Below are 56,789 nucleotides of genomic sequence, written 5' to 3'. Positions count from 1 at the left end.
CTGGCTGGCAACGTCGCCGCCCTGATGACCGCCCATGCCGTCCGCGACCACCCACAGCCCCTGCTGCGGACAGTCGAGGAAAGCATCTTCGTTGCGCGCCCGAACCTTGCCGGCATCGGTGCGCGCAGCGCTGCGCCAGGAACTGGCAACCAGCATCAGAGCTGCACCGGCATACGGAAGGTGCGCAGCACGCCCATGTCGAACGGGTTCGGCGTGCGCTGGCTGGTCAGCAAGTAGTTGGCGCGCAGGCCACCGACGTCCGCCTTCAGCACCAGCACGTCACGACCGCTGAGGTACTCGGTCTGCATCAGGTCGAACAGACGGAACAGCGACCACGGGCCGGAGTTCTTCTCGATGCCGATCGGGCGGCCCGCCATCTTGTCCATCACCAGGCTGGTGCGCCCGTCTTCAGCGTCGGTCGGCCATTTGAACGACACCGGCACAATCGGGCCGTGACGGTATTCGATGGTCTTGTCGCCGAACTTGAACTCGGAACGGCTGACGGCCGGGTCGAGGGTGTACGGCTCCAGTTTGAACTGCACTTGCGGTTCCGCCGGGTTGATCGAGAAGAAGCTCTGGCGGATCACTTGTGCGGCGGCCATCTGGTCGAGGTAGACCTTGGAGATCGGCATGCTGTGACCGTCAATGCTGCGCAGACGGTAGTTGCCCGGATCGCCACTCACGAACGGACGCATGTAGGTATCAAAGAAGCGATCGGCAATGCCCTGCGCCTTGAAGAACTCGCGGAAGTCGCTGATCGCCACGTCGCTGGTGCTGTGGGCGCTGAACGGGTAGCGCTTGTTGATCGCCTTGCCGTAGAAGCTGTACAGCTCGCTTTGATAACGCTGGTTCAGGTACTGGTATGAATCGTTGAGCACCAGACGCCAGGTGTCTTCGGCCAGCACGTTGAACCACACGCTGACCGGGCGCGGTAGACGGTTCGAGGCATTGCGCAGGTTGCTCAGCGCATCACGCTGGCCGCTCATGCGGGTCTTGGCCATTTCGAACGCGGCCTGCTCCGGCGCACTGGCGCGCGCAAGGCTCGACAGTTGCATTTGCAGGTCGTTGAGCGCCGTCAGCGCCGGGGTCAAATCAGCGGCCGGGCCGTTGTTGTCATCCAGCAAACGGTGCAGCGGTTCGAAGCGGCGTTGCAGGGATTTCTTCGCGGTGTCCGGCAGGTTTTTGATCGCGGCCATGTCCGAGGCCTTGTCCGCGGCGGCAGACGCCAGTTTGCCCAGCTTGCCCAACTTGCCTTTCTGCTCGCCCAGTGCTGCAGCGGCATCAGCCGCTTGATCGACCGCCTCGGCTTCTGCCGGGAACCGGGTGTTCTCGCGCACTTCTACCAGCAGTTGCAGCACCGGCGAGTTGGCCGAGGTCAGGCCCGCCAGTTGCTCGGCGCCCTCACTGAAATCGCTGATCGGAGGCAGTGCAACCTGGCCCACGGCTTCGCTCCAGAAGTTGGCGTAGTCGCGGAAATACAGCTGCTCCAGTTCGACCATCAGGCGACGCAAGTCCATGCCGCTGATGCCTGAACCTTCGCCCAGCACCCAGTTGTCACGCAGGATATCGGTGACCAGCGCACTGCCCTGCACCGAGAAATACTGCTGATAACCCTGCTGGGTGTAGAAGCCCGGGATCACGTAATCGGTGCCGACAAACAGCGCACCTTGCGGGCCCAGGTGTTGGCTCAAACGGTATTCCGGCAGGTCTCGGGCCTGCTCGCGCAGCATCCGGTAAACCACGTTGGCCAGCGACTCGCTGCGCAATACCTGACGCGCCTGAGCCACCAGTTGATCGTTCAGCGGGTAGATAAACGGAAGCTTGAGCAAACGCTCGAAGTGCGTGTTCAGGCCGTTCTGCACCGCCGTGTTGCCGGCGTAACGCAGGGACCAGTCAGTCGCGACCCAGTCCTTGAGCCACACAGCGTCGCGGCGATCTTTCATGTTCAGCATCAGGTACGCGCGCAGGCTGTTGAGCAGGCGTTCGCGGTCCTTCATGTTGGCGCGGATCTGCCCTTCCAGCAGGGTCGCAACCTTCGGCAGCAATTGCTTTTCGAGCTCGCGCTCGTAAGCCGCCTTGACCACCGGATTGACATCTTCGCCCTGATACAGGCCGCCACGCTCGTGGTAACCCACATCGCCCTTTTTCGGGAACACCTGTGTCGCTGCGTAGCTGGTGTCGAGGGTCTTCAGTACCGCCATCGAATCATCACGGGCAGTCAGGGCCGAGCGCTGTTGCGTCCAGGTTTGCGCCAGGTTGCGCAGGTTTTCCAGGCGCTCATAGTTGGCCGAGAAACCGCTCGCCCACAGCAGGCCGAACAGGCCCAACGCCGCCAACGCACCGACGTACAACGCACGCTGGCCCCAATGGATGCGGCTGCGTTCACGTTTGTCCAGACCGGCCAGATCGGCCTCAGGGAAAATCACCCGGCTGAGCAAATGGTGAATGAACCGCGAACGGCCGCTGCGCAGGGTCGGCAATACGCCGGAATTGATCCCCAGATTGGCGCCGATGCCGGCGGTGGTCTGGTCCATTTCCTGGGTCAGGTGCGGTGCGCTGGTCAGGTAGAAGCCGCGCAACTGGCTGACACGCTGATAACGGTTGCCAGTGAACGCCATGTCGACGAACAGGCACAGGCGCTCGCCGATCTGCCCCAGTTGATGCGGGAAGTCGAGGATGCGGCCACGGCGCTGGGTGTCGCGCTCCTGGTGCATGCGCATGATCACTTGGCTGTTCAGGCGACGCAGCAGCTCTTCGAACTCGGCGCGCAGCACGGTGACGTCGGTGCCGCTCTGCTCTTTGCGGAAGCTGGTGCCGAGCACCTGATCGCTTTCTTCGCGGGTCAGCTGGTCGAAGAACTCGTCGAAACCGAGCAACTGGTCAGCCTTGCTGAGGACCAGATAGATCGGCACATCGACGTGCAGTTTCTGATGCACGTCTTGCAGGCGCGCACGCACCTGACGCGCCAGCGTCTCCAGATCCTGCTCGTTAGCGCCCAGCAGCAATTCCACGGGAATAGTCACCAGCACGCCGTTCAACGGACGGTTGCGACGACGCTTGCGCAGCAGGTCGAGCAAAGTGCTCCAGGCGCTGCCATCGACTTCGGCATCCGCCTGGGTCAGGTAACGTCCGGCGGTGTCGATCAGCACACCGTGGTCGGCGAAATACCAGTCGCAATGCCGGGTGCCAAGGGTGTCGCGGGTCAGTTTGCGGTCGATCTTGTTGATCGGAAACTCAAGGCCCGAGAAGTCCAGCAGACTGGTCTTGCCGCTGCCCTGCGGGCCGATCAGCAAGTACCACGGCAAATCGCTGCGCCAGCGCTCGCTGCGGCCGCGATAGAGGCTCGAGGTCTTCAGGGTTTTCAGGGCGTCCTTGAAACGCTCCTTCAACTCCTTCTGCTCTTCGTCGATCAACTCTTCACGGCGGATACGATCCTGACCATCCTCAGTCTCTTCGACCGCTTTCTTGCGCACACCCGCACGCCAGCTGACGAAGACCATGGTCAGGCCCCAGATCAGGAACAGCACACTGATGGTCAGCAGGCGGGAGGTCGAACCTTCCCAGAACTTGTAGTCATCGACGGCCAGCAGCGGCCCGACAAACCAGACCAGCAGTGCGACGAACAGCACCAGCAGCAAGGTCCAGACCCAGGTCTGGCGCACGAACGCGCCGACTTTCTTGAAAAACTTTTTCATCACACGTCCCTGTTTACGGCTGCGACAGCGGCTGGGCCGCGGCGGAATCCAGCGGCTGATAAGGTTGCAGAACGGTGTCGCGCTGCTCGCCCAAGACCCAGGCGAACCCCGAATACATCACCACCAGGCAGACCACGGTGAACAGCACCACCATCCACGCCGGCACGATGCGCACCAGGCTGCGACGCTGGTCGTTCAAGCCTTCCCAATGCGGCGACAGTTCACGCGGCACGTCGCCGCGCAGCTGACGAATCTGCCGATACAAGGCGTCGCGGATGCCTTCGAGTTCGAGCATGCCGCGCGCTTGCACGCGGTACTTGCCTTCGAAACCGAGGGACAGGCACAGGTACATCAGCTCCAGCATCGGCAGGTGCTTGACCGGGTTTTTCGACAGGCGATCCAGCAGCTGGAAGAACTTCTCGCCACCGAAGGTTTCGTTGTGGAAGCTGCTGAGCAGGCTCATCTGCGACCACTCGCTTTCGTTGCCCCACGGCGTGGTCACGACGGCTTCGTCGACCACGGTGCAGAGCACGTAACGCGCAGCCATCACCTGGCTGCTTTCGGCGCCGTTGTGCAGCGCACGCACTTCAAACAGTTTCAGCCCGGCGGTCAGGCGCTCGTTGAGCGCGTACATGTCTTCGCGGCTGTCGCTGTGCTTGAGGCGAACCACTTCCGACAACAGGTCGGAACCGGCGGCCACCAGCGAATTGAGGCTGATGTTGAAGGCCTCTGCCGGGCGCAGCCGGGCGGCGTAGATCATCCGCTCTTCGAGTTGTTCGAAACGCGGCGGTGCGGCGAAGTCGGTCAGCGGACTTTGCGCCGGGCCGTGGCCCTGGCGGTCGAGCAAGACGGTTTTATCGTCCTGATGGTGTTCCATGTCCTTGATCATGTCGGTCAGTTCCTGATGGCCCAGAATTTCAATTCAAGCTCGGCGAATTCGCCGGACACGTGGAACGCGAAGCCGCCGGAGCGCTCCAGTTGTGCCAGGTCTTCGGAACTGAGTTCGAGGATGAAATAGGTTTTGTTGGAGTGGAACGCGATCTGCCGTGGGGCCACCGGCAACGGTTTGACCTTGATGCCCGGCAGGTGCAGGTTGACCAGTTGGCGGATGCGTTCCACCGGGCCGACCTTGAGGTGCGCCGGCAAGCGGTGGCGCAGTTCTTCGGAATCGCAGTTGGCACTGGCCGCGAGCACGAACGACGCCGAGCCCAGCAGTTTGTGGTCGTGCAACGGCGAGACGATGATCCCGTACTGACGCGCTTGCAGGACCAGTTCGATGGCGTGCTGTTCGAGCACCATCGACAGCACCTGACGGATCGCTTCCATCAGTTTGCGGAAGCTCGCGCCCTGATCGCTGTGCTGGTAACGGCTGTCCAGACGCGGGCGTTTGCTGTCGCTGGAGAAGGTCGCCAGGTCACCGAGCATGGTCAGCAGCGTGCGGTACAACTCTTCCGGGTGAACCTGTTCCAGACCGAGGTAGTGACGCAGCAGCAGCTCGGTGCGGTTGATCAGTTGCAGCATCATGAAGTCACCGACTTCCGCGCCACCGACCTTGCCGTTGGAGCGGATGCGCTCGGCGATGGTGTCGCCCCGGTGACCGAGCATGCTGATCACTTCTTTCAGGCACGACAGCAAATAGCTGGAGGAATGCGCCTGAATGTAGGTCGGCACGAAATCCGGATCGAGGCTGATCACGCCGTCGGGCGTGGTGTCGAGCACGTCGCAGATCTTCAGCTTCACGTAGGCCTGATCGCTCTGCTGCTCGCCGAGCAACAGTTTGAAGTCCGGGCGACCGCAGCTGACCTGGCTGGCGGAATCGTCGCCGGCGTTGGAGTCGGCCACTTCCGCTTCGTACGCGGTGTAGCGCGCCAGCACGTCGGATTGCTCCGGGCGGCGCGACTCGATGTGGTTACCGGTGACCAGCGGCAGCGCCAGGTAAATCGGCGTGTTGCCGGTGTTCGGCGGCACGTCCAGCGCCAGTGGCTCGGTGTTGCCGCCGAGTTCGAACAGGCTGCCGTCCGGCAGAATCCCCGAGGCCTGGCTGATCACCAGTTTACCCATGTTGAGGAACTGCAAATCGATGTCGAGATTGAGGAAACCCCAGGTGTAACTGCCCAACAACTGGGTGCGGGTTTTCATCTGGTGGTCGTAGTAGCGATCGTTGTGCTGGAAGTGCTGCGGACGCAGCAGCATGCCTTCCTGCCAAATGACTTTATGGGAATTCATGATCAGTCATCCGCCTTGGCGAGCTTTTCGTTGCTGTTGCGAATACCGGCCTGGTCGAGGGTCAGGTCAGCCTCGGTGACTTCCAGCGGGGTGACTTGCACCGTGTAGCGCCATTTGGTTTCCGGCAGGTCACGGTAGGCGGCGAGGATGCCGACGTAGCGGCTGCCCTCCTCCACGCTGAGTTTCAGCTCGATGGTTTCGCCCGGGCGCAGTTCGAGTTCTTCGCTGGCCACCAGGTCTGGGGCCAGGGATTCCTTGGCGCGCTCGTACAGGCTGAAGAAGTCGGCGTTCTCGAATGTCACCGGGTGCTTGAGCTCGAACAGACGCACGACAACCGGCGACGGGCGCCCGTTGAGGTCCGGGTTCAGCTGATCGCTGCCGGTGAGCTTCAGGTTGACCTTGGTCACTTTGGAATACGGCGACAGCGACGAACAACCGGCCAGCAGCACCAGCACCGCGAACGCAGTCAGCATCTTGAAAAAAGCGGTCGAGCAGCGAGACATGCGCATCATCCTTGGTGGTCGGTGTGAAGGGTGGAAATCAGGCGGATCTGTTCTTCGTAGGCTTGAGCGAAGTCGCGGGCCAGCAGGCGCTCGCTCCAGTCATCGTCCTGACGCAGGGCCTGGTGATAACGACCGTACGCTCTCCAGCGGCTGCCGGAGGTGGCCAGCAACGGCTTGTTGTCGCGCTCGAAACGCAGGGTCAGTTGCTGCGGCGAGAAGTGTTCCAGGGTGCCGCGAACGGCGGCGCGGCTGGCGGTCAGCAAAGCCACCTGATGCGCCTGCAAATCGCGGAACGCACGGGAGATCGACTGCTCGGCCGGCAATTGGCCCGGCTTGTTCGGCTGCAACAGAATGCCAAGCGCTTCACCGGCATCGACGGCGAATTTCAGCGGGTTCTTGTTCGTGCCTTGCACGGTGGTCTGGGCCAGACGCAGTTCGTTTTTCAGTTCGCTGCGGGTGCGCAGGCTCTGCTGCAAACCGCCGACGCTTTGCTTGAGCAAGCGTGCCGCGTTCAGCGCCAGGGCTTCGCGGGCGTCGTGGTCGAGGCCTTTGAGGTCCACGCCCAGCGCTGCACCGAAGTGCTCCCAGAAACCTTCGCTCTGGCGCTCAGGCGTTTTTGCGACAGGGCTTGGTGCGGGTTCGGCGGGGGCGTTGATCAACTCCGGCACCATCAGGCTTTCCATGTCGATACGCGCATAGTCGGCGCGCTGACGGGTGTCCTCGATCGTGGTGCTCGGGGTGATCAACTCTTCGATTTCCGAGTACACGCGCTCTTGCTGATCAAGGGCGTTCAGCGGATCGAGATCAAGGAACGCGTCATCCGGGATGATGCTGCCCGCCGCTTGTGGGCGACCGACTTCAACGTCGAAGGTCGCCGGGTCGCGCACCAGCCGCGCACGGATCTCGAAATCACCCAGCACGTAGGTGCTGCCATGTTCGATGCGCATCGGTTCGCCCTTGCGCAGGCGTGCGCCGCTGCCGCCATCCTGGACACCGTTGCTGCTGGTGTCGGTCAGGAAGAACGTCCCTTCGCGAAAGCTGATGTCCACATGGTGATTGGACAGATGACGCTTGCGGTCCGGGATGATCCAGTCGCAATCCTCGCCCCGGCCAATCACGCCGCCGGCCTGCTTGAAGGTCTTCTGGCACAGCTCCGTGGGCACGAACTGCTTGGTGTTCAGCATTTCGAAAACCAATTCCATGGTGATACTCCTTGCGGTCACTTGCCGCGATTGACCGCCTGCGGATCACCCAATGGGCGATAGGTGTTGTCGTTGAATTTGTAATTGCCGCTGCAGCCGCCAAGGCCGCATAGAACGACGAGGGTCAGCAGGACGGCTTGCCAGTGACGAACAGACATCAGAGGGTCTCCAGGGGTAGACAAAGCACAAAGCGCCGGCCCTTTCGGGCGGCGCTATCAGAAGCGAATGAGGTGAAATCGACGGTCATTTGCCTAGCCATCGAAGTCACCGAGATTGATGTTCAGGCGCCCGAGGCGGTACAGCAGCGTGCGACGCGGCAGCCCGAGTTCACGGGCGGCGAGGGTCTGGTTGCCGTCGTTTTTGCGCAGGCAATCGAGCAGCAGGCTGCGTTCGACCTGCTCCAGGCGTTCACGCAGGTTCAGGCTGTTGTCTTCCGGCACCGCTTCCATGCGCAGGGAGAAATGCTCGGCCAGCAACTCGCCGCCCTCGCACAGCAACACCGCGCGCTCGACCAGGCCTTTGAGTTCGCGCACGTTGCCGGGGAACGCATAACCGGACAGGTGATCCAGCGCCGCATCGGACCAACGCACCGCATCGCGCTGCAAGAACGAGCAGGCCTTGTCGGCGAAGTGCCGGGCCAGGTCGAGGATGTCGCCTTCGCGCTGACGCAGGGCCGGCAACTCAATCGGGAATTGCGCGAGGCGGTAATACAAGTCCTCGCGGAATTTGCCTTCACTCACCAGCACCGACAAATCCCGGTGCGTCGCGGCGATGATGCGTACGTCGATCTTGTGGGTGTCGTTGGAACCCAGCGGGCGGATCTCGCCCTCCTGCAACACGCGCAGCAACTTGGCTTGCAGCGACAACGGCATGTCGCCGATTTCATCGAGTAACAAGGTGCCGCCATTGGCCGCGTCGAACAGCCCGGCACGGTCGCGATCCGCGCCGGTGAAGGCGCCTTTGCGGTAGCCGAACAGTTCGCTTTCCAGCAGGTTCTCGGGGAACGCCGCGCAGTTCTGCACGATGAACGCCTGGGAACGGCGCGGGCCGCAGTCGTGAATGGCGCGTGCGACCACTTCCTTGCCGGTGCCGGTCTCGCCTCGCAGCAGCACGGTGTACGGGCTGTGCAGGACTTTGCTGATCAGCGAATAGGTTTCGCGCATGGCCTTGCTCTTGCCGATCAAGCCGTAACCACTGGCACTCGGGACGCTGGCCTTCAATGGCCGTGCATCACCGACCGGCTGACGCAGACGTTGCAGCAGATGCAGTTGGCCGAGCACAAACGAACCCAGTTGCCCGAGGGAATCGGCAAAGCCTTGCAGGTCCATGTGTCGGCGGCTGGCGCACAGCAGCAAACCTTCGACCGCCTTCTGCTGATTGACCAGCGGCACGCACAGCAGCGACTGCCACGGCGTGGCTTGCGGCGGCAGGAAGCTGGTTTCGTGCAGGCTGCCGCTCAGTTCGCCGAGGCTCACCACGCGGTTCTGGCACAGGGCAAATTGCAGCAGTTGTTCACCGTTGTAATCCGCCGGCAGGCTCGCCGATTCGCGCGGCTGCAGAATGCCGTTCAGGCACTCGGCGTTCATCCCCAGGCACGTGTGGGTCGCGTCCAGCAGGTACAGCTGCGTCAACTCGCAACCGCTGAGTTCCGCCAGCCCGCGCACGAAGTCACCCAGCAGCGCAGCGCCGTCCGCCGCGCGCGACAGGCTGGCGAACTGCGCCAGCAACGCTTCGGCATACACCAGCGGTTGCGGCACTTGAGTGAACATCACACCCACCTCAGGCGAACTCGCAGGTCACGCTGGCGCCGCCGTCGAGCGTCGCGTGGACGCGCTTGAGGCTTTCACCGGTTGCCATCGCGTCGAGCAAGCGGTCAGCCACCAGCGGCAGTACGTGCAGGTCCAGCAAGTGGTCGATCAGACGCGCGCCACTGTCGCTTTGGGTGCAGCGTTCGGCCAGGTGATCGACGAGGTCTTGCGAGTAGGTGAAATCCAGCTGACGACGGTTCAGGCGCTCGCCCAGACGACCGAGTTTGATTTCGATCAGCTCACGCAGCACCGGGCCGCCGACCGGGTAGTAAGGCACCACACGCATCCGCGCCAGCAGCGCCGGTTTGAAGTGCTTGCTGAGCACCGGCCGGATGGTTTCTTCGAGCACTTCGGCGGTCGGACGTGCGCCGTTTTCGCAGAGATCGCTGATGCGGTCGCTGCCCAGGTTCGAGGTCATGAGGATCAGCGTGTTGCGGAAATCGATCTCGCGCCCTTCGCCGTCGTTGGCCACGCCTTTGTCGAAGATTTGGTAGAACAGGTTGAGCACGTCCGGGTCGGCCTTCTCAACTTCATCGAGCAACACAACGGAGTACGGCTTCTGCCGCACGGCTTCGGTGAGCATGCCGCCCTCGCCGTAACCGACGTAGCCCGGCGGCGCACCGATCAGGCGCGAGACCGTGTGCTTCTCCTGGAACTCGGACATGTTGATGGTGGTGATGAAACGATCACCGCCGTACAGCAAGTCGGCGAGGGCCAGCGCGGTTTCGGTCTTGCCGACACCGCTCGGGCCCACCAGCAGGAACACGCCCACCGGTGCGTCCGGTTTGTTCAGGCCGGCAGCGGTAGCGCGCATCGAGCGGTCCAGTGCGTGAACGGCTTGTTCCTGGCCACGGATGCGGGTGCGCAGGTCGGTGGCGAAACTGGCGACCTTGGCGTTGTGTTCGCGGGCCAGTTGCGCCAGCGGCACGCCGGTCCAGGCGCTGATGACTTCGGCGACCAGACGCGGGCAGACTTCGAAGCTCACCAGGCGTTCTTTGACCTGAGCATCGGTCAGGGCTTTGTGTGTTTCGTTGAGCGCGGTTTCGAGGGACGCGACGTCATTCACCGTTTCGAGGGTTTCGATCACGGTGCCTTCGGCGTCTTCTTCAACCGTGACGGTCGGTTCGACGGCAGCCGCTTCGCGAGCCTTGGCCAGTTGCTGACGCAGATCCAACAGGCGCTCGGCCAGCTCTTTCTGCTCGGTCCACAGCGTTTCCAGCGCGACCATTTCGTCTTCGGCGGCGGCCAGACGATCTTCCAAAGCATCCAGCGCTTCGTGATCAATCAACAAACCGGCTTCAGCATCACGACGCAGCGCCTGACGCTGACGGCCACCTTCAGCCAGTTCGCCACGCAGGCGCTCAAGGCTTTCAGGGGCGGCGGCGAGGCTGATGCGCACGCGGGCGCAGGCGGTGTCGAGCACATCGACGGCTTTGTCCGGCAGCTGACGGCCCGCCAGATAGCGCGCGGACAACTCAGCCGCCGCCACCACCGCGTCATCGCGCAGGTAGATGCCGTGGCTCTTCTCGTAGACCTGAGCCAAACCACGGAGGATGGTCACCGCTTCGCTGACGGTCGGTTCGTGCAGTTGCACCGGTTGGAAACGACGAGCCAGGGCCGGGTCTTTTTCGAAGTACTTCTTGTACTCCGCCCACGTGGTGGCGGCGATGGTGCGCAACTCGCCACGGGCCAAGGCTGGTTTGAGCAGGTTGGCCGCATCGGAACCACCGGCATTGCCGCCCGCGCCGATCAACGTGTGGGCTTCGTCGATGAACAGGATGATCGGCTTCGGCGAGGCTTTGACTTCGTCGATCACGCCTTTGAGGCGACGTTCAAATTCACCTTTGACGCTGGCGCCGGCCTGCAACAGGCCCATGTCCAGCGACAGCAGCTCGACGCCTTTCAACACTTGCGGCACTTCACCGGCGGCAATGCGCGAAGCCAGGCCTTCGACAATCGCGGTTTTACCAACACCAGCTTCGCCGACCACAATCGGGTTGTTTTTGCGGCGACGGGCGAGGATGTCGACCATCTGCCGGATCGCGCCATCGCGGCACAGTACCGGGTCGAGTTTGCCGTCACGGGCCTGCTGAGTCAGGTTGTGGGTGAAGCGCTGCAGCAGCGATTCGCCCGGCACGGCGGGCTTACCGGTGGCCGGTTGCTCTTTCTGCGACAGGGCAAATTCTTTCAGGCGCTCGATGTTCAGCTTGGCCAGCAACGACTGGTAACGGCTGCCGGCGTAGCGCATCGGGTTGCGCAGCAGCGCGAGGATCAACGCGGCTTGCTCGACCTGGCTCTGGCCCAGTTCAAGGTTGGCCACCAGCAACGCGTCTTGCAGCCACTGCACCAGTTCCGGGGCGAACACCGGGTTGCGCGAGGCGCTGTGCTCGACCCGCGATTGCAGCGCGGCGCTCAGCTCGCCGGCATCCACTTCGGCGTCTTGCAACGCGCGTGCGAGCAGGCCTTGCGGGCGCTCCAGCAGGCCCAGCAGCAAGTCTTCGACGAGGATCTTGCTGCCGCCACGGGCGACGCAACGCTCGGCAGAACTTTCCAGATCACGACGGGTTTCGGCGTCCAGCGCCTGGATAAGTTGTTGCAGGTCTACGTTGATCATTGGTCATCTGTCCTTAATGAATTTTGCTGCCCAGGGTCACCACGCCGTCCGCTTTTTCGCGGCCCAGCCAACTGGTCCATCCCAGGCGACAGGCGTTCTGCTCACCGATGCGCAGTTCGCGGATTTCTTCCTGGCGCAACACCAGGCGAATGTCATAGTCGAGCGGGTCACGCAGGGTGAACCGCACCAGCGCGCACAACGGCTGGTAGCCGAAACCGATTGGCAGGAACTCGTGAAAGCGTTGCCAGTCGAGTTCGCGGATGTGAATGCGGAATTTGCCGCTGCGGTCGCGCACGTGTTCGCCCAGCACCAGGTCTTCGCCGAGCAGGCTGTTGGCGCGGCCCAGACGGTTGCGCTGCTCGTCGAGAATTTCCACGCGGCGCTCGATGCATTGCTCGATGGTCAGCTCGGCGTGCTTGAAGTAGTAACGCAGCACCGCTTCGATCAGCGCCGCCGAGTGCGCCCGCAAGCTGAGCAAACCGAGGTACGGCAGCAGGCGTTTCCAGTTCAGTTCCTGGGCCTTGCGGATCTCTTCGCCGCCAAGGCCGATCAAGGCAAACAGCTGCGCCGAGAACGGGTCGAGCGCACCGCTCTGGAAGCTGGCGCGGTAGCGGTATTTGCGCCAGATCGGCAGCATCAGCCGTTGCAGGCGATGGTGAAACAGATCGAGGAAGTTGCGGGTCGGGTTGCCGTCTTCGCTGTCGCCCAACGCCTGTTCGCCATAGAACGCTGGCAGCGGCGAACCGGAACCGACCAGACCGATCAGGTTGAACCGCAGGCGCGCACGCATGTGCCCGTGCTCTTGGAAAAACTCCACGCGATCAACGTCGCTGCCAGGGAAACCCAGGCTCGGGTTGGCCTGGAATTCCAGCTGGTCGTACAGGTCGTCTTCGCTCAGGTGCGGGTGGGCCTCGCGCAGCCGGTCAATCACCAGCAGCACGGCCTGAAACAGCGAGTACTCGCGTATTCCTCGGGTCAGTCCGCTTAAAGAAGCGGCTGCAGGCCCATACGTGGTGTCCATTGGTACACCTCTCCCTGTGTGCTTTTTACCCGCAGCTCGTGGTACGAATTGAGACTGGCGTAAAGCGCGAAAAACTCGTTGAGAACCGAAGCGAAAACGAACAAGTCGCCCTCGCCGATATACCCTTCCGGGTCGATGGTCAGCTCGGTGCGCAACCCGCGAACCGGCAACCCTCGGTGCAACCGGTCGACGTGGTGGTGCTTGATCGACTTGAGCCCGCCGAGCAGGCGCTTGCTGACTTTTTCCGCGTGTTGGTCGTAGTAGCGCGGCAAGTCGTAGGTTTCGAGAATCACCTTCAACGCATTGACGTCGGCCAGGGACAAATAGTTAAGCGACATGTTGCTGATCAACTTCCAGAGGAAGTCGCGGTTCAGCGGCGGCGCGAAACTCGACGTGGCCGGGGTGATGTTGCGGAAGCTCAAAAACTCCGGCGTCTCTTCGCAGGCCATGCAGATGTCGCCGAGCTTGAGCTTGCGCGGCAGGTTCTGGTTGGTGCACATCAGCTCGATCGACAGGGTTTCATGGGCTTCGGTGTGGCGGATGCCGAAGCTCAGGTAGGTGTCGAGGCCGTCGTGCAGCAAGGAGGAACGCTGGCGAATGCTGTAATGCGGACGGCTGTTGGGCACGTCGAAACTCGGGTCGTGCTCGAAGGATTCGAACGGCACGTACTCCTGATAACCGAGGCCGCCGGGCTTCCAGCCGGTCACGGTTTCCACCGAGAACACACCGCAATTTTGCAGATCGAATTCGGCGGGCAGCAGCAGGTATTCGTCCTGCTTGCCGTCGAGGCGGATCGGCAAGGCGTCGTGCTTGAACAGGTTGACGATGGGCGTGCAGTAGAGCTTCACGTTATCCAGCGTCGGACGCATGCGCATGATGCCGCTCTTGCGAATGTCGAAGCGCAATTCGAGGCCGCGCATCTGCTTGAGCGTGTCTTCCGGCAGGGCTTTGAGCAGGTCCAGACCGTTGATATCAACGAAGAGGAATTTGTCCTGGAAGGCGAAGTATTCCTGCAAGTAGCGGTAGCCGCGGAAGGTGTTCAGCGGATACGGGATCAACGCTTCTTCTTCGGCAAAACCCACCGGCTGCACACGGTCGCCGGGCATCTTGAACGCCATCGGCGTGCCGTTGACACCGTTGATGGGCTTACCGGCGCCGTCCAGCGGGATCAGCTCAATGCCTTCCAGATTGCGCAGCAGGCTCAGATACAGCATCTGGCTGATGTAGCGCTCACCGGCGAAGTGCAGACGCAGGCGACTCAGTTCCAACTCGCCGAGATGACCGTCAGCGCTCATCTCCAGACGCAGGCTCAACAGCGAACCGTCGCCCTTCACCGAGTAATTCAGCGCGGCCAGATCCAGCGGCAACACCTCGGTCGGGTAGCAGGTACGGAAGCGGCAACGCACGTCATCGATTGGCACGCTCTCGATCGGCGTATCGCGCTCGACCCTCAACGCAGGCCCCGAACGCTTCAACGGGTCGAACTGCAAAATGCTGAACGCTGGCAGCGGCCGCATGTAGTTGGGCCACAGCAGGTGCATCAGGGAATGGCTGAGCTCTGGCAGCTCGTCGTCGAGCTTCTGACGCAGGCGACCGGTCAGGAATGCGAAGCCCTCCAGCAACCGCTCCACGTCCGGATCTCGGCCGGCCTGGCCAAGGAAAGGCGCCAACGCCGGGCTACGCTCGGCGAATCGACGACCTAACTGGCGAAGTGCGGTGAGTTCGCTTTGGTAGTAGTGGTTAAAGGACACGGGGTACCTTCCTGGTGGTGGATCTCATGAAAAAACTGTCCTGTAGAGCGCGACTGTCAGACCGGAAATGACGTAGCCGGAGATCAGCAGATAGGGCAAAAACACTACCCACACCACCATCATTACAAGCCCGCCAAGTTGCCCAAAAAGCAAAAGCCCCAGCCCACCGATCATCCACGGCACCGCGTAAAAAGGGATGAACATCAGCGGCGCACACCAGATTTTCTTCACGATCTGCTGTTCGGTTGCCCTGCTCAGCCCTCGGGTTGCCCACGCGGCAAAAGCGATATAGGCCAAGGCCCCGAACCCGAGGACGTGGATCGTCAGAAATTGCTTCCAGTCGAATACCCTCGGGTACCACACGGTTGACTCGAGATACATCAGAACCTCGAACGCGACGATCGGCACCCAGAGCGCCGCCGTCAGGAAGAGGCGTCGGCCCAGGCTGATCATGCAACCGTCCCTTGCATAGGGTTCACGGGCATCACTTGCCGAATCAGAGCTCGTCTTTCCCAACGCAACTCAATGACCTGCGTTACCAGAATCGCCAACAATGTCACGCCGCCCTGAGCCACTGTGTAGAAGAGCGCACGCAGCGGGTTGTCCGGCACCATGGTGAACAGAATCCAACTGACCATTACCGCGAGAACGCCCAGCTTGGCCCACAGGTTCGGGAACAGCGCCACCACCAGGTTCACCCCAAAAAAAATATTAATGAACATGTAATGAGCAATACCAATTCCCACGCCACGGGTGGTGAATCCGCCGTTGAACGCTTTATAGGCAACGACGACTGCATCGTTCAGGAACGCGTAGGCGAGGCATCCAGCGGCGTGGAAAGCCAAGCACATGGCAAAGCGGACGTAGATGTTCATGCTGGATTCAGGTTTCCGTACCAAGTGCCCACCCCATGCATGATGACGATACAAGCCAAAACAATGAGGCTTAGAAGGCGATGCATGCGCGATTCACGAACACGCCTGCTCATGGCGGTGATGAGCAGCACCAGACTCGCCAACGCCAGACAGCCGAACAAATCACTGTCAGCAACTACGGCCAGATACCCCTGCAAATCCATCGCTCCCATAATTACTCGCCCTTCGACTCTTCAGGCGTAATCTCAACGCTCTTTTGCTGAACTATTGCCACTTACGCCACCGGCTTTATTTTGCACTGTCATCTAACGGCGCACACTCTGAAATATTCCAACCTTCATACCCGGTTGAAGTTGGATAAATCGCATGACCATTAACCCACTGCGAGCGCTCATCTGTTGTGAACTCATTCTGCCAAAGCAACCACTCAGACGACTTTAGTAGTTCTCCTTCATCGGTATACACCCGAAAAAAAGCTTCGCTGGTGAACAGCTTCACAAACTTCCCAACAACACCAAACTTCGAATACTGGGGGATATATGAATTAATATAACAAGTCTTCGAGTCATTCCAGGTTGTTGAATAAACCATAGCTGCCGCGGCAGCTCCTTGCTTAACATACAACCAAGCGGAGCCCAGCGCACATAGTACCAAAACAATAAAAACCAGAGCTAACGGCATTTTTTTCATGATTACTTAGATCCAGAGCGCGATAAATATTCGTCAAAATCGATTGGACCAAGATGAATAATAAAAGACACGTCATACAACTTAACAGTCGTGTAAACCATCAAATCGCCACCCTTATTATGTAGTTTCCGATACCTATTAAAATGACCGTTGGTGACTTTGTAATATTCAACACCTGATTTTTCAATCACTGCAGGCTCAGTAAAATAGTCAATCGGGCCTGGCCGGATTACGCCCTCTGGCGACCAGTAGCCCAGCAGCTGGTCATCCCCTACGTTAAGAAAGTCGTAGGTATCTCGAACATAAAGGCCAACTTGCTCGACCTCGATCGCGGGGAATCCATGATCATTCTCGATAGTCCGAAATTTAGTGGCCGCGACCTTAATTACAAATGTTCCCAGTGCACCGTATACGTCGTCTAACGCATCAGTTGCTTTCTCCCAGTCCGACGCCCCAAACCTGATCAAGTTGAATTGGGAAATATCTTCTAACTCAATGGCGGTTTTATCGCTGTAATCCAGATATGCGCCTTTTAGCTTTTTCGACTTTGCGTCCAACAGCCCAAGTCGCTGAAGTCGAGTCATTAATACAACCAAGCCTCTCGACAGTTCATCAAGCGAGCCTTTAACTCTACCGGCACTTCCGTTGAATTCTGATGTTGAGGAAAAATCAGAAATATACTCATCAACCTTCGGCTTCACACGATCCGACGCGGTAAACAACCACTCGAACGGTATATCGGTTATCAGTTTTTCCGCACTCAAGGTACTCGCTGAAACATCGCCTTGTTTAACCGCCTTTGGCAGCTCATAGGGAGCACCGGAGAACCACTTACTCATGACACGAGCGGAAACCGTCCACCCCAATTTGTTCATAATTTTGGGGATGGAGGAAAGCGGAAACGTCTTGGCTTGAACGTTCTGGCCTTCTTTATTTTGAGCTGGAGTCAATGGAGCGGTAATAGGTGCGGGCATAACATGAACCTCAATAAATGGCGATGGAGCTTTGGGGCTCTAGCAACAAAGTGACCCCTTCAGCAATCGAGGAGCCAACGACCGAGGTTTTGCCTGCACTATCCGTGACACCGGTTATTTCTTTTCCAGAGTCCGTGCGGATTGTGTAAGCGCGATCCGCAACCGGTTCACCTGTTTCCGGATCAGTCACAACGAAGTGCTCGGTAAACGGCCACTTGATATCCACCGGCAACGGCGCCACAAACGGCACCGGCGAATGCGAATTCCCGATAATCACCGTCCCGGACCCGGCCGTAACCTTGTTGCCATGCGTCCCAACGGAATCCACCGTCGCAGCCGGTTTCCCGTTAATCAAAACCGTCGTCGCCAACCCGCCCGACATCGCACCACCACACGCCGAGGCATCACCTTGGCGGGCGGCCGCGAGGCCGTCGAAGAAGACGTCGCCGGAACCGGCGGCGATCGGGTTGGTGCCGTGGCCGGGGAGCGGGCAAGCGGTGGGGTCGGATACGCGTGCTGCTGGTTTGCCGGACATACGAATCTCCTTAAGTGACCTTTACTTGACCGCTGCCATCCAGGCGCGCGGCGAAACTGACCTGGCGCTTGAAACCATCAACTTCCAGCAGGCCTTCGATGCTGAAGGACAGGCGAAGCTGATCGTTGTCACGCGGCAGGGAGATGACACGCACGTTGCTCAGGCGCGGTTCGTAGGCTTCGATGAAGCTTTCGATGGCCAGGCGGGCCTGACTCAGGGAGTCGTGCAGGCTCAGGCGCATGTCATTGAGATCGGGTAGCCCGTAATCGGACAGCGTTTGCACGCTGCCCGCACGGGTGCTGAGCATCTTGGCCAGATGGGCAGCCACGGACGCCATGGCGGAGACCTCGCGGCTCCAGCCGACGCGTTTGTCCGCGTCGCCACCCAGGCGTTCGAAAAGGCTGCCGTATCCAGTCATGAGTTAGCTCCGCTTACTCTTTGTCCAGCTTGCCAACCAGCGACAGGGTGAAATCGGCACCCATGTACTTGAAGTGCGGGCGCACGTTCAGGCTGACGCGGTACCAGCCAGGCTCGCCTTCGACATCGCTGACGATGATCTGGGCAGCGCGCAGCGGACGACGGCCACGAACTTCGGCGCTCGGGTTTTCCTGGTCGGCCACGTACTGACGGATCCACTTGTTCAGTTCCAGCTCGAGGTCGGTGCGCTCTTTCCACGAACCGAGTTGCTCGCGCTGCAGCACTTTCAAGTAGTGAGCCAGGCGGTTGACGATCATCATGTACGGCAGTTGGGTGCCGAGCTTGTAGTTCAGCTCTGCTGCCTTGCCTTCTGCGCTGATGCCGAAGAACTTCGGCTTCTGCACCGAGCTTGCGGAGAAGAACGCCGCGTTGTCGGAGCCTTTGCGCATGGTCAGGGAAATGAAGCCTTCCTCGGCCAGTTCGTATTCACGACGGTCGCTGACCAATACCTCGGTAGGGATCTTGGTTTCGATTTCGCCCATGCTTTCGAAATGGTGCAACGGCAGGTCTTCAACCGCGCCACCGCTCTGTGGGCCGATGATGTTCGGGCACCAGCGGAATTTGGCGAAGCTGTCGGTCAGCTTGGTGCCGAACGCGTAGGCGGTGTTGCCCCACAGGTAGTGCTCGTGGCTGTTGGCGACGGTTTCTTTGTACACGAACGATTTGACCGGGTTCTCTTCCGGATCGTACGGGTTGCGCAGCAGGAAACGCGGCACGGTCAGGCCAATGTAACGGGAGTCTTCCGACTGGCGGAAGCTCTGCCATTTGGCGAATTGCGGGCCTTCGAAGTGATCTTTCAGATCCTTCAGGTCCGGCAGGCCGGTGAAGCTTTCCAGACCGAAGAATTTCGGGCCGGCGGCGGCAATGAACGGTGCGTGGGACATGCACGCAACGCTGGACACGTACTGCATCAGTTTCACGTCCGGCGAGCTTGGGGACATGAAGTAGTTAGCGATGATCGCGCCTACCGGCTGACCACCGAACTGGCCGTATTCAGCGGTGTAGATGTGCTTGTACAGGCCAGCCTGCATCACTTCCGGCGAATCTTCGAAATCGTCCAACAGGTCTTCTTTGGAGACGTTGAGGATTTCGATCTTGATGTTTTCGCGGAAGTTGGTGCGGTCGACCAGCAACTGCAGGCCACGCCACGACGATTCCAGGGACTGGAAGTCCGGGTGGTGGAGGATCTCGTCCATCTGACGGCTGAGCTTGGCATCGATCTCGGCGATCATGCGGTCAACCATGGCTTTCTTGACCGGCTCACCGTTGTTCTGCGGCTTGAGCAGCTCTTCGATGAAGGCCGACACACCGCGCTTGGCGATGTCGTAGGCTTCGTCGTCCGGCGTCAGGCGGGTTTCGGCGATGATGCTGTCGAGAATGCTGTATTCGCCGTTCTCGTTACTCTTTTGCTGCGCTGCACTCGTGCTCATGTTGGCTTCCTTGGCTGATGGAGACTCAGGCGTCCTGGGCTGCGGCGTTCAGGCCCAGCTCACCCAGTACGCGACCGCGGGATTCGTCGTCGGCGAGAACGCCTTCGATGGCTTTGCGGAACGCAGGCGCGTTACCCAGCGGGCCTTTGAGGGCCACCAGCGCGTCGCGCAGTTCCATCAGTTTTTTCAGCTCAGGCACTTGCTCGACCAGGCTGGCCGGGTTGAAGTCCTTCATCGAGTTGACGCGCAGTTTCACGGCCAGTTCTTCAGTGTCGCTTTCTTCCTGAAGACGGTTCGGTACGCTCAATGTCAGCTGCAGCTCTTGCTTGGCCAGCACCTCGTCGAAGGTCATCTTGTCGATGCTGATCGGCTTGCGATCTTCGACTTTGCGTTCGTCCTTGCGGTGGGTGTAGTCACCGATTGCCAGTAGTTTCAACGGCAGTTCGATCTCTTCCTGGGCACCACCGGTGGCAGGTTTGAACGTGACGTTGATGCGTTCCTTGGGGGCTACCGAGCCTTCTTTGGCCATGGCTTTTCTCCTTGCGGTTGTGGCCCTGGGGCCTATTCGAGTACCACTTCGAGATCGAGGTGGCACAGCCTGCGATAAATCTCTTCCTTGCGTTCACGTACGGCATGGTTCTGCGGCAACAACTCGCAGCAGCTATGCAGTAAATGCAGCACTTCCAGCGCAAGATCGGGCTCCCAGGCGTGCAGGCCTGAGTCCTGTAATGTTTGGTCGAGGGTTTCGAGTTGGGTCTTGGCCAGTTCGTATTTCTTGGCCATGAAGCACAGCCGCGCGAGGGCGAACTGCCAGAAGAACCTCACGCGCCCGCCGTTGGCGCTTTGCAGGCCCTGCTTGAGGATTTGCACAGCGGCCTTGAGGCCGTCCTTGCGCAGAATCGGCAGGACTTCTTCGAGCGCCAGCTCCCAGGCCGGCTGGGTGTCGGCGACTTCGACTTTGCGTGGCGCACTGGCGCTTTGCAGGTGCGGCATGACGTTGGCGCTGATCCAGGCGCGGGTGGCCGGATCGGCAAACGGCGCGCCGTCATGGAAACGCAATTCGACGATACCGGGCAGGCGCTGAACCAAAAGCGCGAAGTGGATTTCCACTTCGCGCATCGCCATTTCTGCGTTGAGTGCCTGGAGGCATTCCCAGACCATTCGCTGGCCATCGAACCAGAACGGCGCCTTCGCCAGGCTCGCCTCCAGTTCCACCAATAGGTCCGCGTATTTGCCCTGATCGTAACGGTCCTGATAGGCCTTGAGCTTGTCCGCCGGCAAACCGCGCAGCACGGTGATCTGCTCGGCATTACGTTCGGGGACAGCATCGATGGGCAACCACAACAGCGTGCGATTGAGGCGCAAGGCGCGCAGGTCGGTGGCTTTCTGCTTGAGCCACCAGGCGCACAGCGGCCGGGCGCTTTCTTGCTGCGCGCGCAGGGCTTTGTGGGCTTCTTTTTCGTTGTCGATCGGCGCGCCGGGCGTCAGCAGTTGCGTCGCGACTTGTTTGACCTGAGCCACGGCCGCACCCACCACGCCTGGTTCCGGCTGGTTGTCGGCGGCGCGTTGCACCATGTTTTTCAGACGGCGGGAGATTGGCAACAGCAACGGCGCGTCGTCACCCAGGTGCTCGGTGCACGCGGCGTCAAGGCCTTCCAGGTGTTCCACCAGACGGCGGAACATCGGCAACTGCTCTTTGATCGCGACGTTTTCGGTCAGCACCTGCTCAAGACGCGGCACCAGCCAACTGATCGCAGCGGAGCGCGTACGTGCCTTGTTCGGGTGGACTTCGGCCCAGTGGCTTTCGCACAGGTAGTGCAGCAAACCGAGGCCGGCGAGCAGGCCTTGGAAGGATTCGCGCTGGTACAGGGCCCAGGTCAGCCAGGCGCCGACGCGCAAATCCTTGGACTGGGTGCGCAGCAGGTTTTCGCTGTTTTCACGGATTTTCAGCCAGTCGATCTGACCGCTTTCGTGCATGGACGAGGCTTTGGCCAGCTCGCTTTCCAGTGACTCATATTCGCTCGAAAAGCGAACATCCTCGCCCGCGAAATTCTCTTTGGAAACAGAGGCTTTTGCGAGATCGAGGTAATGAGCAGAAAGTTTGCTTGAGTAGGACATCCATGGCCTTTAGTTTGGATTACGGTCATACGCTCATTGGAGTTCCAACGGCGTGAGACAGAATCAAAGAGCTGCGAAATGTCTCATCCAATTGAGATCGTGCTCTTTCAAAGTGGGCGCATCGTACTCACGATGATGGCCACTAGCAAGCACCCGATTAAACAATAAGACGAAGCGCGTTTATCTCTCGTAGGAGATCTCCCTATATGTAGCAAGGGGATCCCTGATGTCAGTTTAATAATTCAGCGCTCGACCCAACGCCCTGAAACCGTTGAGGTAGAGGCCTCCGACTCTTTCACCTGAATAAACCGCATATTCATTGCCGATTGCTCCCTTTGGCAGGCGCGCAGCATGCCAAAAACTAAAAAATATAAATGTAGGAGCATTCCGAAATGTTACGGGTATCGATGAACAAAACGACGAGTGACAACTGTCGATAAGAAAAGTGCCATCACTATGATGGCCACTTTGAATTTAAAACAAAGTTCCAAAATGGAACTTCGGGTATCTGGGAAATATCACACCACTCTTCAAGATCCTTCCTACATCAATACTTTGCATGCCTTGTTAGCGTGCCCGGCATTTTGGCGACTTAATCCGGGCACGTATGGCTCGGTTTCGCCGATTTTTTCTTTCAGCTTAAGGACGAGCGACTACGTAGCAAAAGGATAAGCGCATGCTTGCATCGGCCAACGTTGCCCACTTCACCCTCCTTATCCCGACGATTCGCAACGACTTCAAAGTGCTGGCCTTCGAAGGCACGGAAACCATCAGCGCCTTGTATTCGATTCAGGTTGACCTGGTCAGCGAGCATCCGGATTTCGATCTGGAAAGCTTGCTCAACCAACCCGCCTTTCTACAGTTCGGCCTCAACGGCGAGGGCATTCATGGCCATGTCACCAGGGTGTCCGTGGGCGAAGTCGGCAAGCGCCTGACCCGATATCGCATGCACCTGGTGCCGGCGCTGCATGACTTGCAGTTCAGTCACGATCAGCGAATTTTCCAGGGCCTGACGGCGCCGCAAATCATCGCTCAGGTACTCAAGGGGCACGGCATTCAAGCCGATGCATTTAGCTTCCACGTCAGAACGAGTCCCGAGCGCGAATACTGCACCCAATATGGGGAAAGTTGTTTTGAGTTCGTCCGGCGACTGTGCGCCGAGGATGGCATTGCGTGGCATCACCAGCACTCACGGGAAGGCCATGTGCTGGTGTTCAGCGATGATCAGACCGCCTTTGCGAAATTGGGCGAAACGCCCTACCTGCAAGGCGCCGGCATGGTGGCGGAGCATCCGGTCGTCAGCCAGTTTTCCATGCGTTACAGCACTCGCCCCAGCAAAGTCACCCGCCGAAACTACGACCCGAAACACCCGAGCTTGCTGCTGGAAAGTCGCTTCATCGCCGAGTTCAGCCCCGAGCTTGAAGACTATCGTTACCCGCTGTTTTTCGAGACCGAAAAGCACGGCAAACAGCTCACTCGGCAAGCACTGGAGCGGCACCGCGCCGACTATCAATTGGCCAAGGGCAAAAGCGATCAACCGTGCCTGCGCAGCGGCCACTTTTTCAGCCTGATGGATCACCCACGCGCCACGTACAACGACCTGTGGCTGTTGCTCAGCGTTACTCATATCGGCAAACAGCCGCAGGTGCTGGAAGAGTCAATCACTGACACCGAGGGCAGTTTTACCCAGGGCTACCAAAACAGCTTCAGCGCGATTCCCTGGGACGTGTTTTATCGGCCGCCGATGCCCGCACAACGCCCCGTGCTCGTCTGCCAGACCGCCCGCGTCACCGGGCCTGTCGGGGAAGAGATCTACTGCGATGAAGACGGTCGCGTCAAAGTCGAATTCCATTGGGACCGCGCTGAGCACAACAGCGAACAAAGCAGTTGCTGGCTGCGGGTGGCGTCCAGTTGGGCGGGGGATCATTTCGGCGCGGTGACCATTCCGCGCATCGGCATGGAAGTCCTCGTCACCTACCTCGAAGGCAATCCAGATAACCCACTCATAACCGGTTGCCTGATCAACAAGGTCACACCGGCGCCCTACCCCTTGCCCGAAAACAAAACCAGAACCGTGCTGCGCAGCCACAGCTCGCCGCATACCGGTGGCTATAACGAACTGTCGATCGAAGACCGCGCCGGGCTGGAGTTGATCTACCTGCGAGCGCAGCGGGACATGGAGCAGAAGGTCGGGAACGACAGCCGACTGGACGTGGGGAATGAGCGTCGGGAAGCGATCAAGGGCAACAGCATCGCGGTGCTTGGCGCGGAAGAACATCGCACGGTTACGGCGGATAGAAAGGTTCAGCTCAAGGCCAGCGACTATCTGCAAATTGCCGGGAGTAGCCACAACCAGATTGGCGAAGCGTGGGTGGTTGAGGCCGGTGAGCACGTTCATATCAAGGCTGGCGCCCATCTGGTGCTGGACGCGGGCGCCAGCATTACGTTGAAGGCCGGTGGTCACCACGTCGTGATCGATGCGGGTGGAGTGTTCAGCAGTAGCGAGGTTGAGGTCGGTGGTTCGCCGGGAACGGGGATGGCGGCGCATGCGTTGTTGCCGGGGACGGTCGCGGGGTTGTTGGCGGCGGTTGTGCCTGAGCCCCCGTCGTCGGAAGAGAATGAGTCGGATGAGCTGGAGGAGGAGGAGGAAGAGGTTGAAGAAGAAGGAATTACTTTACGTATTGGGGTGTTTTTTGATGGGACTGGGAATAATCGGTCCAACAGTGAAATGGTTGCCGGGTGTTATGCGCGGGATGTGAATCTGCTGGAGGAGGCTGAGGATATTCTGCAGTTTTGTCAGGCGAGGGGTTATGACGGCAAGGGGAATACACCGGATAACAGCTATGGGAATGACACGAGTAATGTGGCGAAGTTGTATGAGCTGTACACCGATGACAGTAAGCGGTTATTGGCTGTTGAAGAAACCATCGGGTACATCCCCGTTTATCTGGATGGCATCGGTACTAGCAGTGGCGAACAGGATTCACTTTTTTCACTAGCAACCGGCGTGGGTGAACACGGTGTATCAGCGCGGGTTGCGCAGAGTCCAACGCTTATTCTCGAAAGGGTTGAACAGTTCAAGCGATCCAATCCTGATCGAAAGGTTGAACGTGTCGAGTTCGATATCTTCGGTTTCAGTCGCGGTGCCGCAGCTGCGAGGCATTTTGCCAATGAAGTACAGAAAGGAGAGAAGAGTCCATTGGCGGCGCAGCTACCCGCCAATGCTACGTTGTTTACCGAGGAGTTTTCCTGGCGCGCCAACACCGATGCCTCCATCAACTTTATCGGCATTTTCGACACCGCTGCTGCAGTAGGCAGCGTGGCTGACGGCGACTTTAGCGTCCACGACGCCAATAACCCCGGGGTCAATTTGTACTTGGCACCCGATGTGGCAAAAAAGGTCGTGCATTTAGTGTCGCGGGACGAGCGCCGCCATAACTTTTCACTCAACAGCGCCGGCGCTGCTGATATCGAGCTGCCCGGCGTCCACTCCGACTTGGGTGGAGGGTATATACCCAACGTCATTGAACGAGTTTTGCTTAGCAAGCCGCGCTGCAGCCGCGACATGGAACTTTACGTGCCTTCCACAGCGTCAACCGCCTATCGTTGGGCTCAGCAAGAGCTAGGTCGCCTTCAGGATCAACTCAATCTGTATGGGCTGACATTGGAGGTGAAAACTTGGGCGGTGGAGATGATCAGCAACGCAAAAGGCGACAGATCCAATTCGAAGAATGTCTATGCGGCGGTCCACAGCGAGCGGATTGTGCGCAACGATTTGGCGTTGGTTTACCTGCGAATCATGCGCGAGTTGGGGGCCAGGCACGACGTCCCGTTCAAGGTCATTGACGAAGAGGATCAGACGTACGCATTACCAACAGAGCTGAAATCGATTGCCGAAAAATTGATGGCTTATGCGTTAGGCGAAACTCGCCGCACGAGCCTGAGCCTCGACGAAGAGGAGCTGCTGTACCGCCGCTATATCCATCTGTCTGCGAAATGGAACGCAGCCAAAGGCTGGAACAATAGTGACCTGAACATCGTGTTTATCGATCGCCCCGCCGAAAACTATAAACGCGTGGTGCATCCCAATGCTTAGGTGCTCACCCTTGCTTAAGTCCGGCTTTGCGTTGCTATTTGTGTTGTTGGGAGGATGTGCCTCTGTCGAGAGCAGATCATTACCTTATGACGCATGGAGCCTAGATTTTTTTTCGCCTGACTATATGGAAGTCTGGATCGAAACGGCCGGTGTCGTTGATATCAATGAGCGCGTGTTCCTTCGCGCGGGCAGCGGTATACCGGCTATGGGGTATCCACGAGCCATGAGCAAAGGCGTACCGTCCGAGTTCAGAGGTAAGCCAGCGGGATGGCGAGAAGATCCTGGAGGAAAAGGCCGGTATGTTACCGGGGCTGACCTGCCTCGTTTGGTCTATGTGCGCTGGCAGTCCATGGCAGAACCGCAGACCTACGGGGCCTACATCGAAATCCCCGAATCTGCGCGGAACACCATGCTCAAGGGTGAAAGAGCTTATTGCGGCGCGGTAGGCAAATGGAAAACCGATTACCGAAAGTTTTTGACTATCGGCCTGGCGCCAGGAGGAATCGCCAAGGTGTGGTTAGGTGGGCCTTGTCTTAAATCGACCGAAGTCACTCGAGTCCAAGGCACGATCAGTCCCAAAGGCCCCTACGGGGGAACGTCCAATGGAAAACATCGGCCGCTTTCAGAAGAGTCAAAAGCCTATATCGAAAAGTTCGGAATCCCCTATGGAAGTTGGTAAGGAACATCAAGATCGCAATGATTAAACGTCGCCAGAGAGCGCTTGTTTAAAACGCCTCAAGGTTACGTCCTGCAAGCTACAACACCTTGCGTCGTTGCCTACGGCTACGCCAGAATCCGCCGGCTTGTGCGCCTTGGGGGCGGTCGGTAACTTGGTTCGTGTCACTGCTCATCAGTGATCGGGTTTAGTCGCCCGGCTAGTCATCTACGGTTGCACAAGTGTCATCCTGTCAGGTGTTTGCCTGCACTTGATGGTGGCTGTGCGCATGGCGCCCTTGGGCGCGCCGGGTTTTGGTGACTTTACCGGTCGACTAACTTGCGCACAGCCGCCTCCCTTTCGTTTAGTCGCGAAATGGTCACGGCCCTACTATAGGAAAGTAACCATGTTCAAGGTCACACCAAACCCACCGGAAACCGATCCGATCTCCCCATACGAAAGCCCCGACTCAAACAAACTCAACGAAGCCGCCGAACGCGCCCTCGACCATCACTTCCCGCCAACCGAACCCAAACCACCGAAACGCAACGGCCAGCTCTTCAGCGTCTGCCCCGGCATCAACACCGAAGCCCTCCTCGCCAACGCCTCGGAAGACCTGCTGTCCATCAGCGCCATCGCTGCCGACCTCGCCGACGATGTGGACGGTTCACGCCGCTCCGTAGCCCTGGCGCTCAGCCGCATGGCCGACGGGGTGCATTTGTTGGTGGAGCGGGCGCTGGATCACCTCGATGATCCGGAAATGGCGGCGATTTTCGCCAGGCAACAAAGTCGAACCGGCTGATTCGCCACGCACGTAAACCTGTAGGAGCCGGCTTGCTGGCGATGGCGGTGTGTCAGGCGACATTGATGTTGGTTGATCGGGCGCTATCGCCGGCAAGCCGGCTCCTACAGTGATTGTTGTCAGCTCAAAAGATGGGGAGGCCCTTGTCACTGAATTGCTGCGGGGGGAGTGGGGAATTCGCTGGTACATAGGACTGTAGGAGCCAGCTTGCTGGCGATGGCGGCGTGTCAGGCGACATTGATGTTGGTTGATCCACCGCTATCGCCAGCAAGCCGGCTCCTACAAGGGTTTTGTGTTGTCTGATCCGTGGGCGCCCGGCATGAAACTCGTGGCCATAAAAAATGGGCACCCAACCTGGTTGGCGTGCCCATTTTTTGTTCCGCTCACCCGCTATGCGGGTGTCGGTGCGTGTTACGGATTAACGCTGTCTTTCAACGATTTGCCTGGCTTGAACGCAACGGTGTTGCTGGCCTTGATTTTGACGGGCTCACCGGTTTGCGGGTTTTTGCCGGTGCGTGCGCCGCGGTGGCGTTGCAGGAAGGTGCCGAAGCCGACCAGCGTCACGCTGTCCTTGCGGTGCAGGGCGCCGGTGATTTCTTCGAGAACGGCGTTGAGAACGCGGTTGGCCTGTTCTTTGGTGAGATCTGCTTTTTCCGCGATGGCGGCGGCGAGTTCTGGTTTACGCATTAGTGAAGCCCCTTTGACGGTTTTTTGTTGTTATGTCCGTGCTGTTCTCGTTGGAACAGCGCCCAAAGCGCCGCAGGTGCTCTACTCTGCGGCAGACGGGAGTGAGAATGGCACGCACGGAAGAGCCGCGCCAGTCTCGGCGCGACGTTTGTGGGGGCAAAAGCGGGGTGATTCCGACAGAACGACCGGTATTTACGCCAGCAGCGGTGGAAGTTCTTTGTTCAGTGCGAGTTTTTCCATCACCGCCGCGCCTGTCAGGGCATAACCGAGCAGTTTTCCGGCGGCATCGCGGCATAAAACCTTGATGTCAGCGCCCTGCCCTTCGACGGTCCAGACGCCCTCCAAACCCCGTGGTGGCGGCGAAACCACCAACGGGCAAACCGGCGTTTTGACGGTGATCGGCATCGCGCCGTAGCTCACCGCTGTCGGGTTGCCGGCGAGGGTTTGTGCCAGCGCTCTCGCACAGCTCATGAGGGGCATCACGTACAGCAAATTCAGCCCGTCGACTTCAGCGCAGTCGCCCAAGGCGTAGATGTTGGCGTGAGAAGTTTTCAGGTGGCGATCGACCACCACGCCGCGATTGACCTGCACACCGGCGGCGGCCGCCAGGTCGATGCGCGGACGCAGGCCGATGGCGGAGACCACCACGTCGCACGGGATGACCTGACCGTCCGATAGATGCGCTTCCAAACCCTCTTCAACACGCTGCAAGCGGTTGAGCACCGGCCCGAGGTGGAAACGTGCGCCGAGGCTTTCCAGCCCGGCCTGGACCGCAGCGGCTGCCGCCGGGTGCAACAGGGTCGGCATGACCTGTTCGCACGGTGCAACCAGCTGCACCTCGTAACCGCCAAGGATCAGGTCATTGGCGAATTCACAGCCGATCAGGCCGGCACCGAGCAACAGCACCCGACGTTTGCCGGCCGCTGCCGCACGAAAGCGCGCGTAGTCTTCGAGGTCGTTGATCGGGAACACGGCGTCCGCCGCATCACCTTCGATGGGCACGCGCACGGTTTCGGCGCCCCAGGCCAGGATCAGGTCGCGGTAGATCACTGATTCTTCGCCGATCCACAGGCGTTTGTGGCCCGGGTCGATGCCGCTGATGCGCGTGTGGGTGCGCACTTCGGCCTTCAGCTGTTCGGCCATGGCGCCGGGTTCGGCCATGCTCAGGCCGTCGGCGTCTTTGTTCTTGCCGAAGCCCGTGGAGAGCATCGGCTTGGAGTAGGAGCGCCCGTCATCGGCGGTAATCAGCAGCAGCGGGGTTTCGCTATCGAGTTTGCGAAACTCCCGGGCGAGGTTGTAGCCAGCCAGCCCGGTGCCGACGATCACGACAGGTGCGTTCATTCCTTACTCCTCTAAATGTCTTAGTTGATTTCGATCATTTCGAAATCCATCTTGCCGACGCCGCAGTCCGGGCACAGCCAGTCTTCCGGCACGTCTTGCCACAGGGTGCCCGGCGCAATGCCGTCATCCGGCCAGCCGTCGGCTTCGTTGTAGATCAGGCCGCAGACCACACATTGCCACTTTTTCATTCAGGTACATCCTCAGGATTCAGGCTTATTGCCGGCGCGAACGGTCGATGGTTGCAGCGCTGCCGTCCGGCTCAGGGCGTTTTGTACTGATCGGGCCCGGCAGATGCAAGCCTGTTCGACGCAATGGGGCGCCGGATCAATCAAAATCACCGACCGACATGGTAAGCTCGCCGCCTCATTTGCTGCCAATAATGACTCACTGTGCCGCACTCAAAACCTCCTTTCTGGCTTCCCCAAAGCCGACTTTCGCCGCTCCCCGACACGTCTACCCTCGACTGGTTGTTCGACGAAGGTTCGCTGACCCGACGGCTGACCCGTCTGTCGAATGACAGCTTCAGCGTCACGCCGCTTTTCGAAGGCTGGCAACCGCTGCGCGCGGACGAATGCGCGGCACTGGACCTGGCCGAAGACAGTGAAGGCTGGGTGCGCGAGGTGTATCTGCGCGGCCACGGTGAAGCCTGGGTGTTCGCCCGCAGTGTGGCGGCACGCAGCGCGTTGCAGGGCGACGGGTTGCACATGGACGAGTTGGGCAGTCGCTCGCTGGGCGAGTTGCTGTTTTGCGATCAGGCGTTTCAGCGTCGCGCCATCGAGGTTTGTCACTATCCTCAGGAGTGGCTGCCGGTGGAGTGCCGGGCACCTGAATTGTGGGGCCGTCGCTCGCGCTTCGACCGTGGCGCCTTGAGCGTGCTGGTGGCCGAGATTTTCCTGCCGACCTTGTGGCACGCCACCCGCGCCCATCCGGAGAACTGCTGATGTACCAGAGCCTGCTCAAGTCCCTGAACCGCTTGAACCCTCGGGCCTGGGATTTCATTCAGCTGACGCGCATGGACAAACCCATCGGCATTTACCTGTTGCTGTGGCCGACGCTGTGGGCGTTGTGGATTGCCGGTAAAGGTTCGCCGTCGCTGGCCAACGTGGTGATCTTCGTGCTCGGCGTGGTGCTGACCCGCGCCGGCGGTTGCGTAATCAACGACTGGGCGGACCGCAAGGTCGATGGCCATGTGAAACGCACCGAACAGCGCCCGCTGCCGAGCGGCAAGATCAGCTCCAAAGAAGCGCTGGTGTTCTTTGCATTGCTGATGGGCGTGAGTTTCCTGCTGGTGTTGTGCACCAATGCGCCAACGGTGTGGTTGTCGTTCGGCGGTTTGGCGCTGGCCTTCACTTACCCGTTCATGAAGCGCTACACCTATTACCCGCAAGTGGTGCTGGGCGCGGCGTTTTCCTGGGGGATGCCGATGGCGTTCACCGCCGAAACCGGTGAACTGCCGGCAGCGGCGTGGTTGCTGTGGATCGCCAACCTGCTGTGGACGGTGGGTTATGACACCTATTACGCGATGACTGATCGCGACGACGACTTGAAGATCGGTGTGAAATCCACGGCGATTCTGTTTGGCGAGGCGGACCGGGTGATCATCCTGACCTTGCAAGGGTTGGCGTTGGGTTGCCTGTTGCTGGCCGGGTCGAAATTCGAGCTGGGTGGCTGGTTTCACCTCGGACTGCTGGCGGCGGCGGGCTGTTTTGCGTGGGAGTTCTGGTACACCCGTGGCAAGGACCGGATGCGCTGCTTCAAGGCGTTCTTGCACAACCATTGGGCGGGGTTGGCGATTTTTGTGGGGATTGTTTTGGATTACGCGGTGCGGTGAGGCGGCTGACGCCTTCGCGGGCAAGCCTCGCTCCTACGGAAACGAGGCCGCCGTTTCGGATCGGGCTTACATCTTCGGCCCTTGGAGCACGTGCCAGACGTCCTTCACTTTGTCGCCCGTTTTGTCACCCGGTTTCGCGTCCTTCTTGAAGTAGTACAGCGGTTTGCCGTCGTAGGCCCATTGCATCGAGCCATCGTCACGCTTGATGACGGTCCATTTACCTTCAGCCTTGGCACCCGCCTCCGCCTTGAGCGGTGGCCAGTACTCTTCACACTCACCGGTGCACACCGACTTGCCGGCGGTGGTGTCCTTGTCGAACGTGTACAAGGTCATGCCCTTGTGGTCGACCATCATGCCGTCTTTCATCATCGCCGGCTCAGCCGCGAAGGCCATGGTTGGCAAGGAAAGCGCAGCCGCCAACAGCAGGGCTTTAAAGGAATGCGAGTATTGCTTCATGGAAACCTTCCTTTTGTGGTTGTCAGGATTCGGACTTAGAGAATAGATCAGGATCATGACAATCGCCGGGCGACTAAAATACTGTCACACGACTGCAATAATTCCGTTATCTAATGCGGCGCAAGACAGTTAAATGACAAGAGGATTAAAGGCATGGTTGGCAGGAGCATTCTGATCGTCGACGACGAAGCGCCCATTCGCGAAATGATCGCCGTTGCGTTGGAAATGGCCGGCTATGACTGCCTGGAGGCCGAAAACTCGCAGCAGGCCCACGCGATCATCGTCGACCGCAAACCGGACCTGATCCTGCTCGACTGGATGCTGCCCGGCACCTCCGGCATCGAACTGGCCCGCCGCCTCAAGCGCGATGAGCTGACCGGGGACATCCCGATCATCATGCTCACCGCCAAGGGCGAAGAGGACAACAAGATCCAGGGCCTGGAAGTCGGCGCCGACGACTACATCACCAAACCGTTTTCCCCTCGTGAGCTGGTTGCGCGCCTCAAAGCCGTGCTGCGCCGCGCCGGCCCTACCGATGGCGAAGCGCCGATTGAAGTCGGCGGCCTGCTGCTGGACCCGATCAGCCACCGCGTGACCATCGACGGCAAACCCGCCGAGATGGGCCCGACCGAATACCGCTTGCTGCAATTCTTCATGACCCACCAGGAACGCGCCTACACCCGTGGCCAGTTGCTGGATCAGGTCTGGGGCGGCAATGTGTATGTAGAGGAACGCACCGTCGACGTGCACATCCGTCGCCTGCGCAAAGCCCTCGGTGATGCCTACGAAAATCTGGTACAAACCGTGCGCGGCACCGGCTACCGGTTTTCCACCAAAGCCTGATTCAGCCCTTTCCCGCCCGACAAGCTGACAAGGACGCGCGTTCAAGTGAACCAAAACTGGCATGGCACCCTGATTCGCCACATGCTGCTACTGGTCACCGCCTGCCTGGTGATCGGCCTGATTACCGGCTACTACGGCTGGAGCCTCGCTGCGGGCCTGGGCCTTTACCTGGCCTGGACCCTCAAGCAATTGCTGCGTCTGCACGAGTGGCTGCGCCTGCACAAACCCGATGAAGCGCCGCCCGATGGCTATGGCCTGTGGGGCGAAGTGTTCGACAGCATCTATCACCTGCAACGCCGCGACCAACGCGTGCGCGGACGCCTGCAAGCGGTGATCGACCGGGTCCAGGAATCCACCGCCGCGCTGAAAGACGCGGTGATCATGCTCGACACCGACGGCAACCTCGAATGGTGGAACCGCGCCGCGGAAACCCTGCTCGGTCTCAAGACGCCGCAGGACAGCGGCCAGCCGGTGACCAACCTGGTGCGCCACCCGCGCTTCAAGGAATACTTCGAGCAGGACAGCTACGCCGAGCCGCTGGAAATCCCTTCGCCGATCAATGATCGACTGCGCATTCAGCTGTACATCACCCGTTACGGCAACAACGAACACTTGATGCTGGTGCGCGACGTGACACGCATCCATCAGCTGGAACAGATGCGCAAAGACTTTATCGCCAACGTTTCCCACGAACTGCGCACGCCGCTGACGGTGATCTGCGGGTATCTGGAAACCCTGCTCGACAACGTCGATGACGTGAACCCGCGCTGGACCCGTGCCCTGCAGCAAATGCAGCAGCAAGGCGGGCGCATGCAGACGTTGCTCAACGACTTGCTGCTGCTGGCCAAGCTGGAAGCCACCGATTACCCGTCGGACAACCAGCCCGTGGCCATCGATGGCTTGCTGCAATCGATCAAGGGCGACGCTCAGCAACTGTCCGGGCAGAAAAACCAGCGCATCACCCTGGAAGCCGATCCGACGATTCTGCTCAAGGGCAGCGAAGCCGAATTGCGCAGTGCGTTTTCCAACCTGGTGTTCAACGCGGTGAAATACACCCCGGCCGAAGGCAATATCCGCATTCGCTGGTGGGGCGACGAGCAAGGCGCGCACCTGAGCGTGCAGGACTCCGGCATCGGTATCGACAGCAAACACCTGCCGCGCCTGACCGAACGGTTCTACCGCGTCGACTCCAGCCGCAACTCCAACACCGGCGGCACCGGGCTTGGGCTGGCAATCGTCAAACACGTGCTGCTGCGCCACCGCGCACGGATGGAAATCAGCAGCGTGCCGGGCCACGGCAGTACATTTACCTGCCATTTCGCGCCGGCCCAGGTCACCAAATCCCGGGTCATCAGCACGGCCGACTGATACCGGCCAGCATTCGCCACTAGGCAAGCACCCGGTCAGCCGCTACATTGGCTGACTTGTGCCTGCCTTTCAGGCACCGCATTGACCCCCTTTTCGAATACACGGAACCCGCAAAACTCCATCATGGACCCTTCCCCTGGCTTGACCCTCGCAACACTCTTTGCCGACTTCGGCATGATTCTTTTTGCTCTGATCCTGGTGTTGCTCAACGGATTTTTCGTTGCGGCGGAATTTGCCATGGTCAAACTGCGCTCGACCCGGGTCGAGGCCATCGCTGATAAAAACGGCTGGCGCGGGCACATCCTGCGCACCGTTCACAGTCAGCTCGATGCCTACCTGTCGGCCTGCCAATTGGGTATCACCCTCGCCTCCCTCGGCCTTGGCTGGGTCGGTGAACCGGCGTTCGCACACATCCTCGAACCGCTGCTGGAAGCCGTCGGCGTGCAGTCGGCCGAAGTGATCAAGGCCGTGTCGTTCTTCGCCGCGTTCTTCGTTATCTCGTACCTGCACATCGTGGTGGGTGAACTGGCGCCGAAATCCTGGGCCATCCGCAAACCCGAATTGCTGTCGCTGTGGACCGCCGTGCCGCTGTACCTGTTCTATTGGGCGATGTACCCGGCGATTTACCTGCTCAACGCCAGCGCCAACACCATCCTGCGCATTGCTGGCCAGGGTGAACCCGGCCCCCATCACGAGCACCATTACAGCCGTGAAGAACTGAAACTGATCCTGCACTCCAGCCGTGGCCAGGACCCGAGCGACCAAGGCATGCGTGTATTGGCCTCGGCGGTGGAAATGGGCGAGCTGGAAGTGGTCGACTGGGCCAACTCCCGCGAAGACCTGGTGACGCTGGAGTTCAACGCGCCGCTCAAGGAAATCCTGGCGATGTTCCGTCGCCACAAGTTCAGCCGTTATCCGGTGTACGACAGCGATCGCCAGGAGTTCGTCGGCCTGCTGCACATCAAGGACCTGCTGCTGGAACTGGCCGCGCTGGACCACATTCCCGAGTCGTTCAACCTGGCTGAGCTGACCCGACCGCTGGAACGCGTGTCGCGCCACATGCCGCTGTCGCAGTTGCTGGAACAGTTCCGCAAAGGCGGCTCGCACTTCGCACTGGTCGAAGAGGCCGATGGCAACGTCATCGGCTACCTGACCATGGAAGACGTGCTGGAAGTGCTGGTCGGCGACATTCAGGACGAACACCGCAAGGCTGAGCGCGGGATTCTCGCGTACCAGCCGGGCAAGTTGCTGGTTCGCGGCGATACGCCGTTGTTCAAGGTCGAACGTCTGCTGGGCATTGACCTGGACCACGTCGAAGCCGAAACCCTCGCCGGTCTGGTGTATGAATCCCTGAAACGGGTGCCGGAAGAGGAAGAAGTGCTGGAAGTTGAAGGTTTGCGGATCATCATCAAGAAGATGAAAGGGCCGAAGATTATTTTGGCCAAGGTGTTGATGCTGGATTGAGCCCTACCCCTGTAGGAGCCGGCTTGCTGGCGATGAACGATAACGCGGTTTCACATGACACCGCGGCGCTGCCATCGCCAGCAAGCCGGCTCCTACAAGGAAGGCGTCAGCCCAGGCACCGCATCACTGTTTGCCCAACGCAAAGTTGGGCAATGCCCCCACCGGTTGATTGAACTGGTACGGAATCGACACCAGCCCCATCCCCGTATTGCGCTGCACCACGAAATGCAGGTGCGGCCCGCTGCTGTTGCCGGTGTTGCCCGACAGCGCCAGCGGACTGCCCACCGACACCCGCTGCCCCTCGCGAACACTCACCGAACCCCGCTTGAGGTGCAAGTACACGCCCATCGTCCCGTCATCGTGCAGCACCCGCACGAAATTGCCTGACGGATCGTTGCCGCGCCCGGTCTGGGCGTTCTCGGTTTTCACCACTACCCCGCCCCGCGCGGCAATGATCGGCGTGCCCTCAGGCATCGCGATATCCATGGCGTAGCGATTCTTGGGGCCGAAGTGGCTGTACTGGCCATTGGCGCCCTGGCTCAGCCGAAACGGTCCGCCGCGCCAGGGAAACGGGTATCGATAGGCCATGGCGGCTCCTGAGGGATCACCCAGGAAGTATTCAAATCTGGGGGTGTACGCGAGCGGCCTTTCAGCCCGCGTCGCCGTGAGCAGCGCCAGACGAATGCTGCTGCGCGCCGGCATGACCCGGCGAATCGGCCGGCTCGGCGCACCGCTGACGTTCTGCAGCCCGGCAAAGCTCAACTCGATCTGTACCGGCGCGTACAGGTCGTTGCGCACGTACACGCTGTCCACGCCTTTTTTCTTGGTGATGACGAGGTACACCTGACGCTCAAGGTGCTCGACCATGCGATCACGAAAAGTGAACACCTTGGAGCCTTTCGTGGGGCGGTCGCTGTAGGAGACCACACCATTGGCATCGGTGGATTTGTAGATGGTCATGGCCATGGCCGTAGAGGACGCCATGAACAGACCACAGCAAAACAGCAGGCGCGCGAGCATGGGCAGGATTCTGTCGAGTAAGGCCTGGGGATGAGCCTAGCAGCTGCAATGGACCCGGGTAGTCGGCAGATGTTTCAAAATGGGCTGTTGCGCAGATGTGCGGTGTATGTGATGGCCCCATCGCTAGCAGGCTAGCTCCCACAGGGAAATGCATTCCAATGTGGGAGCTAGCCTGCTAGCGATGGCGGACTGTCAGGCGACGAAGGTTATGCGCCTGGAACGAAATGCTTCTGCGCCGTACCACGTGCTATCAAACGGGAGATGTAATCCAGTTTCTGCGCATCCTGGTCGACAAAGCGGAACGTCAGTTGCAGCCATTCGCTGTCGGGTTTCTGCTCGTGGGCGACGATGGCGTGCAGGTAACCGTTCAGGCGGGCGACTTCAGCGTTGTCGCCCTGCTCCAGATCGAGCACGGCGCTGTCGAGCACTTGCGGCAGGGCTTCGCTGCGTTTGACCACCAGCAGCGCTTCCTTGAGGCTCAACGCCTTGATCACGCATTGCTGAATGCCATTGGGCAGGCGCAATTGGCCTTGGCCGCGACCACCGGTAGGCGCTGCAGACGCCGCCGGTGCTTTTACCGGCGGGCTGTTGAGCAGGCCACGGGACGGGGCAGCCGCCGCGGGTGCTGGCGCGGGGGCAGCGGCGGCAGGTCGGGCAATCGGTGCAGCAGCAGGTGCAACGCTGGCCATGGCAGGCTTGCCGCCGGTCAACGCGCTCAAGGAATCATTGCCGAACGCCGAGTTCATTTTGGTTGGCGCGCTGTTCATCAAGGTGTCGAGCTTGCCGACCTTGTTCAGCGCCTGCTTGACCTTGGTCAGCAGTTGTTCGTTGGTGAACGGCTTGCTGACGTAGCCGGATACACCGGCCTGAATTGCCTGGACGACGTTCTCTTTGTCGCCACGGCTGGTCACCATGACGAAGGGCATGGTCTTGAGGTTGTCCTGCTCGCGGCACCAGGTCAGCAGTTCCAGGCCGGACATTTCCGGCATTTCCCAGTCGCACAGGACCAGGTCGAACGCTTCCCGCGCCAGCAAGGCCTGAGCCTTCTTGCCGTTGACCGCGTCTTCGATCCGGATCCCCGGGAAGTAGTTGCGCAGGCACTTCTTCACCAGGTCACGAATGAACGACGCATCATCCACGACCAATACACTGACCTTACTCATCCATCACCCCTTTAAAAAATCCCGGCAAGCATACCGCTTTACTGATGGCGCATCGCCATAAACCTTCAGTCACGCCGGGACTTTTCGTTCGCGGGTGCTGCATTCAAATTCACAAACCCGTAAACAAAAACGCCCGGCCAAAAGGCCGGGCGCTTTACTTGGGCAATCTTACTTATCGTCAACTTTGCCCGGAACATTAGCGGTTTCACCACTTGTGCCTTCAACTTCTTCTTTCATGCGCTTGAGGCCCAAGTGACGCACGTCGGTGCCGCGCACCAGATAAATCACCAGCTCGGAAATATTGCGCGCGTGGTCGCCGATGCGCTCCAGCGAACGCAGCACCCAGATGATGCTCAAGACCCGCGAGATAGAGCGTGGGTCTTCCATCATGTAGGTGGCGAGTTCACGCAGGGCGGTCTTGTATTCGCGGTCGATGATCTTGTCGTACTGCGCCACCGACAACGCCAGGTCGGCGTCGAAACGGGCAAACGCGTCCAGTGCATCGCGAACCATGTTGCGCACCTGGTCGCCGATGTGGCGCACCTCGACATAGCCGCGCGGGGCTTCGCCTTCTTCACACAACTGGATGGCGCGACGGGCGATCTTGGTTGCTTCGTCACCGATGCGCTCAAGGTCGATCACCGACTTGGAGATGCTGATGATCAGACGCAAGTCGGACGCGGCCGGCTGACGACGGGCCAGAATGCGCAGGCATTCTTCGTCGATGTTGCGTTCCATCTGGTTGATCTGGTCGTCGATCTCGCGCACTTGCTGGGCCAGGCCGGAGTCGGCCTCGATCAGCGCGGTGACCGCGTCGTTGACCTGTTTCTCGACCAGCCCGCCCATGGCCAGGAGGTGGCTGCGCACTTCCTCGAGCTCAGCGTTGAACTGCTGGGAGATGTGATGGGTAAGGCCTTCTTTGCTAATCATGTTGGCGTCCTTGGAGCGTCCGGTAAGGTGCGGTGGACCGCAGCGTCAGTTCAGTGAGCAACAACAGCTTCCTAGCCGTAGCGACCAGTTATGTAGTCTTCGGTCTGCTTCTTCGCCGGATTGGTGAACAAGGTGTCGGTGTCGCCGAATTCCACCAGTTTGCCCATGTACATGAACGCCGTGTAGTCGGAAACCCGCGCGGCCTGTTGCATGTTGTGGGTCACGATGACGATGGTGAATTTCGATTTCAGTTCGTAGATCAGCTCTTCGACTTTCAGCGTCGAGATCGGGTCGAGTGCCGAGCACGGTTCGTCGAGCAGCAGCACTTCCGGTTCCACGGCGATGGTGCGCGCGATCACCAGACGTTGCTGTTGACCACCGGACAGGCCGAGTGCCGACTCGTGCAGACGGTCTTTGACTTCGTCCCACAGCGCCGCGCCTTTCAACGCCCACTCGACGGCTTCGTCGAGGACGCGCTTTTTGTTGATGCCCTGGATGCGCAGGCCGTAAACCACGTTTTCGTAAATGGTTTTCGGGAACGGGTTCGGCTTCTGGAACACCATGCCGACACGACGACGCAGCTCGGCTACGTCTTCGCCCTTGCGGTAGATGTTGTTGCCGTAGAGGTTGATTTCACCTTCTACGCGGCAGCCGTCAACCAGGTCGTTCATGCGGTTGAAGGTGCGCAGCAGCGTGGACTTGCCGCAGCCGGACGGGCCGATGAAGGCGGTCACGCGCTGTTTCGGGATGTTCATGCTGACGTCGTACAGCGCTTGTTTGTCGCCGTAGAACAGGCTCAGGCCCGGCACTTCAATGGCCACGGTTTCCTGCGCAAGGCTCAGGCTCTGTTTGTCGCGGCCCAGGGCAGACATGTTGATGCCGTGGGTATGTGTTTCGTGCTGCATGGGAAGCTCCCTGTGCTGACAAATTCGGTTCGGTTGTCCGCTGGCCTCACATAATGGGCCAGCGGTGTTGCCGTCCTGTAGGAGCGAGGCTTGCCCGCGAAGGCGTCCTTGAAATCGCCTTCGCCGGCAAGCCTGGCTCCTACAGGGAGCGGCGCTAAATTAGCTATCCAGCGCTTTGTATTTCTCGCGCAGGTGGTTACGGATATAAACGGCCGACAGGTTCAATGTCGCGATCACCAGCACCAGCAGCAACGCGGTGGCGTACACCAGCGGTCGTGCGGCTTCGACGTTCGGGCTCTGGAAGCCGACGTCATAAATATGGAAGCCCAGGTGCATGATCTTCTGATCAAGGTGCAGGTACGGGTAGTTGCCATCCAGCGGCAGCGACGGCGCCAGTTTCACCACACCCACCAGCATCAGCGGCGCCACTTCACCGGCGGCACGAGCCACGGCGAGGATCATGCCGGTCATCATCGCCGGGCTGGCCATCGGCAGCACGATCTTCCACAAGGTTTCCGCCTTGGTCGCGCCGAGGGCCAACGAGCCTTCACGCACGGTGCGAGGAATCCGCGCCAGGCCTTCTTCGGTGGCCACGATCACCACCGGCACCGCCAGCAGCGCCAGGGTCAACGAAGCCCAGAGCAGACCCGGCGTACCGAAGGTCGGTGCCGGCAGCGCTTCAGGGAAGAACAACCGGTCGACCGAGCCGCCCAGCACGTAAACGAAGAAGCCCAGACCGAACACGCCATAAACGATCGCCGGAACGCCCGCCAGGTTGTTCACGGCGATGCGGATAATCCGCGTCAGCGTGTTCTGCTTGGCGTATTCACGCAGGTAAACCGCCGCCAGTACGCCGAACGGAGTCACGATCATTGCCATGATCAGGGTCATCATCACGGTGCCGAAGATGGCCGGGAAAATCCCGCCTTCGGTGTTCGCTTCACGCGGGTCGTCGCTGAGGAATTCCCAGACCTTGCTGAAGTAGAAACCGATCTTGGTCATCGTACCCATGGCGTTCGGTTGATAGGCGTGAACCACTTTGCCGATGCCGATTTCAATCTCTTTGCCGTTGGCATCGCGGGCCGTCAGGCTATCGCGATTGAACTGGGCGTGCAGGTCGTTCAGGCGTGCTTCGATGTCCTGATAACGTGCGTTCAGCTCGGCGCGCTCGGACTCCATGTCCGCTTGCGCGGTGGCATCGAGCTTGCCGGCCAGTTCCAGTTTGCGACCGTGCAGACGGATGCGTTCGAGGCCTGAGTTGATCGCGCCGATGTCGACTTTTTCCAGGGTCTTGAGCTGAGAGGCGAGCTGATTGACGCGGGCAACACGGGCCTGCAACTCAGGCCACGCGGCTTCGCCTTCAGCGATGACCTTGCCGTCCTGCTTGACGTTGACCAGGTAGCCGTAGAAATTGCCCCACTCGCGACGCTCGATGGCCATCAGCTCAGGCGGCGTCTTCTGGTTGGTCAGCCACTCGCCGACGATCCAGGTGAAGTCGTTGCCGTTCAAGTCACGGTTGCCGACCTTGATCAGCTCGCGGGTCATGAACTCCGGGCCTTCGTCAGGCACCGGCAGCCCGGCGCTTTTCAGGCGCGCACGCGGCACTTCTTCTTTCTGCACCACTTCGCCGATGACCAGGTGATTGGCCTGGCCCGGCACGTCGTAGCTGGCGTGAATCAAATCCGCCGGCCAGAAGTGACCCAGACCGCGCACGGCAATCACCGCCAGCAGGCCAATGGTCATGATGACCGCGATGGACACCGCGCCACCGCTGATCCAGACGCCGGGGGCGCCGCTCTTGAACCATCCATTCAGGGAGTTCTGTTTCACAGACTTCTACCTTTCTTAAAGCGACGAGTATTTCTTGCGCAGACGCTGACGAATCAGTTCTGCGAGGGTGTTCATGACGAAGGTGAACAACAGCAGCACCAGCGCCGAGAGGAACAGCACGCGGTAGTGGCTGCCGCCGACTTCCGATTCGGGCATTTCCACCGCGACGTTGGCCGCCAGGGTGCGCAGACCTTCGAACAGGTTCATTTCCATGACCGGGGTGTTACCGGTGGCCATCAGCACGATCATGGTTTCACCGACCGCGCGGCCCATGCCGATCATCAGCGCCGAGAAGATGCCCGGGCTGGCGGTGAGGATTACCACGCGGGTCATGGTCTGCCACGGCGTGGCACCGAGGGCCAGGGAACCGAGGGTCAGGCCACGCGGCACGCTGAACACGGCGTCTTCGGCGATGGAGTAGATGTTCGGGATCACCGCGAAGCCCATGGCCAGCCCGACCACCAGTGCGTTGCGCTGGTCGTAGGTGATGCCCAGGTCGTGGGAGATCCACATGCGCATGTCGCCGCCGAAGAACCAGTTCTCCATGAACGGGCTCATGTACAGCGAGAGCCAGCCCACGAACAGGATCACCGGGATCAGAATCGCGCTTTCCCAACCGTCCGGCACTTTCAGGCGGATGGACTCAGGCAGGCGGCTGAAGACGAAGCCGGCCACCAGAATGCCAATCGGCAAGAGCATCAGCAGGCTGAAGATGCCCGGCAAATGCCCTTCTACATACGGCGCGAGGAACAGACCGGCGAAGAAACCGAGGATCACCGTCGGCATCGCTTCCATCAGCTCGATCACCGGCTTGACCTTGCGGCGCATGCCCGGGGCCATGAAGTACGCGGTGTAGATCGCCGCGGCAACGGCCAGTGGCGCGGCCAGCAGCATGGCGTAGAACGCGGCTTTCAGGGTGCCGAAGGTCAGCGGAGACAAGCTCAGCTTCGGTTCGAAATCGGTGTTGGCGGCGGTCGATTGCCAAACGTATTTAGGCTCGTCGTAGTTCTCGTACCAGACCTTGCTCCACAGCGCGCTCCACGACACTTCCGGGTGCGGGTTGTCGAGCAGCAGCGGTTGAATCTTGCCGCCGGCCTCCACGATCACGCGGTTGGCCCGTGGCGACAGACCGAACAGGCCCTGGCCTTCCACGACCTGGTCCACCAGCAAGGTGCGGTGCGCGGTGCTGTGGAATACGCCGAGCTTGCCGGAAGCGTCCAGGGCGATGAAGCCTTTGCGACGCTCTTCGGCAGTGATTTCAACGATTGGCGTGGTGCCCATCTGGAAGGTGCGGATCTGCTTCAGGCGCAGTTCGCCATCCGGGTCGCGAGCCATGAACCACTGGGCCAGGCCACCTTTGGAGTCGCCGAGGATCAGTGAGATACCGCCCACCAGTTGGGTGCTGGCGGTGATCTCGGCTTCGCCGTTTTCGAGCAGCTTGTAGCGACCGTTGAGGCTCTTGTCGCGCAGGCTGAACACGTCGGCTTGCGCACGACCGTTAATCACATACAGCCACTGCTGGCGCGGGTCGACGAAGATGTTCTTCACCGGCTCGGTCATCTGCGGCAGGTCGATGCGCTTCTGCTCGTTGGTGATTTCGCCGGTCATCATGTTCTCTTCGCTGGTCAGCGACAGAACATTGAGTTGCGAACCGGTGGAACCGACCAGCATCAGGGTCGAATCGGTGGCGTTGAGGCTGACGTGCTCCAGCGCACCGCCCGCCTGGTTCAGCGCAATCGGGGTTTCGCCGTACGGATATTCGACGGCCGGCGAGATAGTCTTCTTGCCGTCCGGGTAGCTGACTTTATAGGTGTGACGGAACACCAGCGCCTGGCCATTGGAGAAGCCCACCGCCACCAATGGATGGCCCGGTTGGTCTTCGCCGATGGAGGTCACGGTAGCGCCGGCCGGAACCGGCAGATCGACGCGCTTGAGTTCGGCGCCACTGTCGATGTCGAAAAACAGTGCCTGCCCTTTGTCGGAAACCCGCATAGCGACCTGGTTCTGCTCTTCCAGGGAGATCATCAGCGGCTTGCCGGCGTCCTGCATCCAGGCGGGCGTGATGGATTCCTTGGCGGTCAGGTCGGCACCCTGGAACAGGGGCAGGACGACGTAGGCAAGGAAGAAGAAGATCAGCGTGATCGCGCCGAGAACGGCAAGGCCGCCAACGAGGACGTACCAGCGGGTCAGGCGATCTTTGAGCGCGCGGATGCGGCGCTTGCGTTGCAACTCAGGCGTATTGAAATCAATTCGCTTGGGGGGATTTGTAGTCATGGTGGAATTGGCCAGATCATTCATGCGCACACCCTAGCGATCCTGTATGACAGAAAGATGACAATGCAGTGACGCAACAAATCCGCCGCCAGCGGGAACTGGCAGTGGATCAAAAATATGGGGAGGCCGGGTCGCCGGAAATGGCAACCCTGAGCCTTGTAGGTGCGAGGCTTGCCCGCGAATGGGTCGTCACATTCAGTATCAATGTCGACTGACCCACCGCGTTCGCGAGCAAGCTTTGCTCCTACAGGTCCGGGATCAACCCGGACCTAGGGTTTTACTTTTTTGCGACTTCAGCGCCGCCTTCTTGCAGACCCAGGTCAGCCAGTGCTTTTGCAGCAACTTTGGCCGGCAGTGGGATGTAGCCGTCTTTCACTACAACTTCCTGGCCCTGTTTGGACAGAACCAGTTTCACGAACTCGGCTTCCAGCGGGGCCAGAGGCTTGTTCGGGGCTTTGTTGACGTAAACGTAGAGGAAACGCGACAGCGGGTATTTGCCGTTCAGGGCGTTTTCTTCGGTGTCTTCGATGAAGTCCTGGCTGCCTTTCTTGGCCAGGGCCACAGTCTTCACGCTAGCGGTCTTGTAGCCGATGCCCGAGTAACCGATGCCGTTCAGCGAGGAGCTGATCGACTGCACGACCGAAGCCGAGCCTGGTTGTTCGTTGACGTTTGGCTTGTAGTCGCCTTTGCACAGGGCTTCTTCTTTGAAGTAGCCGTAGGTGCCGGATACCGAGTTACGACCGAACAGTTGAACCGGCTTGTTGGCCAGGTCGCCGGTCACACCCAGGTCACCCCAGGTTTTCACGTCAGTTTTAGCGCCGCACAGACGAGTGGACGAGAAGATCGCGTCGACTTGTTCCATGGTCAGGTGCTGGATCGGGTTGTCCTTGTGAACGAAGACGGCCAGGGCGTCCACGGCAACCGGGATAGCGGTTGGCTTGTAGCCGTACTTCTGCTCGAAGGCAGCCAGTTCGGTGTCCTTCATCTTGCGGCTCATCGGACCCAGGTTGGAGGTGCCTTCAGTCAGCGCAGGTGGCGCAGTGGCGGAGCCAGCGGCCTGAATCTGGATGTTTACGTTCGGGTATTCTTTTTTGTAGTTCTCAGCCCACAGGGTCATGAGGTTGGCCAGGGTATCGGAGCCGACGCTGGACAGGTTGCCCGACACACCAGTGGTCTTGGTGTAGCTCGGGATAGCAGGGTCAACAGCGGCGAACGCGTTGGCAGTCGCAACGCCAGCAGCGACAAAAGTCATTGCCGCCATCAAACGCTTCAGTTTCATGCCTTACTCCTAGCAGATAGAGTGTGTTAGTCGGGGCCAAGTATCAGCAGGCCGTGTGAACACTCTATGGCTGAAATATGACAATTGGATGAAAGGCCAGTATTCCGTGTTTCAAAGTGATTCCGCGTTATCGTTCATCGCCGGCAAGCCGGCTCCTACAAGGGTTGTTGTAACGACAACGATCAACTGTAGGAGCCGGCTTGCCGGCGATGAGGCCTGTACTAGCGCCCCTTCTTCCAGAGATAACCGCCGACCACAATCCCGACGCCACAAATGATCGCCACGTAATACGCAGGCCCCATCGGGCTCTCCTTCAGCAGCAACGTCACCACCATCGGCGTCAGGCCACCAAAAATCGCATAAGCCAGGTTGTAGGAGAACGACAGCCCGCTGAAGCGCACCACTGCCGGAAAGGCTTTGACCATCACGTACGGCACCGCACCAATGGTGCCGACCAACAGACCGGTCAGGGAATACATCGGGAACAGCCAGTCCGGGTGGTTGAACAGGCTGTGATAGAAGGTCCACGAACTGATCAGCAGCGCGGCACTGCCGAACACGAACACCCGGCCCGCGCCGAAGCGGTCAGCCAACGCGCCGGAAGCCACACAACCCAGGCTCAGGAACACAATCGCCAGGCTGTTGGCCTGCAACGCGGTGGTCGGTGCGAAGTGGTAAACCGTCTGCAGCACGGTCGGGGTCATCAGGATGACCACGATGATGCCGGCGGACAGCAACCAGGTCAGCAGCATGGAAATCGCGATCGCGCCGCGATGGTCACGCAATACGGCACGCAGCGGCACTTCTTCGGCCAGGGCCTTGCGCAGTTGCAGCTCAGCGAAAACAGGGGTTTCGTGCAGCCAGCGGCGCAGGTAAACCGAGAACAGGCCAAACACACCACCGAGCAGGAACGGGATCCGCCAGGCGTAATCCGACACTTCCACCGGGGTGTAAATGCTGTTGATCGCGGTGGCGACCAGCGAACCCAGAAGGATCCCCGCCGTCAGACCGCTCGTCAGGGTGCCGCAGGCGTAGCCGATATGCCGTTGTGGCACGTGTTCGGAAACGAAGACCCACGCGCCGGGCACTTCACCGCCAATCGCTGCGCCCTGAATCACGCGCATCAGCAGCAACAGGATCGGCGCCCACATGCCGATCTGCGCGTACGTCGGCAGCAAACCCATGATCAGCGTCGGCACCGCCATCATGAAAATACTCAGGGTGAACATCTTCTTGCGACCCAGCAGGTCGCCGAAGTGCGCCATCACAATGCCGCCCAGCGGACGCGCCAGGTAACCGGCGGCGAAGATGCCGAAGGTCTGCATCAGGCGCAGCCACTCGGGCATGTCGGCCGGGAAGAACAGCTTGCCGACCACCGTGGCGAAAAACACGAAGATGATGAAGTCGTAGAACTCCAGCGCACCGCCAAGGGCGGACAGCGATAAAGTCTTGTAGTCATTGCGGGTCAACGGACGTGCGGGCTGGGTCGGCTGCGCGATGCTCGAGGGCGCTGTGGTCATGGCAAGGCTTCTCTTATAGTCGGATCTGCAACCTCAACAACGCTGGCGGAGGCTTGGGCAGGTCCGGCACGATAGCAAATTGTTCGAAAAAGCACATAGAGGTGCGTATTTGACGGTCAAAATGAGAACCGGACGGTCGTCTCGGAGTCTACCGACCGATATACTCGGGATCTTGCAACAGTTTGAAAGGGTTGCTGTGCGAAGACGCTGCTGGCCTACCAGTCGATTTCGCAGAGTTTCCCTTTAGGCGCCTTACGAAAAACGTGACGAACGTAGTATGTTCGGGGCTGAATCGTTTTTTCTGAGACGGCTATTCACCTGAAGTACCAATGAAGAGTCACGGGTCAGAGGCACCCCCGGAATGATAGAGCTCGAACAAGAAGATCCAATCCCGCAAGGCGACCTGGCCCTGCAAATCACCGCGCTTCCGCGTGAAACCAACGGTTTCGGCGATATTTTCGGCGGCTGGCTGGTGGCGCAGATGGATTTGGCCGGCACCGCAATGGCCAGCAAAGTCGCGGGCGGACGCGTGGCGACCGTGGCGATCGACCGTATGGCGTTCCTGGTTCCGGTGGCGGTGGGCGCTCAGCTCTCCTTCTATACCCAGGCACTGGAAATCGGCCGCAGCTCGATTCAGATGATGGTCGAGGTCTGGAGCGACGATCCACTGTCCAGCGAGTGGCGTAAAGTGACTGAAGCCGTGTTTGTGTTCGTGGCCATCGACGGCAGCGGTCGCACCCGTTCGGTTCCGCCACGCGCACGTTAAACACGGCGAGCGTTTTGCGGTCCATTGCAGTCATTGTTCCTGATCGAGAATTGCCCCATGAGCACGCCCAACGTTGAAGCCGTGAAGCTGGATGAACTGAACTGCTGGCGCATCCGCCACGGTCAGGCCGAATTGCTGGTCGCCCAGCAAGGTGCGCACATCCTCAGTTATCAATTGGCCGGCCAACCGCCGCTGATCTGGCTCAACGATGAGGCCGTGTTCAAGACCGGCAAGAACATCCGCGCCGGCGTGCCGGTGTGCTGGCCGTGGTTCGGCAACCTTGCGCGCAACCCGCAGAGCGTTCAGGCGATGCGCGTCAGCAACGAACCGCCGAGCGCCCACGGTTTTGTACGGGCGATGGACTGGGAACTGGGCGGCATCGAAACAGAAGGTGAAAGCCTGAAGGTTGAGTTCGTCCTGCCCTACCCCGATGGCGGCTTCCCCGGCTGGCCGCATCAGGTGGATTTGAAGTTGAGCATTCGTCTGGATGAGCAACTGCACATCAGCCTGACCAGCCACAACCAGGGCTCGGAAAAAGTCACGATCAGCCAGGCGCTGCACAGCTATTTCGCGGTCAGCGATGTGCGCAATGTGCATGTTGATGGGCTGGATGGCTTGAAGTACATCGAGACGCTGGAAGACTGGAAAACCAAGACTCAGACCGGCGACCTGCGTTTTGCCGGCGAGACCGATCGCATCTACCTCAATACCCCGGCGAAGCTGAGCATTGTCGACCCGGCCTGGGAACGGCGCATCGAGCTGACCAGCAGTGGTTCGCGCTCGGCGGTGATCTGGAACCCGTGGATTGATCGCGCAGCGGCGTTCAGCGACATGGCCGATGATGGCTGGCAACGGATGCTGTGCATCGAGACAGCGAATGTGATGGATGATGTGGTGACGCTGGCGCCGGGTGCGAGCCATACCCTCGGCGTAAGCATCGCCAGCGCACCGCTATAAGCAACACCGCAAAACCAAATGTGGGAGCGAGCCTGCTCGCGAATGCGTCGTGTCAGACACCATTGATGTTAACTGACACACCGCTTTCGCGAGCAGGCTCGCTCCCACAGTTTTGACCGCCTACAAATCCGATTCCTTCACCACACGCACTTGCGCCGCATCCAGCGCATACGCTGCATCGGCCAGGTCGTTGTTGACCTTCTCGATCTTCAACGTGCCGGTCACCCACAGCGGCGTGTAGATATCATTGAGCTTCAACCCTTTCGGATAACGCACCAGCACCAACTGGTTAGGCGGCGGTGGCGGCACGTGGATGCAGGCGCCCGGATACGGCACGAGGAAGAACAGCGTGCTGCGGCCCTTGGCGTCGGACTCCAGCGGCACCGGATAACCACCGATGCGGATGTTCTTGTCGTTCATCGACGCCACGGTCTTGGTCGAGTACATCACTGCCGGCAAGCCCTTGCTCTGCTTCATGCCACCCTTTTCGGTAAAGGTGCCATTGGCTTCGGGGGAGTTGTGATCGATTTCGGGCATGGCCTCGAGGGCTTTCTGGTCCGACTTGGGCATCAGTTCGAGCCAGTCGGTTTCCGGCAGTTCGCCGGCATGGGCAAGGCCCGAACCCAGTAAAAGGACAGTCAACAGAAGACGGCGCATGGAGGTGCTCGGTAAAGGAAGGACGATAAGTCGCCGAGCATTCTAGTCCTCCCGGACTGCGCAGCCGAGAGGACTTTGTCGCCTGAATCAGTTCTTTTTGATCAAGCCGTAGATCACCAGCAACACCACGGCGCCGACCAGCGCACCGATGAAGCCCGCGCCTTGGCCGGCCTGGTAGATGCCCAGGGCCTGACCGCCGTAAGTGGCCGCCAGCGAACCGCCGATACCGAGCAGGATGGTCATGATCCAGCCCATGCTGTCATCGCCCGGTTTCAGGAACCGCGCCAGCAGGCCAACGATCAAGCCGATAAAGATGGTTCCGATAATTCCCATGGCATTTCCCTCTGAGTAAGTGGCTATGCAGAAGCCTAGTCAGACTTTCGCATCCTGCCATGAGAGAACGGCGGCCCCTGAATGGTTCCGCCGCTGCCACATGAAACTATTTATTCGGCGATGAGGGCTTCGACCTTGAGGATCTGTGCCGCCAGCGTCTCGCGGTCCGCGCAACGCAGGTTGGCGTGACCGACCTTGCGGCCGACCTTGAACGCCTTGCCGTAGTGATGCAGATGGCAATCGGCGATGGCCAGGACCTTTTCGGTGTCCGGCACTTTACCGATGAAGTTGAGCATCGCGCTCTCGCCGACCTTGGCGGTCGAACCCAACGGCAGGCCGGCTACGGCGCGCAGGTGGTTTTCGAACTGGCTGCACTCGGCGCCTTCAGTGGTCCAGTGCCCGGAGTTGTGCACGCGCGGGGCGATCTCGTTGGCCTTGAGGCCACCGTCGACTTCAAAGAACTCGAACGCCATCACGCCAACGTAGTTCAACTGCTTGAGCACACGGCTGGAGTAGTCTTCGGCCAAGGCTTGCAGCGGGTGGTCGGTGCTGGCCACGGACAGCTTGAGGATGCCGCTGTCGTGGGTGTTGTGAACCAGCGGGTAGAACTTCGTTTCGCCATCGCGGGCGCGCACGGCAATCAGCGACACTTCGCCGGTGAACGGCACGAAGCCTTCCAGCAGGCAGGCAACGCTGCCCAGTTCAGCGAAGGTGCCGACCACGTCTTCAGCAGTGCGCAAGACTTTCTGGCCCTTGCCGTCGTAACCCAGGGTGCGGGTTTTCAGCACGGCCGGCAGACCGATGGAGGCCACGGCGGCGTCCAGATCGGCTTGCGACTGGATGTCGGCGAACGCCGGGGTCGGAATCCCCAGGTCCTTGAACATGCTCTTCTCGAACCAGCGGTCACGGGCGATGCGCAGGGCTTCGGCGCTCGGGTAGACCGGAACGAATTGCGACAGGAACGCCACGGTTTCAGCCGGGACGCTCTCGAACTCGAAAGTCACCAGATCGACTTCATCGGCCAGTTGGCGCAGGTGATCCTGATCGCCGTAATCGGCCCGCAGGTGTTCGCCCAACGCGGCTGCGCAAGCATCCGGCGCGGGGTCCAGGAAAGCGAAGTTCATGCCCAGCGGAGTGCCCGCCAGCGCCAACATGCGACCCAACTGGCCGCCACCGATTACACCGATCTTCATCGTCAACAACCTCAGGCGATGCGTGGGTCTGGATTGTCCAGGACGCTGTCTGTCTGCTCAGCGCGGAAAGTCTTCAGCACTTCGTGGAACTGCGGGTGCTTGGCGCCGAGGATGCTCGCCGACAGCAGCGCGGCGTTGATCGCGCCGGCCTTGCCGATGGCCAAAGTGGCAACCGGAATGCCTGCTGGCATTTGCACGATAGACAGCAGCGAATCGACGCCCGAGAGCATCGCGGACTGCACCGGCACGCCCAGCACCGGCAGGTGGGTCTTGGCCGCACACATGCCTGGCAAGTGGGCCGCGCCACCGGCACCGGCGATGATCACCTCGATGCCACGCGCCTCGGCCTCTTCGGCGTACTGGAACAGCAGGTCCGGGGTGCGGTGGGCAGAGACCACTTTCACCTCGTAAGGGATGCCGAGCTTTTCCAGCATATCGGCGGTGTGGCTAAGGGTGGACCAATCGGACTTGGAGCCCATGATCACGCCAACCAGTGCACTCATCGTCGTGCCTCTTCTCTCTGGGCGCCCGCAGGCGCGTCAAAAAACAACAAGCCACGCAAAATGCGTGGCTTGATTGTACGAAAAATGGCCGGTCGTAACCGGCCGAAGGCCGCGCAGTATACCTCAATGAAGCAGATAAACAGCCCCCGATGCGACCATCTGTCATACGGCGCAAAACCCCGGTTTTATTGACCTGAAGGTCAATCCCCAATCCCTTGTAGGAGCCAGCTTGCTGGCGATCAATGCGACGCGGTTTTTACTGACACACCGCGTTGCCTGGATCGCCGGCAAGCCGGCTCCTACAGTCCGGTGGGGGTCTGGGCGGCGCCGCCTTCGAGTTTGCGCCACAACAACCGTACGTTGGCCTTGCGCACCAACGCGCAGCGGTACAAACGAATTTCCAGCGGCACATGCCATTGCGGGCCGCCGCAGACCACCAGTTCACCGCGGGCCAGTTCGGCACGCACACTCAGTTGCGGCACCCAGGCGATGCCCAACCCTTCCAGCGCCATGCTTTTCAGGCTGTCGGCCATGGCGGTTTCATACACCGTGGTAAACCGCAGCGCACGCTGGCGCAGCAAGCCGTTCACCGAACGCCCGAGAAAGGCGCCGGCGCTGTAGGCGAGCAACGGAACGCTGGCTTCGCCTTCCAGATCGAACAGCGGCTTGCCGTCGGCATCTGCTGCGCACACCGGCAACATTTCCGTGTGCCCAAGGTGCAGCGACGGGAAAATTTCCGGGTCCATCTGCATCGCGGCGTCCGGGTCGTAGAACGCCAGCATCAAGTCGCAACCGCCTTCGCGCAAGGCATGCACCGCGTCGCCAACGTTGGTCGCCACCAACCGCGTGGCGATGTTCAGCCCTTCATTGCGCAATTGCGCGATCCAACGCGGAAAGAAACCCAAAGCCAAGGAGTGAGCCGCCGCGACCTGCATCACTTCACCCTGCCCGCCCTCCAGGTGATGAAGATGACGCAGCACTTCGCCGAGCTGTTCGACCACGGTCCGCGCGGTGACGAGGAACAACTGCCCCGCCGCCGTCAGCTCGATCGGCGTGCGCGAACGATTGACCAGTTGCAGCCCCAGCGCGGCCTCAAGGCTGCGGATCCGTCGGCTGAACGCCGGCTGAGTCACGAAGCGGCGTTCGGCAGCCTGGGAGAAGCTGCGGGTGGCGGCCAGAGCACTAAAGTCCTCAAGCCATTTGCTTTCCAGATTCATCAAGTCCTCCCGGACACGCACCAAATTAGGTCACACGTTCGCCACAGACACGGCGTCACACGGGCATTATGCCGAATATGCATAGGCCAGTGTTTAACAGCATTGGCCGAAAATTCTCTACAAGCCTAGCATTTGCGGTGTTCCGGCACAGACCGGGTCCATATTGAGATGATTTCTATCATGTCCTCCGCTGCATCATTCCGCACAGAAAATGACCTGCTTGGCGCTCTCGAAGTACCGGCTCAAGCGTATTACGGTATCCAGACCCTGCGAGCGGTGAATAACTTCCGCCTTTCGGGCGTTCCGATTTCGCACTACCCGAAACTGGTTGTCGGCCTGGCCATGGTTAAACAGGCCGCTGCTGACGCCAACCGTGAGTTGGGTCACCTGAGCGAAGCCAAGCACGCTGCCATCAGCGAAGCCTGTGCACGTTTGATCCGCGGCGACTTCCACGAAGAGTTCGTGGTGGACATGATTCAAGGCGGCGCTGGCACTTCGACCAACATGAATGCCAACGAAGTCATCGCCAACATCGCGCTGGAGGCCATGGGTCACCAGAAAGGCGAATACCAGTACCTGCACCCGAACGACGACGTGAACATGGCGCAGTCGACCAACGACGCCTACCCGACCGCGATCCGCCTGGGTCTGCTGCTGGGTCACGACGCTCTGCTGGCCAGCCTCGACAGCCTGATTCAGGCATTCGCGGCCAAGGGTCAAGAATTCAACCACGTCCTGAAGATGGGTCGTACCCAGCTGCAAGACGCCGTGCCGATGACCCTGGGTCAAGAGTTCCGTGCTTTCGCCACCACGATGGGCGAAGACCTGGCCCGTCTGAAGACGCTGGCCCCGGAACTGCTGACCGAAGTGAACCTGGGCGGCACCGCGATCGGCACCGGCATCAACGCCGACCCGCGCTATCAGGCCCTGGCCGTACAGCGTCTGGCGCTGATCAGCGGTCAACCGCTGGTTCCAGCCGCCGACCTGATCGAAGCCACATCCGACATGGGCGCCTTCGTGCTGTTCTCCGGCATGCTCAAGCGTACCGCGGTCAAGCTGTCGAAGATCTGTAACGACCTGCGCCTGCTGTCCAGCGGCCCACGCACCGGCATCAACGAGATCAACCTGCCGGCGCGTCAGCCAGGCAGCTCGATCATGCCAGGCAAGGTCAACCCGGTGATCCCGGAAGCCGTGAACCAGGTTGCGTTCCAGGTCATCGGTAACGATCTGGCGCTGACCATGGCAGCCGAAGGCGGCCAACTGCAACTGAACGTGATGGAGCCGCTGATCGCTTTCAAGATCCTCGACTCGATCCGCCTGCTGCAACGCGCCATGGACATGCTGCGCGAGCACTGCATCGTCGGCATCACCGCCAACGAAGCGCGCTGCCGTGAACTGGTCGAGCACTCGATCGGGCTGGTCACCGCACTGAACCCGTACATCGGCTACAAAAACGCCACCCGCATCGCCCGTATCGCCCTTGAAAGCGGCCGTGGCGTGCTGGAACTGGTGCGCGAAGAAGGCTTGCTCGACGAAGAAATGCTCGCCGACATCCTGCGCCCGGAAAACATGATTGCTCCGCGTCTGGTTCCGCTTAAAGCCTGAACCGACGCGTTACTTGTAGCACCGCTCACCAGGTCGAGGGACTAGACACCTCTCACCTTTTGAGGGCTTGGGGATTTACTCCCCAGGCCCTTTTTTTTAACTCTTTTGCAACAACCCAGAACCTGTAGGAGCGAGCCTGCTCGCGAAGATCGTTAACGATAACGCGGTTAATCTGATGCCCTGTGGTGTCCTTGCGTTTTTCGCGAGCAGGCTCGCTCCTACAAGAGCCCGGCGCCGGTAACGTCGGGTGTTTCAAAGGCTTCGCTTCACCGAATGCACCACAATCGTGCAGACGGACGGCACTGTCATCGGTATAGTGCCGCCCCTCTTCGCGTGAGCGGTCGTCGGTAACGAGGCCCAAACCCATGCGAAACCCGAACTAATAACAAACCCGCAATATGAAATCGGGACGAACCTTCGCCTCGCCTGTTGTGCCGTGCGCACAGCGGTGTAACGCGATGTTTCCGACCGCCCAGCATTTGCCTACACAAAAAAAACAGCGAGGAATAATCCATGCTCGAAGTCATTAACGACTTCCTCTCAGGGAAAGTACTGATCGTGCTCATTGTCGGGCTCGGTAGCTACTTCACGATCCGCTCGCGTTTCGTTCAATTGCGTCACTTCTTCCACATGTTCGCGGTGTTCCGCGACAGCCTCAAAAGCAGCGCCGGTCAACTCAGCTCCTTCCAGGCCCTGATGCTCAGCCTCGCCGGCCGCGTCGGTGCGGGCAACATCGCCGGTGTCGGCATTGCCGTGACCCTCGGCGGGCCAGGTGCGGTGTTCTGGATGTGGGTGACCGCACTGGTCGGCATGTCCAGCAGCTTCTTCGAATGCTCCCTCGGCCAGCTCTACAAACGCGCCGACGCCGACGGCACTTACCGTGGCGGCCCGTCCTATTACATCCAGCACGGTCTGCAGAAACGCTGGTTGGGCATGATCATGGCGTTCCTGCTGCTGATCACCTTCGGGTTTGCCTTCAACGGCCTGCAATCCCACGCCGTGACTCACTCGCTGAACAACGCGTTCGGCTTCGACACCACCTGGACCGGTCTGGCCCTGGCGGTGTTGCTGGGCCTGGTGTTCATCGGCGGGATCAAGCGCATCGCCAAGGTCGCTGACCTGTTGGTGCCGGTGAAAACCCTGGTGTACATCGGCGTGACCATCTACGTGATCGTGCTGCAATTCGACCACGTACCGGCGATGCTGATGACCATCGTAAAAAGCGCGTTCGGTCTGGACCAGGCCTTCGGTGGCCTGATCGGCAGTGCCATCGTCATGGGCGTGAAGCGTGGCGTGTTCGCCAACGAAGCAGGCCTGGGCAGTGCACCGAACGTAGCGGCCGTGGCGTCGGTTGAACACCCGGTGTCACAAGGCGTGGTTCAGGCGTTCAGCGTGTTCCTCGATACCTTCGTGATCTGCACCTGCACCGCGCTGCTGATCCTGCTTTCGGGTTTCTACACCCCGGGCTTCGAAGGCGACGGCATTGCCCTGACCCAGAACTCTCTGGCCGCCGTGGTCGGTGACTGGGGCCGGATGTTCATCTCCGTGGCACTGGCGCTGTTCGTGTTCACCTCGATTCTCTACAACTACTACTTGGGCGAGAGCAACCTGCGCTTCCTGATCGGTGAAAACCGCAAGGCGCTGATCGGCTACCGCGCGCTGGTACTGGTGTTGATTTTCTGGGGTGCGATCGAGAACCTCGGCACGGTGTTCGCGTTCGCCGACATCACCATGACCCTGCTCGCGTTCGTGAACCTGATCGCGCTGTTCCTGCTGTTCAAGGTCGGCATGCGCATCCTGCGTGACTACGATGACCAGCGCGCTGCCGGCATCAAGACCCCAGTGTTCGATTCGAGCAAGTTCCCGGACCTGGACCTGGATCTGAACGCTTGGCCAGCCAACCCGCCAGCGGTTGCCACCAAGGCTGAAGCTGAAGCGCAAGGCGTACCCGCAGCGCAACGCTGATCGGTTAAAGTGCGAAAAACCCTGTAGGAGTGAGCCCGCTCGCGATGAGGGCGTGTCAGGCGACATTAATGCTGGCTGATAGACCGCTATCGCGAGCAGGCTCACTCCCACAGAGGAACTCATCGTTCTCGGAGCATCTCCATGAATTCCTCGACCTACCCTGCCGCCCAGCACGTCATGGTGCTCTACACCGGCGGCACCATCGGCATGCAAGCCAGCGAACACGGCCTGGCTCCGGCCTCCGGTTTTGAAGCGCGGATGCGTGAATACCTGCACAGCCAGCCTGAGCTGGTGGTGCCGCAGTGGCGCTTTCGCGAGATGTCGCCGCTGATCGATAGCGCCAACATGTCCCCGACCTATTGGCAGCAACTGCGTGAAGCAGTGGTCGATGCCGTCGACGTTCAGGGCTGCGACAGCGTGTTGATCCTGCACGGCACCGACACCCTCGCCTACAGCGCGGCGGCCATGAGCTTTCAATTGCTCGGCCTGAATGCGCGGGTGTGCTTCACCGGTTCGATGTTGCCGGCCGGCGTGACCGACAGCGATGCCTGGGAAAACCTCGGTGGTGCTCTGGTTGCTTTGGGCCAAGGTCTGGCGCCGGGTGTGCATCTGTACTTCCACGGCGAGCTGCTGGCGCCAACCCGCTGCGCGAAGGTGCGCAGTTTCGGTCGGCATCCGTTCAAGCGCCTGGAGCGTCAAGGCGGCGGAGCGAAGGCCCCGTCACTGCCCGCAGCGTTGAGCTACAACCAAAGCAAGCAACTGGCGAAAGTCGCTGTGTTGCCGCTGTTCCCCGGCATTGGCGCCGAACAACTGGATGGCGTGCTGAACAGCGGCATCCAGGGCCTGGTGCTTGAGTGCTACGGCAGCGGAACCGGGCCGAGCGACAACCCCGAGTTTCTCGCTGCGCTTTCGCGGGCACGGGACAACGGCGTGGTGGTCGTTGCAGTGACGCAGTGCCATGAAGGTGGCGTTGAGCTGGACGTTTACGAGGCCGGCAGCCGCTTGCGTGGTGTCGGTGTGTTGTCCGGTGGCGGCATGACCCGTGAAGCGGCGTTCGGCAAGCTGCATGGGTTGCTGGGTGCAGGCCTCGATACGGCTGAAGTGCGCCGACTGGTCGAACTCGACCTCTGCGGCGAACTCACCTGACCCTGTAGGAGCCGGCTTGCTGGCGATTCATGCGACGCGGTTTGCCTGACACACCGCGGTGCAT

51 protein-coding genes (1 of these 51 running past the window's edge) are annotated in these 56,789 nt (G+C 60.1%); 13 read left to right on the top strand and 38 right to left on the bottom strand.

The features are described from left to right. The 21 genes from KGB27_RS07085 to tssA form a co-directional block, all read right to left on the bottom strand. Positions 1-156, bottom strand: the beginning of a protein-coding gene (locus tag KGB27_RS07085) for a PP2C family protein-serine/threonine phosphatase (RefSeq protein WP_223553706.1). It extends 573 nt beyond the left edge of the window; 156 of the gene's 729 nt are visible here — the first part of the coding sequence; its start codon is at positions 154-156; its stop codon lies off the left edge, out of view. After that, entirely contained in the window at positions 156-3,695 is a 3,540-nt protein-coding gene (gene tssM, locus KGB27_RS07080; protein WP_008038087.1) for a type VI secretion system membrane subunit TssM, read from the bottom strand. Before tssM ends, KGB27_RS07085 begins: the two co-directional genes overlap by 1 nt. A gap of 13 nt (positions 3,696-3,708) precedes the next feature. Continuing rightward, on the bottom strand, positions 3,709-4,584 hold the full coding sequence (gene icmH / locus KGB27_RS07075) for a type IVB secretion system protein IcmH/DotU (protein WP_223553704.1): 876 nt from the start codon (positions 4,582-4,584) through the stop codon (positions 3,709-3,711). 5 nt (positions 4,585-4,589) lie between these two features. Next, positions 4,590-5,921, bottom strand: a complete 1,332-nt coding sequence (gene tssK, locus KGB27_RS07070) for a type VI secretion system baseplate subunit TssK (RefSeq protein ID WP_008030656.1) — start codon at positions 5,919-5,921, stop codon at positions 4,590-4,592. Positions 5,922-5,923: 2 nt separating this feature from the next. Beyond that, positions 5,924-6,424: a type VI secretion system lipoprotein TssJ gene (gene tssJ / locus KGB27_RS07065; RefSeq protein WP_008030657.1), complete on the bottom strand. Its 501-nt coding sequence runs from the start codon at positions 6,422-6,424 to the stop codon at positions 5,924-5,926. A gap of 5 nt (positions 6,425-6,429) precedes the next feature. Further along, the gene (gene tagH, locus KGB27_RS07060) at positions 6,430-7,626 is read right to left on the bottom strand and encodes a type VI secretion system-associated FHA domain protein TagH (RefSeq protein WP_223553702.1); all 1,197 of its coding nucleotides are present in this window, start codon (positions 7,624-7,626) and stop codon (positions 6,430-6,432) included. A 17-nt stretch (positions 7,627-7,643) separates the two neighbouring features. Continuing rightward, positions 7,644-7,784, bottom strand: a complete 141-nt coding sequence (locus KGB27_RS07055) for a hypothetical protein (RefSeq protein ID WP_008030659.1) — start codon at positions 7,782-7,784, stop codon at positions 7,644-7,646. Between the two features lie 93 nt (positions 7,785-7,877). Next, positions 7,878-9,395 carry a sigma-54 interaction domain-containing protein gene (locus KGB27_RS07050; RefSeq protein WP_223553700.1) on the bottom strand — a complete coding sequence of 506 codons (1,518 nt, stop codon included), beginning with the start codon at positions 9,393-9,395 and terminating at the stop codon, positions 7,878-7,880. Positions 9,396-9,405: 10 nt separating this feature from the next. Next, positions 9,406-12,048 (bottom strand): type VI secretion system ATPase TssH, encoded by a 2,643-nt coding sequence (gene tssH / locus KGB27_RS07045; protein ID WP_223415122.1) that lies wholly within the window; start codon positions 12,046-12,048, stop codon positions 9,406-9,408. Positions 12,049-12,061: 13 nt separating this feature from the next. Beyond that, positions 12,062-13,069: a type VI secretion system baseplate subunit TssG gene (gene tssG, locus KGB27_RS07040; RefSeq protein WP_008030662.1), complete on the bottom strand. Its 1,008-nt coding sequence runs from the start codon at positions 13,067-13,069 to the stop codon at positions 12,062-12,064. Next, positions 13,033-14,820 (bottom strand): type VI secretion system baseplate subunit TssF, encoded by a 1,788-nt coding sequence (tssF, locus tag KGB27_RS07035; protein ID WP_008030663.1) that lies wholly within the window; start codon positions 14,818-14,820, stop codon positions 13,033-13,035. Before tssF ends, tssG begins: the two co-directional genes overlap by 37 nt. Positions 14,821-14,844: 24 nt before the next feature. Continuing rightward, complete coding sequence (locus KGB27_RS07030; RefSeq protein ID WP_223553698.1) at positions 14,845-15,273, bottom strand: hypothetical protein; 429 nt, start codon at positions 15,271-15,273, stop codon at positions 14,845-14,847. Continuing rightward, the gene (locus KGB27_RS07025) at positions 15,270-15,695 is read right to left on the bottom strand and encodes a hypothetical protein (protein WP_223553695.1); all 426 of its coding nucleotides are present in this window, start codon (positions 15,693-15,695) and stop codon (positions 15,270-15,272) included. The genes KGB27_RS07030 and KGB27_RS07025 overlap by 4 nt, the downstream gene beginning before the upstream one ends. Further along, positions 15,692-15,907, bottom strand: a complete 216-nt coding sequence (locus KGB27_RS07020) for a hypothetical protein (RefSeq protein WP_223553693.1) — start codon at positions 15,905-15,907, stop codon at positions 15,692-15,694. Before KGB27_RS07020 ends, KGB27_RS07025 begins: the two co-directional genes overlap by 4 nt. A 76-nt stretch (positions 15,908-15,983) precedes the next feature. Further along, complete coding sequence (locus KGB27_RS07015; protein ID WP_223553691.1) at positions 15,984-16,385, bottom strand: hypothetical protein; 402 nt, start codon at positions 16,383-16,385, stop codon at positions 15,984-15,986. 2 nt (positions 16,386-16,387) lie between these two features. Next, positions 16,388-17,359: a DUF6402 family protein gene (locus KGB27_RS07010; protein ID WP_223553690.1), complete on the bottom strand. Its 972-nt coding sequence runs from the start codon at positions 17,357-17,359 to the stop codon at positions 16,388-16,390. Positions 17,360-17,369: 10 nt separating this feature from the next. Next, positions 17,370-17,894, bottom strand: a complete 525-nt coding sequence (locus tag KGB27_RS07005; RefSeq protein ID WP_223553689.1) for a PAAR domain-containing protein — start codon at positions 17,892-17,894, stop codon at positions 17,370-17,372. Between the two features lie 10 nt (positions 17,895-17,904). Next, positions 17,905-18,312 carry a type VI secretion system baseplate subunit TssE gene (tssE, locus tag KGB27_RS07000; RefSeq protein WP_008038101.1) on the bottom strand — a complete coding sequence of 136 codons (408 nt, stop codon included), beginning with the start codon at positions 18,310-18,312 and terminating at the stop codon, positions 17,905-17,907. A gap of 13 nt (positions 18,313-18,325) precedes the next feature. Continuing rightward, positions 18,326-19,801 carry a type VI secretion system contractile sheath large subunit gene (gene tssC, locus KGB27_RS06995; protein WP_008030678.1) on the bottom strand — a complete coding sequence of 492 codons (1,476 nt, stop codon included), beginning with the start codon at positions 19,799-19,801 and terminating at the stop codon, positions 18,326-18,328. A 25-nt stretch (positions 19,802-19,826) separates the two neighbouring features. Next, positions 19,827-20,330 carry a type VI secretion system contractile sheath small subunit gene (gene tssB, locus KGB27_RS06990; RefSeq protein WP_223415127.1) on the bottom strand — a complete coding sequence of 168 codons (504 nt, stop codon included), beginning with the start codon at positions 20,328-20,330 and terminating at the stop codon, positions 19,827-19,829. Between the two features lie 32 nt (positions 20,331-20,362). After that, positions 20,363-21,919 (bottom strand): type VI secretion system protein TssA, encoded by a 1,557-nt coding sequence (tssA, locus tag KGB27_RS06985; protein WP_008038109.1) that lies wholly within the window; start codon positions 21,917-21,919, stop codon positions 20,363-20,365. A 676-nt stretch (positions 21,920-22,595) separates the two neighbouring features. Here tssA and tssI point away from each other — a divergent pair. From tssI to KGB27_RS06970, 3 genes are all read left to right on the top strand, one after another. Continuing rightward, the gene (gene tssI / locus KGB27_RS06980) at positions 22,596-26,015 is read left to right on the top strand and encodes a type VI secretion system tip protein TssI/VgrG (RefSeq protein ID WP_223553688.1); all 3,420 of its coding nucleotides are present in this window, start codon (positions 22,596-22,598) and stop codon (positions 26,013-26,015) included. Continuing rightward, entirely contained in the window at positions 26,008-26,694 is a 687-nt protein-coding gene (locus KGB27_RS06975) for a DUF2931 family protein (RefSeq protein WP_223553687.1), read from the top strand. Before tssI ends, KGB27_RS06975 begins: the two co-directional genes overlap by 8 nt. A gap of 382 nt (positions 26,695-27,076) precedes the next feature. Then, positions 27,077-27,472, top strand: coding sequence for a DUF6124 family protein (locus tag KGB27_RS06970; protein WP_223553686.1), 396 nt, complete (start codon positions 27,077-27,079; stop codon positions 27,470-27,472). 411 nt (positions 27,473-27,883) lie between these two features. On the opposite strand, the gene KGB27_RS06965 is transcribed toward KGB27_RS06970, so the two are convergent. The 3 genes from KGB27_RS06965 to KGB27_RS06955 form a co-directional block, all read right to left on the bottom strand. Then, a complete protein-coding gene (locus KGB27_RS06965; protein WP_003213368.1) occupies positions 27,884-28,159 on the bottom strand; it encodes an HU family DNA-binding protein in 276 nt (91 codons plus the stop codon). Positions 28,160-28,351: 192 nt separating this feature from the next. Beyond that, complete coding sequence (locus tag KGB27_RS06960; protein ID WP_207284973.1) at positions 28,352-29,500, bottom strand: NAD(P)/FAD-dependent oxidoreductase; 1,149 nt, start codon at positions 29,498-29,500, stop codon at positions 28,352-28,354. A gap of 20 nt (positions 29,501-29,520) precedes the next feature. Then, entirely contained in the window at positions 29,521-29,688 is a 168-nt protein-coding gene (locus tag KGB27_RS06955) for a rubredoxin (RefSeq protein WP_007954349.1), read from the bottom strand. Positions 29,689-29,889: 201 nt separating this feature from the next. On the opposite strand from KGB27_RS06955, the gene KGB27_RS06950 reads away from it, so the two are divergent. Then, a complete protein-coding gene (locus KGB27_RS06950) occupies positions 29,890-30,441 on the top strand; it encodes a chorismate--pyruvate lyase family protein (protein WP_008038114.1) in 552 nt (183 codons plus the stop codon). Further along, complete coding sequence (ubiA, locus tag KGB27_RS06945) at positions 30,441-31,331, top strand: 4-hydroxybenzoate octaprenyltransferase (protein WP_008038125.1); 891 nt, start codon at positions 30,441-30,443, stop codon at positions 31,329-31,331. Before KGB27_RS06950 ends, ubiA begins: the two co-directional genes overlap by 1 nt. Positions 31,332-31,397: 66 nt before the next feature. Here the strand turns inward: ubiA and KGB27_RS06940 are convergent, their stop codons facing one another. Continuing rightward, a complete protein-coding gene (locus tag KGB27_RS06940) occupies positions 31,398-31,787 on the bottom strand; it encodes a hypothetical protein (protein WP_223553685.1) in 390 nt (129 codons plus the stop codon). Positions 31,788-31,940: 153 nt separating this feature from the next. On the opposite strand from KGB27_RS06940, the gene phoB reads away from it, so the two are divergent. The 3 genes from phoB (at position 31,941) to KGB27_RS06925 (ending at position 35,462) form a co-directional block, all read left to right on the top strand. Then, positions 31,941-32,630 carry a phosphate regulon transcriptional regulator PhoB gene (gene phoB, locus KGB27_RS06935; protein WP_007896474.1) on the top strand — a complete coding sequence of 230 codons (690 nt, stop codon included), beginning with the start codon at positions 31,941-31,943 and terminating at the stop codon, positions 32,628-32,630. Between the two features lie 81 nt (positions 32,631-32,711). Next, positions 32,712-33,998: a phosphate regulon sensor histidine kinase PhoR gene (gene phoR / locus KGB27_RS06930; protein WP_219739792.1), complete on the top strand. Its 1,287-nt coding sequence runs from the start codon at positions 32,712-32,714 to the stop codon at positions 33,996-33,998. Positions 33,999-34,121: 123 nt separating this feature from the next. Further along, complete coding sequence (locus KGB27_RS06925; protein WP_008030693.1) at positions 34,122-35,462, top strand: hemolysin family protein; 1,341 nt, start codon at positions 34,122-34,124, stop codon at positions 35,460-35,462. 123 nt (positions 35,463-35,585) lie between these two features. Here KGB27_RS06925 and KGB27_RS06920 read toward each other — a convergent pair whose 3' ends face one another. The 8 genes from KGB27_RS06920 to KGB27_RS06885 form a co-directional block, all read right to left on the bottom strand. Continuing rightward, on the bottom strand, positions 35,586-36,482 hold the full coding sequence (locus tag KGB27_RS06920; RefSeq protein ID WP_192417719.1) for a peptidoglycan DD-metalloendopeptidase family protein: 897 nt from the start codon (positions 36,480-36,482) through the stop codon (positions 35,586-35,588). Positions 36,483-36,688: 206 nt separating this feature from the next. Then, positions 36,689-37,645: a response regulator gene (locus KGB27_RS06915; protein WP_008038130.1), complete on the bottom strand. Its 957-nt coding sequence runs from the start codon at positions 37,643-37,645 to the stop codon at positions 36,689-36,691. Between the two features lie 168 nt (positions 37,646-37,813). Further along, positions 37,814-38,575, bottom strand: coding sequence for a phosphate signaling complex protein PhoU (gene phoU, locus KGB27_RS06910; protein ID WP_008030696.1), 762 nt, complete (start codon positions 38,573-38,575; stop codon positions 37,814-37,816). A 71-nt stretch (positions 38,576-38,646) separates the two neighbouring features. Further along, positions 38,647-39,480, bottom strand: a complete 834-nt coding sequence (pstB, locus tag KGB27_RS06905; protein WP_008030698.1) for a phosphate ABC transporter ATP-binding protein PstB — start codon at positions 39,478-39,480, stop codon at positions 38,647-38,649. A 159-nt stretch (positions 39,481-39,639) separates the two neighbouring features. After that, positions 39,640-41,310, bottom strand: coding sequence for a phosphate ABC transporter permease PstA (pstA, locus tag KGB27_RS06900; protein WP_008030699.1), 1,671 nt, complete (start codon positions 41,308-41,310; stop codon positions 39,640-39,642). Between the two features lie 15 nt (positions 41,311-41,325). Then, on the bottom strand, positions 41,326-43,608 hold the full coding sequence (locus tag KGB27_RS06895) for an ABC transporter permease subunit (RefSeq protein ID WP_223553684.1): 2,283 nt from the start codon (positions 43,606-43,608) through the stop codon (positions 41,326-41,328). 253 nt (positions 43,609-43,861) lie between these two features. Beyond that, the gene (locus tag KGB27_RS06890; RefSeq protein ID WP_008038131.1) at positions 43,862-44,863 is read right to left on the bottom strand and encodes a phosphate ABC transporter substrate-binding protein PstS; all 1,002 of its coding nucleotides are present in this window, start codon (positions 44,861-44,863) and stop codon (positions 43,862-43,864) included. A 221-nt stretch (positions 44,864-45,084) separates the two neighbouring features. Further along, positions 45,085-46,383, bottom strand: coding sequence for an MFS transporter (locus KGB27_RS06885; RefSeq protein WP_008030702.1), 1,299 nt, complete (start codon positions 46,381-46,383; stop codon positions 45,085-45,087). Between the two features lie 361 nt (positions 46,384-46,744). Here KGB27_RS06885 and KGB27_RS06880 point away from each other — a divergent pair, with 361 nt between their 5' ends. Beyond that, positions 46,745-47,149, top strand: a complete 405-nt coding sequence (locus KGB27_RS06880) for an acyl-CoA thioesterase (RefSeq protein ID WP_007896491.1) — start codon at positions 46,745-46,747, stop codon at positions 47,147-47,149. 57 nt (positions 47,150-47,206) lie between these two features. Next, positions 47,207-48,106, top strand: coding sequence for a D-hexose-6-phosphate mutarotase (locus KGB27_RS06875; RefSeq protein ID WP_223553683.1), 900 nt, complete (start codon positions 47,207-47,209; stop codon positions 48,104-48,106). A gap of 120 nt (positions 48,107-48,226) precedes the next feature. Here KGB27_RS06875 and KGB27_RS06870 read toward each other — a convergent pair whose 3' ends face one another. From KGB27_RS06870 to KGB27_RS06850, 5 genes are all read right to left on the bottom strand, one after another. Beyond that, complete coding sequence (locus KGB27_RS06870; protein WP_008030706.1) at positions 48,227-48,763, bottom strand: DUF3299 domain-containing protein; 537 nt, start codon at positions 48,761-48,763, stop codon at positions 48,227-48,229. Positions 48,764-48,850: 87 nt separating this feature from the next. Then, positions 48,851-49,096 (bottom strand): GlsB/YeaQ/YmgE family stress response membrane protein, encoded by a 246-nt coding sequence (locus KGB27_RS06865; protein ID WP_008030708.1) that lies wholly within the window; start codon positions 49,094-49,096, stop codon positions 48,851-48,853. Positions 49,097-49,206: 110 nt separating this feature from the next. Beyond that, on the bottom strand, positions 49,207-50,289 hold the full coding sequence (locus KGB27_RS06860; protein WP_008030711.1) for a 5-(carboxyamino)imidazole ribonucleotide synthase: 1,083 nt from the start codon (positions 50,287-50,289) through the stop codon (positions 49,207-49,209). Between the two features lie 11 nt (positions 50,290-50,300). Further along, a complete protein-coding gene (gene purE, locus KGB27_RS06855; protein WP_008030713.1) occupies positions 50,301-50,792 on the bottom strand; it encodes a 5-(carboxyamino)imidazole ribonucleotide mutase in 492 nt (163 codons plus the stop codon). Positions 50,793-51,091: 299 nt separating this feature from the next. Next, complete coding sequence (locus KGB27_RS06850) at positions 51,092-52,009, bottom strand: LysR substrate-binding domain-containing protein (RefSeq protein WP_008030714.1); 918 nt, start codon at positions 52,007-52,009, stop codon at positions 51,092-51,094. A gap of 180 nt (positions 52,010-52,189) precedes the next feature. Here KGB27_RS06850 and aspA point away from each other — a divergent pair, with 180 nt between their 5' ends. The 3 genes from aspA to KGB27_RS06835 all read left to right on the top strand — a co-directional run bounded on the left by aspA (position 52,190) and on the right by KGB27_RS06835 (position 56,725). Then, positions 52,190-53,614 (top strand): aspartate ammonia-lyase, encoded by a 1,425-nt coding sequence (gene aspA / locus KGB27_RS06845; RefSeq protein ID WP_008030715.1) that lies wholly within the window; start codon positions 52,190-52,192, stop codon positions 53,612-53,614. 513 nt (positions 53,615-54,127) lie between these two features. Continuing rightward, positions 54,128-55,579: an alanine/glycine:cation symporter family protein gene (locus KGB27_RS06840; RefSeq protein WP_192228179.1), complete on the top strand. Its 1,452-nt coding sequence runs from the start codon at positions 54,128-54,130 to the stop codon at positions 55,577-55,579. A 141-nt stretch (positions 55,580-55,720) separates the two neighbouring features. Further along, positions 55,721-56,725, top strand: a complete 1,005-nt coding sequence (locus KGB27_RS06835; protein WP_223553682.1) for an asparaginase — start codon at positions 55,721-55,723, stop codon at positions 56,723-56,725. Positions 56,726-56,789 lie beyond the last annotated feature (64 nt).

Origin of the sequence: Pseudomonas sp. BF-R-01, assembly GCF_019946615.1 — a bacterium.
In the GTDB taxonomy this organism is placed as follows: domain Bacteria; phylum Pseudomonadota; class Gammaproteobacteria; order Pseudomonadales; family Pseudomonadaceae; genus Aquipseudomonas; species Aquipseudomonas migulae.
This window is presented reverse-complemented; position numbering and strand designations above follow the sequence as displayed.

Bases quoted from the DNA above. Each gene is read 5' to 3' on its own strand.
- tssM (WP_008038087.1), bottom strand. From the start codon at position 3,695: ATGAAAAAGTTTTTCAAGAAAGTCGGCGCGTTCGTGCGCCAGACCTGG.
- icmH (WP_223553704.1), bottom strand. From the start codon at position 4,584: ATGATCAAGGACATGGAACACCATCAGGACGATAAAACCGTCTTGCTC.
- tssK (WP_008030656.1), bottom strand. From the start codon at position 5,921: ATGAATTCCCATAAAGTCATTTGGCAGGAAGGCATGCTGCTGCGTCCG.
- tssJ (WP_008030657.1), bottom strand. From the start codon at position 6,424: ATGTCTCGCTGCTCGACCGCTTTTTTCAAGATGCTGACTGCGTTCGCG.
- tagH (WP_223553702.1), bottom strand. From the start codon at position 7,626: ATGGAATTGGTTTTCGAAATGCTGAACACCAAGCAGTTCGTGCCCACG.
- KGB27_RS07055 (WP_008030659.1), bottom strand. From the start codon at position 7,784: ATGTCTGTTCGTCACTGGCAAGCCGTCCTGCTGACCCTCGTCGTTCTA.
- KGB27_RS07050 (WP_223553700.1), bottom strand. From the start codon at position 9,395: ATGTTCACTCAAGTGCCGCAACCGCTGGTGTATGCCGAAGCGTTGCTG.
- tssH (WP_223415122.1), bottom strand. From the start codon at position 12,048: ATGATCAACGTAGACCTGCAACAACTTATCCAGGCGCTGGACGCCGAA.
- tssG (WP_008030662.1), bottom strand. From the start codon at position 13,069: ATGGACACCACGTATGGGCCTGCAGCCGCTTCTTTAAGCGGACTGACC.
- KGB27_RS07030 (WP_223553698.1), bottom strand. From the start codon at position 15,273: ATGATCAGCCTGGGCCGACGCCTCTTCCTGACGGCGGCGCTCTGGGTG.
- KGB27_RS07025 (WP_223553695.1), bottom strand. From the start codon at position 15,695: ATGAACATCTACGTCCGCTTTGCCATGTGCTTGGCTTTCCACGCCGCT.
- KGB27_RS07020 (WP_223553693.1), bottom strand. From the start codon at position 15,907: ATGGGAGCGATGGATTTGCAGGGGTATCTGGCCGTAGTTGCTGACAGT.
- KGB27_RS07015 (WP_223553691.1), bottom strand. From the start codon at position 16,385: ATGAAAAAAATGCCGTTAGCTCTGGTTTTTATTGTTTTGGTACTATGT.
- KGB27_RS07010 (WP_223553690.1), bottom strand. From the start codon at position 17,359: ATGCCCGCACCTATTACCGCTCCATTGACTCCAGCTCAAAATAAAGAA.
- KGB27_RS07005 (WP_223553689.1), bottom strand. From the start codon at position 17,894: ATGTCCGGCAAACCAGCAGCACGCGTATCCGACCCCACCGCTTGCCCG.
- tssE (WP_008038101.1), bottom strand. From the start codon at position 18,312: ATGACTGGATACGGCAGCCTTTTCGAACGCCTGGGTGGCGACGCGGAC.
- tssC (WP_008030678.1), bottom strand. From the start codon at position 19,801: ATGAGCACGAGTGCAGCGCAGCAAAAGAGTAACGAGAACGGCGAATAC.
- tssB (WP_223415127.1), bottom strand. From the start codon at position 20,330: ATGGCCAAAGAAGGCTCGGTAGCCCCCAAGGAACGCATCAACGTCACG.
- tssA (WP_008038109.1), bottom strand. From the start codon at position 21,919: ATGTCCTACTCAAGCAAACTTTCTGCTCATTACCTCGATCTCGCAAAA.
- tssI (WP_223553688.1), top strand. From the start codon at position 22,596: ATGCTTGCATCGGCCAACGTTGCCCACTTCACCCTCCTTATCCCGACG.
- KGB27_RS06975 (WP_223553687.1), top strand. From the start codon at position 26,008: ATGCTTAGGTGCTCACCCTTGCTTAAGTCCGGCTTTGCGTTGCTATTT.
- KGB27_RS06970 (WP_223553686.1), top strand. From the start codon at position 27,077: ATGTTCAAGGTCACACCAAACCCACCGGAAACCGATCCGATCTCCCCA.
- KGB27_RS06965 (WP_003213368.1), bottom strand. From the start codon at position 28,159: ATGCGTAAACCAGAACTCGCCGCCGCCATCGCGGAAAAAGCAGATCTC.
- KGB27_RS06960 (WP_207284973.1), bottom strand. From the start codon at position 29,500: ATGAACGCACCTGTCGTGATCGTCGGCACCGGGCTGGCTGGCTACAAC.
- KGB27_RS06955 (WP_007954349.1), bottom strand. From the start codon at position 29,688: ATGAAAAAGTGGCAATGTGTGGTCTGCGGCCTGATCTACAACGAAGCC.
- ubiA (WP_008038125.1), top strand. From the start codon at position 30,441: ATGTACCAGAGCCTGCTCAAGTCCCTGAACCGCTTGAACCCTCGGGCC.
- KGB27_RS06940 (WP_223553685.1), bottom strand. From the start codon at position 31,787: ATGAAGCAATACTCGCATTCCTTTAAAGCCCTGCTGTTGGCGGCTGCG.
- phoB (WP_007896474.1), top strand. From the start codon at position 31,941: ATGGTTGGCAGGAGCATTCTGATCGTCGACGACGAAGCGCCCATTCGC.
- phoR (WP_219739792.1), top strand. From the start codon at position 32,712: ATGCTGCTACTGGTCACCGCCTGCCTGGTGATCGGCCTGATTACCGGC.
- KGB27_RS06925 (WP_008030693.1), top strand. From the start codon at position 34,122: ATGGACCCTTCCCCTGGCTTGACCCTCGCAACACTCTTTGCCGACTTC.
- KGB27_RS06920 (WP_192417719.1), bottom strand. From the start codon at position 36,482: ATGCTCGCGCGCCTGCTGTTTTGCTGTGGTCTGTTCATGGCGTCCTCT.
- KGB27_RS06915 (WP_008038130.1), bottom strand. From the start codon at position 37,645: ATGAGTAAGGTCAGTGTATTGGTCGTGGATGATGCGTCGTTCATTCGT.
- phoU (WP_008030696.1), bottom strand. From the start codon at position 38,575: ATGATTAGCAAAGAAGGCCTTACCCATCACATCTCCCAGCAGTTCAAC.
- pstB (WP_008030698.1), bottom strand. From the start codon at position 39,480: ATGCAGCACGAAACACATACCCACGGCATCAACATGTCTGCCCTGGGC.
- KGB27_RS06895 (WP_223553684.1), bottom strand. From the start codon at position 43,608: ATGAATGATCTGGCCAATTCCACCATGACTACAAATCCCCCCAAGCGA.
- KGB27_RS06890 (WP_008038131.1), bottom strand. From the start codon at position 44,863: ATGAAACTGAAGCGTTTGATGGCGGCAATGACTTTTGTCGCTGCTGGC.
- KGB27_RS06885 (WP_008030702.1), bottom strand. From the start codon at position 46,383: ATGACCACAGCGCCCTCGAGCATCGCGCAGCCGACCCAGCCCGCACGT.
- KGB27_RS06880 (WP_007896491.1), top strand. From the start codon at position 46,745: ATGATAGAGCTCGAACAAGAAGATCCAATCCCGCAAGGCGACCTGGCC.
- KGB27_RS06875 (WP_223553683.1), top strand. From the start codon at position 47,207: ATGAGCACGCCCAACGTTGAAGCCGTGAAGCTGGATGAACTGAACTGC.
- KGB27_RS06870 (WP_008030706.1), bottom strand. From the start codon at position 48,763: ATGCGCCGTCTTCTGTTGACTGTCCTTTTACTGGGTTCGGGCCTTGCC.
- KGB27_RS06865 (WP_008030708.1), bottom strand. From the start codon at position 49,096: ATGGGAATTATCGGAACCATCTTTATCGGCTTGATCGTTGGCCTGCTG.
- KGB27_RS06860 (WP_008030711.1), bottom strand. From the start codon at position 50,289: ATGAAGATCGGTGTAATCGGTGGCGGCCAGTTGGGTCGCATGTTGGCG.
- purE (WP_008030713.1), bottom strand. From the start codon at position 50,792: ATGAGTGCACTGGTTGGCGTGATCATGGGCTCCAAGTCCGATTGGTCC.
- KGB27_RS06850 (WP_008030714.1), bottom strand. From the start codon at position 52,009: ATGAATCTGGAAAGCAAATGGCTTGAGGACTTTAGTGCTCTGGCCGCC.
- aspA (WP_008030715.1), top strand. From the start codon at position 52,190: ATGTCCTCCGCTGCATCATTCCGCACAGAAAATGACCTGCTTGGCGCT.
- KGB27_RS06840 (WP_192228179.1), top strand. From the start codon at position 54,128: ATGCTCGAAGTCATTAACGACTTCCTCTCAGGGAAAGTACTGATCGTG.
- KGB27_RS06835 (WP_223553682.1), top strand. From the start codon at position 55,721: ATGAATTCCTCGACCTACCCTGCCGCCCAGCACGTCATGGTGCTCTAC.